Below are 57,671 nucleotides of genomic sequence, written 5' to 3'. Positions count from 1 at the left end.
AATAGCATCATATTCTTCTTCGGGTAAAGTGTCTAAAATATTATAATTTTTTAAAACTTTTAACCTTTCTTTTTCATTTTGGGGGATCTCAGCTGGTTTCATTTTTTTAATTGTTTAATAAAATCTTCTTTTTAAATACTGATAAAATAATGTACAATATAATAATTAATGGAACGGCTAGAAAATTTAAGGTAAAAATTAATAGTACAGAAGCGATAAGAAAAATATATTTTATGTAATTATTTTTAAAAGAATACTCTTTAAACTTTAGTGAAAATAGATGCATTTCTGCATTCATCAAAAAGCTTAAGATCCAAGTTACAGCTATTAAAAAATAATTATTACTTATTAAATCATTCACAAATTCAATCCCAGAATGCATCCGTATTAGTGGTAAAGAAACTACAAATAAACACATTGCAGGTGTAGGTAAGCCTATAAAAGAATCAGATTGTCTAGTATCTAAATTAAAACTTGCCAGTCTATAACAAGCTGCTAACGTTAAAATTAAGCCTATTAGTGGTACATCTAATATTTGCGCTGTTTTTAATTCTAAATTAGATCCTACATTTAAATTACTTTGTATTAATTTAAACATGATAATACCTGGTACAACACCACTTGTTACCATATCTGCCAAAGAGTCTAATTGTTTGCCTAACTCTCCAGAAACGCCTAATAAACGTGCAATAAAACCATCAAAAAAGTCAAGAATTATTCCTATCAATACAAATATAGCCGCAGTTTTAAAGTTTCCTTCAACAGCAAAAATTGCTGCAACCGTACCAGCAAATAAATTACCTAACGTAATGTAATTTGGAATTTGTTTTCCTAAACGCATATACTTTTATTTTCAATGGCTAAAGTAGGTAATCAAAAGTAGCTAATTTTCTAAATAGTTATTTTTTTGTCATATTTGTGCAAAATAAAACCTATGCCCGTCTTTTCTTCTGATTTTCTGCCCACAATGCCGTTTAGAAATGGTTATTTTAACACTACTTATAGGCCTCTTTTTATGAAAGACAAAGCTTCTTATATTAGAAAAAGGATTAAAACCTGGGATCATGATTTTTTTGATTTAGATTTTTCTTTTGTGGGTTCTAAAACTTTGGTTTTGCTAATACACGGTTTAGAAGGTAGTTCTGACTCTAAATACATGGCGTCCAACGTTAATCACTTAAAAAAAGAAGGTTTAGATACTGTTTGTTTTAATTTAAGAGGTTGCAGTGGCGAAGATAATTTGTTGCTTTCTACCTATCATAGCGGTAAAACGGAAGATGTTGATTTTGTTATAAAGTATTTATTAAAAAATTACGAGTACAAAAATATTATTATTGTTGGTTTTAGTTTAGGTGGCAATTTAACGCTAAAATACATTGGAGAACAAGGAGAAAATATTTCACCAATTGTAAAAGGCGGAATTGCAGTTTCTGTGCCAATTGATATTGGCTCAGCAGAAATTGAAATGGATAAACTAAAAAATAAATTATTTATGGAAATGTTTTTTAAAACAATGAAAAACAAACTTTTAGAAAAGGCTTTTAAATTTCCAGAATATAAATTAGATCAAAGTAAACTTTTTAAAGCAACAAAATTTAAGCACTTAGAACATTTATATACGGTACCAGTTTTTGGTTTTAAAAGCCCAGAGGATTATTGGAAAAAAGCAAGCTCAAAACCATACCTTTTGAATATAAATAAACCAACTTTGCTCATAAATGCTAAAGACGATAGTTTTTTATCAAGAGAATGTTATCCTTATGAAGAAGCAGAAATCTCTAAGTATTTCTTTTTTGAAGAAACAAAATTTGGAGGTCATGTTGGTTTTATGACATCCTTTAAACCTATTGAAAATACATGGCTAGAATATAGAATTGATCGGTTTATAAAAGAAAATATTCAATTAGATATTTAATAAACAATAACTAACAAAAACTACAGTTATTTTAGTAGGTTTTAAGATATTTGTAATCTATAATTTTTAATATTTGTGAAATACAAAGTAGCCCTTTTATTAATTGCTTTTCCGCTTTTTTTTAATGCGCAATCCTTTAGAAATTATTCAAATGAATTTTTAAATATTGGTGTAGATGCTGCAGCTTTAGGAATGAGCAAAGCGGTAGTTGCAACCACTAATAACGTGAATGCAATTTACTGGAATCCAGCTGGTTTAGTTGGTATAGAAGATTATCAAGGTTCTTTAATGCATGCTTCTTATTTTGCCGGAATCGCAAATTACAACCATGCTGCTTTTGCAATGCCTATCGATAAAAATAGCGCTCTTGGTATTTCTATAATTCGTTTTGGAGTTGATGACATTTTAAACACGACCCAATTAATTGATAGTCAAGGAAATATAGATTTTAATAGAATTAGTTTATTTTCAGCTGCTGACTATGCTTTTAATTTTGCTTATGCAAGAAATTTAATTTTTAAAGATGTTAAATTTGGTGTGAATGCAAAAATAGTTCGAAGAATTATTGGTGATTTTGCAGCTTCTTGGGGTTTTGGTTTTGATGCAGGTCTTCAGTTTGAAAGAAACGAATGGAAATTTGGCCTGATGGCAAGAGACATTACTACGACTTACAATAGTTGGGCTATTAATGAAGAGGAATTCAATAAAATAAAGGATGCAATTCCTGGACAAAATCAAGAATTACCTGAAACTACTGAAATTACAAAACCAAAAATTCAATTAGGTGTTGCTAAAGATTTTAGAATTGGGCGCTTTTTTAACTTGCAAACAGAAGTAGATCTAAATGTTCGTTTTGAACAAACCAATGATATTTTCTCATCAAAAGTGGGCAGTATCGACCCTGCAATTGGCTTTCAGTTAGATTATGATCAGCTTGTATACGTTCGTTTAGGAGTTGGTAATTTTCAATATATCACAGAATTTGACAATGGAAAATCGCTTTCTACACAACCCAATTTTGGTGTTGGTTTTAACTACCGTGGCGTTCAAGTAGATTATGCTTTAACAAACATTGGTAGTGTTGGTAACGCCTTATTTTCAAATATTTTTTCAATTACTTTTGATTACAGTTTTTTTAGATGATACTAATTTATGAAAAAAAAATACATCCTATTATTCTTTCTTTTTGCTTTTATAAAACCCTATAATTCACAAGTTAACCTTTCTGTATATTCCGAAGTTAGTCTTATCACCGCTGGTCCAGGAACTGAGTTATTTGAAGCATTTGGTCATTCTGCCATCAGAATTAAGGATCCTGTTTTACAAATAGATCTTATTTACAATTACGGAATGTTCGATTTTAATGCACCAAATTTTTATTCAAACTTCACTAAAGGAAAACTTTTATACAGTTTAGGTAGATATAATTTCGAATACTTTTTAGAAAGTTACAAAAAAGATAAACGTTGGGTAAAACAACAAGTTTTAAATTTAACGCTACAAGAAAAGCAAACATTTTTCAAGTATTTAGAAAATAATGCGCTACCTGAAAATGCTACTTATTTATACGATCCTTACTTTAATAATTGTGCCACAAAATTAAGAGATATTACAATTTCAATTTTAGGAAATAAAGTTGTTTTTATTGATGAAAATATCGATAAAAACCAATCTTTTAGACAATTAATGAACAAAGAAATCCATTGGAATACATGGGGGAACTTCGGAATTAATTTAGCTTTAGGAAGTAAATTAGATCAAAAGGCCACTTCTGATCAGTATATGTATTTGCCCAAATATGTATATGCGATTTTTAAAAACAGCCAATTGTTTATAAGAAATCAGCCAGAAAATATAATTTTAAGAGAAGATGTGCTCTTAGATTTTGAAGAACAAAAACAAGAACTATCAATATTTAATCCTTTTTTAATTTTTAGTATTCTTTCTTTCGTCGGAATTTTCATAACAATTTCTGATTACAAAAAGGAAAAAAGATCAAAATGGTTAGATTTTACAATCCTTTTTACAACTGGGGTTGCAGGAGTATTAATCATTTTTCTTTGGTTTTTTACAGATCATTCTACAGCTCCAAATAACTTTAATTTTTTATGGGCTTTTGCGCCTAATTTAATTATTGCCTTTTTAATGCTCAAAAATAATCAACAAAAATGGATGAAATTTTACTTCATCTTTTCGTTAGTTTTATTAATAAATATTCCAATTCTTTGGATTTCTGAAGTTCAATTATTTCCGGTTGCAGTAATCCCTGTTCTAATGCTACTTTTTTTTAGATATTTATTTTTATCAAAAGCTTTAAAATAAGTAACTATTTTTATTATTTTGATAATTTTTATAGCTTATTTTTGAAGGATATTTTACATTTGACAATATAATTTTTAATTTAAGCACACTATGTATCGCACAAGAATCCTAAAAATTAGTGTCTTATTTTTTTAACCAACAAACTCATCAACCATGAATAAACAACTTATAGAATGCGTGCCTAATATTAGTGAAGGCAGAGATATCAACAAAATAAATACAATTGCTAATAGTGTAAAAACCGTTGAAGGTGTAAAATTACTAGATGTAGATCCTGGTAAAGCAACAAACAGAACAGTAATTACCTTTGTTGGCGAGCCAAAAGATGTTATTGAAGCCGCTTTTAGATTGATAAAAAAAGCATCCGAACTAATTGACATGAGCAAGCAAAAAGGAGAGCATCCGCGTTTTGGAGCTACCGATGTTTGTCCTTTAGTACCAATCGCAAATATTTCTATGGAAGAAACTGCAGAATACGCACGTCAATTAGGTAAAAGAGTTGGTGAAGAGTTAGGTATTTCTGGCTATTATTATGAAAATGCAGCAACTTCATCCGATAGAAAAAATTTAGCTACCGTTCGTTCTGGAGAATATGAAGGCTTAAAAGAAAAACTTTCTAAACCAAATTGGAAACCAGATTTTGGTCCATCAGAATACAATCAACAAATAGTTACTTCTGGAGTTACAGCAATTTCTGCACGTGATTTTTTAATTGCTTACAACGTAAATTTAAACTCAACTTCTACTAGAAGAGCAAATGCGATTGCTTTTGATATTCGTGAAAATGGCCGAGTAAATACCATTAACGGAAAAAATGTTTTAGATAAAAACGGAAATCCAGAAAGAATTCCGGGTAAATTAAAAGCTGTAAAAGGTATTGGATGGTTCATTGAAGAATACGGAATTGCGCAAATTTCTTACAATTTAACCAACATTTCAATCACATCGATGCACGAAGCTTTTTACGAAACAGATTTGTGTGCAACAGAACGTGGTTTACGCGTAACAGGCTCTGAATTAGTTGGTTTAGTACCGTTACAAGCAATGTTAGATGCAGCCGATTTTTACTTAAAAAAACAAGAACGTTCTTTAGGAATATCAGAAAGCGAGAAAATTAAAATCGCTATAAAATCTTTAGGTTTAGATGATTTAAAACCTTTTAATCCGCAAGAAAGAATCATAGAATATGTAATGAATTCTGATGCTAGTAAAAAGTTGATTGACTTTACAATTAAAGATTTTGCAGAAGAAACTGCATCCGAATCTATGGCTCCAGGAGGCGGAAGTATTGCCGCTTACGTTGGTACTTTAGGCGTTTCTTTAGGTACAATGGTTGCAAATCTTTCTGCTCACAAACAAGGTTGGGATGACAAATGGGAATATTTTTCTAACTGGGCTGTAAAAGGTCAGAAATATAAAAATGATTTATTATTTCTTGTTGATGAAGATACAAATGCTTTTAACAAAATTATTGACGGATTTAGAATGCCTAAAACCAACAATGAAGAAATGGAAGCAAGAAAGCTAGCCATTGAAAATGCTACTAAATATGCAACAGAAATTCCTTTAAAAGTTATGGAAACTGCGCATAATTCTATCGAAGTGATGATCGAGATGATGAAAACCGGAATTCCAAATTCACTTTCGGACGCTGGAGTTGGCGTTTTATGTGCAAAAACTGCCGTAACAGGCGCATATTTTAATGTACGAATCAATGCAAAAGATATTAAAGACAGAGAATTTGCAGAAGAAATTATCGCAAAAGCAGAAGCTATTTATCAAAAAACAATCGTTTTAGAAAATGAAATGATGCAAATTATTAATTCTAAAATTTAAAATTATTTGGGCATTCTTTTCTAAACTAAAACAGAAAAAGTTTTAGTTTAGAAAAGTCGGGCTTTCCTTTTCAATCTTTTTGTTCGTACCTCACAAAAAGGATTTCCACTTCAATCCCTAATGCAGCTTACTTACTATGGAAATAGAAAAACTAGAAATTATAGCATATCAACCAGAATTTGCAAAAGACTTTTACAGTTTAAATGTGGAATGGTTAGAAAAATATTTTTATGTAGAACCTTATGATGAACTGGTTTTAAGCAATCCGCAGGAATATGTTTTAGATCCTGGAGGTTATATTTTCTTTGCAAAATACAATAATGAAATTGTTGGAGTTATTGCTCTTATCAATCAAAAAACCTATTTTGAATTGAGTAAAATGGCTGTTTTACCAAAATATCAGGGTTTAAAAATTGGTCTAAAATTAATGAACTTCTGTATCGAATTTGCAAAAAATAAAGAATGGAAAAGCATCACTTTATACTCTCACAGAAGTTTAGTTCCAGCAATTAATTTATATAAAAAAATTGGTTTTAAAGAAGTTGAAGTAGAAAAAGACGTACACTATAAAAGAGCAAATATTAAAATGCTTTTGAAGTTAGAATATATTTAGTCGAAGATTCAAATTTAAACTTTTTAGTTCTTTTTGAATTTGCGTTTCTGTATAATTATCAGAAAATTTTACAACTTTGTGGTTATTTAAAAGATTTTGAAACAAGTTTTAGAACTACAAGAAACTCTGAATCGCCAATTCATATCCTTTTAAACCAAAGCCAAATAAAACACCTTTTGCGGCTGGCGCAATAAAACTATGATGTCTAAACTCTTCGCGAGCATGCACATTAGAAATATGCAATTCTACAACGGGCGTTGTAATACCTTTTACGGCATCTCCAATACCTACAGATGTATGTGTATAAGCAGCAGCGTTTAGGATAATTCCGTCATACTCAAAACCAACTTCATGTAGTTTATCAATAATTTCGCCTTCAATATTAGATTGATAATAAGACAATTCTATTTCTCTAAATTTTAGTTGAAGTTCTCTAAAAAATTCTTCGAAAGTTTTAGAACCATAAATTTCTGGTTCTCTTTTTCCTAATAAATTTAAATTTGGTCCGTTGATGATAATTAGTTTCATAAAATCTTTTAAAGTTGTAAATATATACTTTATTTTTAGCAAATGAAATGGCAAAACGCAATTAGAGATTATCAGCTGTATTTAAAAATTGAAAGAGGTTTAGCTAAAAACACAATAGAAAGTTATTCTAGAGATTTAGAAAAACTAACCTTATTTTTGACTGAAAATGAAATCGACTTCACTCCTATTTCTATTGACGCTGTTACCGTAAAGGAATTTAATTACGCAATTGCAAAAAAAATAAATCCAAGAAGTCAAGCAAGAATCATATCTGGATTGCGTAGTTTTTTTGATTATTTAGTTTTTGAAGATTACAGAGAAACAAATCCTACAGATTTAATTGAAGCACCAAAAATTGGACGAAAATTACCAGATACTTTATCCGAAGATGAAATAAACGAACTTATTTCTGCTATTGATCTAAGTCATCCGCAAGGAGAAAGAAACCGAACAATTTTAGAAACCCTTTATAGTTGTGGTTTGCGAGTTAGTGAATTGATCACTTTAAAAATTTCTGATTTATTTTTTGAAGAGGGTTTTATAAAAGTTACCGGAAAAGGAAATAAAGAACGTTATGTGCCCATACATTTCAACGCTCAAAAATATATTACTATTTATATAGCTGAAATTAGAAGTCAATTAAAGCCGGCAAAAAGTTTTGAAGATACCTTGTTTTTAAACAGACGAGGCAAAGGCTTAACACGACAAATGATCTTTACTATTTTAAAAGAGTTGGCTGTTAAAATCAACTTAAATAAAAAAATAAGTCCGCATACATTAAGGCATTCATTTGCAACTCATTTATTAAAAAATGGTGCAGATTTAAGAGCGATACAGCTAATGTTAGGTCATGAGAGCATTACTACTACAGAAGTGTATGTGCATTTAGATACAAGTTATTTAAAAGAAGTTGTAGAAAACTATCATCCTAGAAAATAAAAAATCCTAACTTTTAAAGGTTAGGATTTTTTATTTATTTAAGTATTTCTTATCTTATTTACATTAAACAAAGTAAAAATAAAAAGATTAAAATTGGCTTTTACTTAGCTACATTCACAGCTCTAGTTTCTCTAATTACTGTAACCTTTACTTGTCCAGGATAGGTCATATCATTTTGTATTTTTTGAGAAATACTAAAAGATAATTCTGCAGCTTTCGTATCAGTTACTTTACCACTTTCTACCATTACTCGTAATTCACGTCCTGCTTGAATAGCATACGCTTTTTGAACGCCTGGAAAACCAAATGCGATTTCTTCTAAATCTTTTAAACGTTGAATGTAAGAATCTAAAACCTGTCGTCTTGCACCTGGTCTTGCACCTGATATTGCATCACAAACCTGAACAATTGGTGATAATAAGCTCTTCATTTCGATCTCGTCGTGGTGAGCACCAATTGCGTTACAAACCTCTTCTTTTTCGCCATATTTTTCTGCCCATTGCATCCCTAAAAGTGCATGAGGAAGTTCGCTTTCTGTTTCTGGAACTTTACCAATATCATGCAATAAACCAGCTCTTTTAGCTAGTTTTGCATTTAAGCCCATTTCCGATGCCATAATTCCACAAAGATTCGCAACTTCGCGCGAGTGTTGTAATAAATTTTGTCCATAAGAAGAACGATATTTCATACGTCCAATAGTTTTAATCAACTCTGGATGTAAACCATGAATTCCTAAATCTATAACCGTTCTTTTACCAACTTCTATAATTTCTTGCGTAATTTGAGTTTCTGTTTTCTTAACAACTTCTTCAATTCTTGCTGGATGTATTCTACCATCTGTAACCAATTTATGCATTGCTAAACGAGCAATTTCTCTACGAACAGGATCAAAACAAGAAAGAATAATTGCTTCTGGAGTATCATCAACAATAATTTCTACACCAGTCGCAGCTTCTAAAGCTCTAATATTACGACCTTCTCTACCTATAATACGTCCTTTTACATCATCAGATTCAAGATTAAAAACAGATACACAGTTTTCTACAGCTTGTTCTACACCTACTCTTTGTATGGTTCCTAAAACAATTTTTCTAGCTTCTTGTTCTGCTGTTAATTTAGCTTCTTCTACAGAAGTTTGTACAAAAGCCATTGCTTCAGATTTTGCAATTTCTTTTAAAGATGCAACAAGTTCCACTTTAGCTTCTTGTGCAGACAAACCAGAAATTTGCTCTAACATATCTACATGACGTTTGTGCATTTTATCTAGATCTTCTTCTTTCTTTTCTAAGAATTCTAATTTAAAAGTGTAATCTTTTTCTTTTTGCTCTACAGATTGATTTAAACGAATGTTTTTATCAACTTCAGAGGCAACTTTAGACTCTCTGTCTCTTATTCTTTTTTCTACGTCAGAAATCTTTTTTTCTCTAGATAAAATCACTTTTTCATGCTCAGATTTTAGTTCTATAAACTTTTCTTTAGCTTGTAATATTTTATCTTTTTTGATAGCGTCTGCATCAATTTTTGCTTCTTTTAAAATCGAAGCTGCTTCAGTTCTTGTGCTGTCTAGTATTTTATTTCCTTTCGATTTTTCAATCGATTTAAAGATCATAAAACCTGCTGCTAATCCTATAAAAACTCCCACAATAATGGGAAGTATCAATCCATCCATAATTTAAATTTAAGGTATAAAAAAAGCCTACGATAGTTGGGTTTTTAAACTCCAAAATGATATTTATAGGACTAACTAACTCTTTAAGTTTCCTTTTATAATGCTGAACAAGTTCAAGCGAAAAGGCATGCTTTAATAGTTAAGACTCATCCTTCATAATAGAATAGTGTTGAGTTTAATAAACAATTACTAACGTAGGCAGTGTTTTGTTAATGTATTTTAATGAACTTATTTTAAATGTTCGCTTACTAAATTAGTAAGCTCATTTAATTTCTTTATTTCTTCTTCATTTGTGTCATTTTTATTTAAAGATAGCATTTCTAATTTTGATGCAAATTGTAATGCAGACATCGCTAAAACATCTTGTTTGTCGCTAACTGCATAATTTTGCTCATACATAGAAATTAACTTATTAATTGCCGTTGCTGCTTTGCGCATACCTTCTTCTTCTTTAATGTTATTTACACTTAAAGGATATGTTCTACCCGCAATTACAATATTAATCTTTAGTTTTTCCACAATATAAAGAACTTTATTCTTGTAACTGAATTATACATTTATCAATTTCTCTAATTAATGTATTTATTTTCAGTTTTGTATCTTTTGTATTTGTACTACTGCCTTCAATAGTTTTTGCAATTTTTAATAGATCAAAATCTTTTTTTTGTGCTATTAATTCTTGCTTACTTTCTAAAACCTGATGTTGCAATGCTGTATTATTTTGAAGCAAAATTTGGTTTTCATTTTTTAAAAACTCATAATTTGAAAGTAAGCTTTTTAACTTATCTTCCAGTAAATGAATTGCTTCAAGTGTATTATTCATCTGTCATTTTATAATAAACTATCTGTACAAAGTTAACATTCTGTTTGAAACTTTACAACATTTTATCACTTTTTTACTAATTAACTGAAATTTAACAAATTATAGAAAGAATGATTTTCACTATTTTTGCACAAAAAATAATTATACTTTGAAAAAAACACTGCTTATATCCTTTGTATTACTTCATTTTTTATGTTTTTCTCAAGAAAAATATCCCCAAAATTATTTTAGTGATCCTTTAGAGATTCCTATCCTTTTATCTGGTTCTTTTGGCGAATTACGCAGCAATCATTTCCATGCAGGTTTAGATATTAAAACACAAAGTAAAGAAGGGTTAAAAGTTTTAGCCGCCGCAGACGGATATATTTCTAGAATAAAAGTGCAGCAGTTTGGATACGGAAAAGCTATTTATATTACGCACCCAAATGGTTTTACAACTGTTTATGGGCATTTAAGCAAATTTGCTGATAAAATTGAAACACATGTTAAATCGGTACAATATAAAACTGAAAGTTATGAAACTGGTAATTTAACTTTCAAAAAAGACGAATTTCTTGTGCAAAAAGGAGAAATCATTGCTTTATCGGGCGACACTGGCGGATCTGGTGGGCCACATTTACACTTTGAAATACGAAATACCATCACAGAAAATGTTATCAATCCGTTATTTTTCGGTTTAAAAGTTGATGACACTATTGCTCCTACTTTTCTAGATTTAAAAGTGTATGCTTTAAATACAGACTCAAGAGTTAATCAGCAGAGAAAAAGTTTTCAAATACCGCTTAAAAATATCGAAAATGGAATTTATACTTCAGAAAGAATTACTGCCAGTGGACTTATTGGTTTTGGCGTAAATGTTATTGATCGATTTAACAATTCAAACAACAAAAATGGGATATTCAGTTTAGAAATGTTAGTAAATGGCAATCGAGTTTACTATCATGATGTAGAAGAGTTTTCATTTGCTGAAAGCAAGTATTTAAATTTACTTATTGATTATGAGCACTATAAAAAATATAAAAAGAAATATCAAAAAACATATAAAGAAAATGCTAGCGAACTAACTATTTTTAAAGATTTGATAAATAATGGTAAAATTGACATTAAAGAAGCGCTTAATTATACCATAGAAATTATAGCTAAAGATTTTAAAGGCAATACCAGTTCCTTAAAAATACCAGTTGCAGGTGCAAAAAGTAATAGTATTTTTACAGAACAGATGAATACAACTGATTATAAAATAATTGCAAAGAATTTTAATAAATTTAAAATTGATAATGTTACTGTGGCTTTTCCTAAAAACACATTTTATGAAGACATCTATTTAGATTTTAAAATTGATAATGGAATTGCTAAAATTCATACACCAACAATTCCTTTAGATAAAAGTTACACACTAACTTTTGATGTTTCTAGTTATTCAGAAGCAGAAAAAGAGCATTTATTCATTGCAAATATAGAGTATTCTAGATATCCTAGATATCAATATACAAGAAAAAAAGACAGCACATTCTATACTACAACAAAAACCTTAGGAAGTTACACATTACTTTCCGATAAAGTAAAACCTACAATAAAATTATTATATTTTAAAGATCAACAGTGGCTCAGTAATTCAGAAACTTTAAAAGTAATGATTTCTGATGTTGGCTCTGATATCAAAAACTATAGAGCAACTATTGATGATGAATGGATTTTGATGGAACTTAATCATAAAAAAAACATATTAACCTATAATTTTAGTGATAAAAAATTGGTTGGTAGCAAACATATCTTTAAAATTGTAGTCTCAGACAACGCAGGAAATACGAATGAGCTTTCTGCAACGTTCTTTAAGAAACAAATAAACTAGCTTTTGTGAAAAAATTACTCTTCTTATTATTGCTTATACCTGGCTTTTTAGTTGCCCAAAAAACAACCATCTTAAAAGGTACCATAAAAAATAATTTAAATGAACCTATCGAAAAAGTTTCTATAAAGTTTGGAAATACTGGAGATGTAACCGATAAAGACGGAAACTATTCTATAAGAATTCCTTTTAACGAAGAAATTACGCTAATTTTTAGTCATGTTTCTTACAGAACTTTTACAAAAATAATTACAGCAACTAGCAGAAATGCAATTCGCTACTCACCTACTTTAACTTTAAAAACAGAAGAATTAAAAGAGATTGTTGTAAAAGATATCAGAAAAAAAGCAGAAGGATTAACAAGTATCGACGCTAATAAAGCAAAAAACATTATCGGTCCAAATGCTGGTGTAGAAAATATTTTAATGACTTTACCAGGCGTAAATAACAATAACGAGCTAAGCACGCAATACAATGTTAGAGGTGGTAATTTTGATGAAAACTTGGTATATGTAAACGGAATTGAAATTTACAGACCTTTTTTAATTAGATCTGGTCAGCAAGAAGGTTTAAGTTTTATAAACTCTAATATGGTGCAGAATATTAATTTTTCTGCGGGCGGATTTCAAGCAAAATATGGCGATAAATTATCATCTGTTCTAGATATTACGTATAGAAAACCTACCGAAACCGCCACAACAATAGACGCTAGTTTATTAGGCGCTAGTGTAACTTTTGAAGGACAGTTTTTAAATAATAAGCTTAGTACTATTACTGGCGTTAGGTATAGAGATAATAGTTTGTTTGTAAATAGCAAGCAAATTGAAACCAACTTTAGACCAAGGTTTACAGATGTTCAAACCTTTTTGTCGTATGATTTCTCAGAAAAACTATCCTTAAATTTCTTAGGAAATTTTTCTTTAAACAATTACGATTATCAACCAATATCTAGAAGAACACGTTTTGGAACCGTTGCAAATCCGTTGGAATTAATTGTGTTTTATTCTGGTCAGGAAAAAGATAAATATTTAACACTATTTGGAGCTTTATCCGCAGATTATAAAATAACTGATGATTTTACGCTAACCACAACCGCTTCTAGATACAATACCCAAGAAGAAGAGCATTTTGATATTGCTGCCGCTTATAATTTAGGTGAAGTAGATGCAAATATTGGTTCTCAAAATTTTGGTGAAGTTGATTTTTCTCAAGGAATTGGTTCGCAATTAAATCATGCTCGTAATGATTTAGATGCTTTAATATCAAATATTCAAGTAAAAGGAACTATCAAAAATGGTGAAACACAATGGAATTTTGGTGCAAAATATCAGCAAGAAGATATTAAAGACAGAATTAGAGAATGGGAAGTTATTGATTCTTTAGGGTTTTCTATAAGACCTCCTTTTCACTCCTCAAACAATCAACCTTACGCACCTTTTGAAGGCGAAATTACGCCATATCAAAACATCAGAAAAGATAATAATGTTGCTATCAATAGAGTTTCTGGTTTTGTACAATTTAATCAGCGTTCTTTTTGGAACGATCACGAAGTTTTCTATAATGTTGGTATTAGAGCTCAAAATTGGACTGTTACAGGAAACGGAATACAATCTAAAAGTCAGACAATTATTAGCCCCAGAGCTCAATTTGCCATCAAACCAAACTGGGAAAAAGATATGTTATTTAGATTATCTGGCGGCTTGTACGCGCAACCTCCATCTTATAGAGAATTAAGAAATTTTGACGGTGATGTTAATGTAAATGTAAAAGCACAAAAATCGATTCATTATGTGGCAGGAATGGATTATAGTTTTAAAATGTGGGAAAGACCATTTAAACTTACAACAGAGGTATATTATAAAGATTTATCTGATGTGAATGCTTATTCGATTGATAATGTTAGAATTCGTTACAGAGCAGACAACTTAACTACTGCTTTTGCAACCGGAATTGATCTTCGCTTAAACGGAGAATTTGTTCCTGGTAGTGATAGTTGGGTAAGTTTAGGGTATTTAAAAACAGAAGAAAATATAGATAACAGAGGTTTTATTGCAAGACCTTCTGACCAGCGAATTAAATTTGGAATTCTATTTCAAGATTACGTGCCAAATTTACCAGATTTAAAAGCGTATTTAAATTTGGTTTACAACACGGGCGTTCCGGGCGGCGCACCTGCGTATGCAGATGTATACCGTTTTCAAGAACGTTTAAGGGATTATAAACGTGCAGATTTAGGTGTTTCTTATATTTTTGTGGATGCTAATAAACAATTTTCTACCGGTTGGTTATCCAAATTTAAAGAATTAAGTGCAGGTTTAGAACTTTTTAATATGTTCGATATTCAGAATTCTATTACCAATACTTGGGTTAGAGATGTATATTCTAAAACTCAATTTGGAATTCCGAATTACATGACAGGACGTGTTTTAAACTTTAAAGTTGGAATGACGTTTTAATTACTCTTTAAAACAATCCGTTTTTTTAGGATAATCATTTTTATTCATTAAATCGCGTCTGTAGAATACAACTGATCCAATTACAATATTAGATTTGGTTGCAGACATACCTAAAAACAACTCTTTTTCACCTTTTTTATTAAAATCATAGGTTAAATCTTGGTGCAATGCTTTTTTTACTCCTTTATATGTATAACAAACTAGTAAACCATAAACACCTGCTAATTTTGTTGGTTTTGTGGCCGTCATATCATACGAGTTTGGTGTTATAATTAACCTAGCATTTCCATATTCGTTTTCTATTAAAAGTGTTTTTACATTTGTAATTGCTTGTGCATTTATAAACTGTGGTACTAAAAATAACATCAGGAAAAATAATTTTATTGCGTTTTTCATTTTACTAAAGTATGTATTAAATTTATATTTTCAAATATCCAAAAACTTGAGAAGCAATACAATACCTAGTATTAGGTATATTTTAAAACAAAAAAAGAGCTGATTTTCATCAACTCTCTTAAAAAATCTAATTTTAAATAAAATACTAACCCAATATTTGAGCAGCATGTGCTTTTGTTTTTACTTTAATAATTACGTCTTCTATAATGCCTTTTTCATCGATTACAAAAGTAGTTCTATGAATTCCGTCATATTCTTTACCCATAAACTTCTTTGGTCCCCAAACATTAAAAGCTTCTATTACAGCTCTATCTTCATCCGCTAAAAGCGGAAAAGGAAGTTCGTTTTTATTGATAAAGTTTTGTTGCTTTTTACCAGAATCTGCGCTTACGCCTAAAACGTCATATCCTTTTGCTAAAAAAGATTGGTAATTGTCTCGTAAATCACACGCTTCTGCCGTGCAACCTGGTGTACTTGCTTTTGGATAAAAAAACAATACTAACTTTTTACCAGCGTAATCTGTTAATTTTACTGTATTACCCTCTTGATCTTTTGCTTCAAATTGTGGCGCTTTATCTCCTATTTTTAATGATGTCATTCTATAAATGGTTTTAAAGATTAAAAATACAAAGTTTATAAAGTCTTTACAAGTTAATCTTAAAAAAAGTAAATTTTAAGTAGTCTATTTTACTTTCAACTTTTAACTTTACATTTTATAACTCAGATTTATGAACAAGCAAGAAAAAGTGCAATTTGTAATTGATACCCTCGAAAACAAATACCCAGAAATTCCGATTCCTTTAGATCATAAAGATCCATATACACTGTTAATTGCTGTTTTATTGTCTGCACAGTGCACAGATGTTCGTGTAAATAAAATTACGCCTTTACTGTTCGCTAAAGCGGATAATCCTTTCGATATGATAAAAATGTCTGTAGAAGAAATTAAAGCAATTATTCGCCCTTGCGGCTTATCGCCGATGAAAAGCAAAGGGATTTACGGTTTGTCGAAAATTATAATTGATAAATATAATGGCGAAGTTCCGCAATCTTTTGAAGGCTTAGAAGAATTACCCGCAGTTGGTCATAAAACAGCAAGTGTTGTTATGAGTCAGGCTTTTGGTGTGCCCGCTTTTCCTGTGGATACGCATATTCATAGATTATTGTGGCGTTGGAATTTAACCAACGGAAAAAATGTTACTCAAACCGAAAAAGATGCTAAACGATTGTTTCCAAAAGAAATATGGAACGATTTACATTTACAAATTATTTGGTATGGACGAGAATATTCGCCTGCTAGAGGTTGGGATTTAGAGAATGATATTATTACCAAAACTATTGGTAGAAAGTCTGTATTAGATGCATATTATAAGAATAAAAAGTAGTTCTTTCGAAGCTGTTTTTTTGACACAGATTTCACTAGTTTTCACGGATAGTGGAGGAAAAGAGATTGGGATGTTTAACAAAAAGACACAGAAATTATTTCAAACATCTTTAAAAAAAAAGTTCATAAAAAAAGCTCCAACATTTTAAAGTTGAAGCTTTTCCTCTCTTAATTCAAATTCAATTCAATGAAGCTTTCTGATTTTGTTTTAACAAAAGTTAAAGATTTGGAAAAATTAATCAGAAATTGAACTGTTTCTTGTTTGGGTTGCATCTGAAAATCAGATGACTTTTTTGAGTAAAGTTGCATCATATAAAGTTGTTTAATATACTGGTTATAAATAATTAACGATGCTTTTTTACTTTTATTATTGGTTCACTAAAATAATTTTATTTTTTTCTATTAATTTTCTCATATTTATTAACGCATACCGCATTCTACCTAAAGCCGTGTTGATACTAACGCCTGTGTTTTCGCTTATTTCTTTAAAGCTCATGTCTTTGTACATACGCATAATTAAAACTTCTTTTTGTTCATCTGGCAAACCGTTTACAAGATCTCTAACATCATCATAAATCTGATCTTGTATCAATTGTTTTTCAGCATTTAGGCTATCATCACCTAAAACAGAAAAAATATTAAAATCGTCTGTATTCTTAAATTTAGGCATTCTGTTATTTTTTCTAAAATAATCGATCACTAAATTATGAGAAATACGCATTACCCAAGGTAAAAACTTACCTTCTTCATTATAATTACCCTTTTTTAAAGTTCTTATTACTTTTATAAAAGTATCCTGAAAAATGTCTTCTGTAAGGTCTTTGTCTTTAATTTTGCTGTAAATAAAACTATATAAACGCTGTTGATGTCTCTTAATTAAGATCTCTAAAAAAGCTTCATTACCTTCTATATAACCCTTTATTAAACTACTATCTGTTTGTTTTTGTGTACGCATCATAACTACTTTTTAAAGAAAGAAAAAGCTTCTCTCTTTTTGATTTATTTATCAATAATTTAAAAAGTAATTTTTTACTATATGCGGCTTGTTTTGTGATTGTTAAGTCTTCAAATATATAAATATTTTTTCATCTAACAAATAATTTAACAAAATTCAATATGAATCTTTTTTTTAGTGGTTGAAAATAATGGTATTTTTATAGCTTATATTTTTTATAAATGAAAGCAGACATTTCTACAGTAAATCCGAAAGAAAACATCATCATTAAAGGAGCAAAACTCCATAATTTAAAAAACATTGATGTTGTAATACCAAGAAATAAGTTGGTTGTAATTACAGGTCTTTCTGGTTCAGGAAAATCTACTTTAGCGTTTGATACTTTATATGCAGAAGGTCAAAGACGTTATGTAGAGAGTTTATCTTCTTATGCACGCCAGTTTTTAGGAAAACTAAACAAACCAAAAGTAGATTATATTAAAGGTATTGCACCTGCAATTGCTATTGAACAAAAAGTAAATTCTACAAATCCGCGTTCTACGGTTGGTACATCCACAGAAATTTACGATTACATAAAACTATTATACGCCAGAATTGGAAGAACCTACTCGCCTATTTCTAATCAAGAAGTTAAAAAAGACACGGTTTCTGATGTTGTCAATTTTATAAAAAAGTTTGATGATAAAACAAAGCTTTTATTATTAGCGCCTATTATTATTGATGAAAATAGAGAATTAAAAACCTTGCTACAAGTTTTAGAGCAACAAGGCTATGCGCGTTTAAAATGGAATGATACTATTTATAGAATTGCAGATTTTCCTCAGGAAAAATATAAAAATGAAGCGCTCTTTTTAGTAATTGATAGAATTGTAACCAGAGCTGACGAAGATTTTTACAACAGATTGGCAGATTCCATTCAGACTGCTTTTTTTGAAGGAAAAGGAATTTGTTTTATAGAAAATTTAGAAGATAACAAAGTAGCTGAGTTTAGTAATAAGTTCGATTTAGACGGCATGTCTTTTTTAGAACCCAATACACATTTGTTCAGTTTTAACAATCCTTATGGCGCTTGCCCAACTTGCGAAGGTTATGGAAATGTAATTGGTATTGATGCAGATTTAGTGATCCCAAATACAGGATTATCCATTTTTGAAGATTGTATTTTTCCTTTTAAAACGCCCTCTTATATTCATTATAAAGAAGATTTAATTGCCGTTGCCTATCAGTTTGATATTCCGGTGCATAAACCTTGGTTTCAATTATCAGAAAAACAGCAAGAATTGGTTTGGAATGGTAACAAATCTTTTAACGGAATTAACCATTTCTTTTCGGTTTTAGAAGAAAAAAGTTACAAAATTCAGAATAGAGTGATGCTTTCTCGTTATCGCGGAAAAACAAAATGTACTACTTGTAATGGCAGACGTTTGCGAGAAGAAACCAATTATGTAAAAATAAATGAGCAAACAATATCTGATTTAGTAACACTTCCTTTGGATGAATTATCGATATTTTTCAAGAACATACAATTAGATAAATACGATGAGAAAATTGCAAAACGTTTATTAACAGAAATCAATAATCGACTACTTTTTTTAACGGATGTTGGCCTTTCATATTTAACCATCAACAGAACTTCTAATACACTTTCTGGAGGTGAAAGTCAGCGTATAAATTTGGCAACTTCTTTAGGTAGTTCGTTGGTAGGTTCTATGTATATTTTAGATGAACCAAGTATTGGCTTGCATCCAAAAGATACTGAAAGGTTGATAAAAGTTTTAAAAGACTTGCGCAATTTAGGCAACACAGTAATTGTTGTAGAACATGATGAAGACATTATGAAAGAGGCTGATTATATTATTGATATTGGTCCAGAAGCCGGAACATTTGGCGGGCATGTTGTTGCAGAAGGAAACTTTGAAGCAATTTTAAAATCTGATTCTTTAACAGCTAAATATCTAAATGAAGATTTAAAAATTCATGTTCCTAAAAAACGAAGAACTTCAAAAAATAGCATCCAAATTATTGGCGCTAGAGAACATAATTTACAAAATATTGATGTTACTTTTCCGCTAAATTGTTTAACGGTAATTACCGGAGTTTCTGGTTCTGGAAAAAGTACGTTGGTAAAAAGTATTTTATATCCATCGATGCAAAAAAAATTGGTTGGTTATGGAGATAAGGTTGGTCAGCATACAGAAATTAGAGGAAGCTTTGAAGATATAAAAAATGTAGAATTTATAGATCAAAATCCTATTGGGCGTTCTTCGCGTTCAAATCCTGTAACATATATTAAAGCCTATGATGATATTAGAGCGTTATTTTCTAATCAGAAATTGGCAAAAATAAGAAACTACAAACCCAAACATTTTTCTTTTAATGTTGAAGGCGGACGTTGTGAAGTTTGCAAAGGAGACGGAATTGTTACCATAGAAATGCAATTTATGGCAGATGTGCACTTAGAATGCGATGTTTGTAATGGAAAACGTTTCAAAAAAGAAGTTTTAGAAATTACGTTTGATGGAAAATCTATTGATGATATTTTAAGCCTTACTATTGATGATGCCGTTGAATTTTTCTCTGAAAATTTGGTTACTAAAATAGCAAAAAAATTAAAGCCTTTGCAAGATGTTGGTTTAGGATATGTACAATTAGGACAATCATCTTCTACACTTTCTGGCGGTGAAGCACAAAGAATAAAGTTAGCATCCTTTTTAGTAAAAGGAATTACTAAAGACAAAACCTTGTTTATTTTTGATGAACCAACAACTGGTTTACACTTTCATGATATTAAAAAATTATTAGCTTCTTTTAACGCTTTAATTGATAAAGGACATTCTATTATTGTAATTGAACATAATATCGAATTGATAAAATGTGCAGATTATATTATTGATTTAGGCATGGAAGGTGGTAAAAAAGGTGGAGAACTTATTTTTCAAGGAACTCCTGAAGAATTAGCAAAAAACAAAAAATCCTATACTGCTAAATATTTGGCAGAAAAATTATGATTTATTAGTTTTAAGTTAAATTAAATAGGAAATTAATATTAAGAGAATTTTATGTAAATTGTGGGTATATATTACCTCCCTTTTAAATGAATAAAAAAATTAAAATCCTCATTGTTGAAGACAATGTAATTATTGCTGATGATTTAAAATTCACACTAGAAAATCTTGGATATGAGGTTGTAGCCTGCTTAATATCTTATGAAGAAGCTATTTCTTTTTTGGAAGAAAACAGCATCGATTTAGCCTTTTTAGATATTAGTTTGTCTACAAAAAAAACAGGAATTGATATTGCAAACTATATAAATGAACAAACGAAAGTGCCTTTTATATATTTAACTTCAAATTCTGATGATGCTACTATACGATTAGCTTCTAAGACAAACCCCAATGCTTATTTAGTAAAACCTTTTGATAGTAATAACCTAAAAGCAGCTATAGAAATTGCTATAAATAATCATGTATCATTAGATTTAAATTTAGTTGAAGAGTTTGTTTTTGTAAAAAAGAACGAATTTCATCAAAAAATTTTGATAAATGATATTGCTTACATAAAATCTGACAATGTATATTTAGAGCTGCATTGCAAAGAAAATATAAAACACCTTTTAAGATCTACATTAAAAAGTTTTATTGAAAAACTTCCTGAATCTTTTTTACAATGCCATAAATCTTATGTTATAAACTTAAATTACGTAAGCGCTTTTAGTACAAAATCTGTAATTGTAAACGATAAAAAAATACCTATTTCATCTCAGTTTAAAGGTGCTTTTAAAAATTTTATAAAATAAAAAAACGATCTATAGATGACAAAACATTGCTGTTTTTTGTTTTAATATTAAAAAAAGGTTTTGTTTTAAGTTTATAACATCATTTATAAAATAAGTGCACTTATATAAAAGCAAAAAAAGATAAACATTAAGTCTTATTGCAGTTACATCTATAATAATTGTTTATTATTCCTTTAGAAATTACAGAGGTTCTTCATTTCACAACATTTTTAAGTTAATTTACAACTTTAATGATATTAAAATAAAATAATATTTTAAATTTAGAATAGGTTTAATAAAATGGTCTCAAAAGTTTACTTCCCTAAATTTTAAGTAATTTTAGTTATTCAAAATACTTTTAATATCTTTTAAAACTTTATATTTTAGATTTAGTTAAAATATATAAACAAAAAAATACTTAATTCCTCAATTATAACTATTAAAACAAATGAAATTTCTTAACATTTTTGCTATTTTTTTGTTTGTTATCAATTCATTCTCTCAGGTTAAAAAGAGTGATTCTATTATTTACGTTAACTTTTTAAATGAAAAAAATTACGAAAACAAAAAAAATATTTTTAAAAACATATTAAAAGGTAATTCTACTATTAAAAGTACAGAAGAGTGGATTAAATTTTTTAATAATGAAGAGCGTAAGAATAAAAGTGATTTCTTGGCACTTTATAATATTACCCTTTGTAAAGTATTTTTATACAATAGCGAGCGGTCTTTAGAAAAAAGTAATGAAATATTGTACAACTTCTATTATAAATTCAAAAATAATCCAGAAAAAGAAAAACTCTGTAGATTATTAAATTTACTCTTTAGAAATTGTGAAAAATTAAATAAAACATCCGAATTACTAATTATCAATAAAGAAAAGTTAGAAACATGTTCTCCAAACACTATTGTTTTTTATGATGTGTATTCTAAACTAGGCCTTTTAGACCTAGCCATAAAAAACTTTAAAGTATCGAAATCGTATAAAGAAGATGAAATAAGTTTTGAAAATGGAACAAACCAAAATAATCTAGGTGTTTTTTATAAAAGAGAAAAAGAATATGATAGTGCTTTTTACTACTTCGATAAATCCTTAAATATTCTAGAAAAAGTAAAGAAAACAGATGTAGTAAAAGATAACAAAAATTTAAATTATTGGATTGGACTAGTAAAAGGGAATTTAGGTGAATGCTTCTTAGAATTTAAAAATTATAATAAAGCTTTAGAATTATTAACAGAAGAAGAACTACAGTCAAGGTTATTTTATAAAGGTACTATTTGGCCCTATGAAGATGATTACTATAAAAATATGGCTATTTGTTATTTAAAAACAGATAAACTTAGTTTGGCAAAAAAGTATACAGACAGCTTATTTTTAAAAAAAAACATTTTATCCTACAGCAAACTAAAATCAGCGTATTTTGAAATTATAAAAAGATATGATTCTGCCTTTTATTATAATAAGTTATATATAGAAGCATCCTATTTAACAGAAAAACAAAACAAGCAAGAGTTAAATACTAGTATTCTAAAATTGTTAGACTTTCAAGAAGAATTAATATCTCAAAAATTTAAAATTACCGAGATAGAAAATGAAAATAAGTCAAATAAAAAAGAGTTTTTAATTATTTTCTCCATTTTAGTAGTATTGGTAGTTTTTATAATACTTCTAATTAATTTAATTTATAAAAAAAATATTGGAAAAAAAATTATAGAAAATCAAAATGAAGCCATTAACAATTCATTATTAGAAAAAAATGTTTTATTGGGTGAACTACATCATCGAGTAAAAAATAATTTTCAAATAATAATTAGTATTCTAAATCTGCAACTCCAAAAAATTAATAATGAAGAATTTAAAAATACTTTTCAATATAGTATCAATAGAGTTACTACAATTGCCCGCATACACGATAAGCTACTTAAAAACAATAATTTAAATGAAATCCCTTTAAAAGATTATATAGAGAATATTTTAACTGATTTAAAAGTAATATACAATAGCTTACATACCATAAACATAAATATTAACGTAGATCGTAAAATATTTATTTATATAGATCAAACGCAAGCATTAGGACTCATAATTAACGAGCTAATCACAAACTCTTATAAATATGCTTTTTCAAATAATAATAATAATAATTTAATTAACCTTACAATTTCAGAAAAAGAGGGTATTATCTATTTTGAATATTCTGATAATGGAATCGGCTTTGACCTAAATAACATAATGATAGAGAACTCTATAGGTTTAAAATTGATACAAAGATTGGCCAACCAATTAGGAACTAAAGCAGACATAACCTCTAGAGAAGGAATGGAAACAACATTTTCATTCAAAAACAAACTTGATTTATAAGTTTTTTTACACAACAATAATACCCTATTTCACAACATTAATTTTTTTTTACTTAATAAAAACTGTAAATTCATACTGTAATCAGCATTATAAAAGTATTGAATCCCCCAAGTCCCCCAACTAAATATCTTAAAATAATGCTGATTTTTTATTTCTACGATTCCTAATTGACTCTCAAAAAAATCCTAAAATAGCTTAAACTTAAACCAGTTTCGCTGCTATCTTTAAAATGTTTAAATATTTAGAGAAATAGAAATCGTTCAAAAGTTATTAAAAAAATCTGCACTTTCTTCAGTTATCATTTAAACATAGGGCGTTTTTATAAATTGTAGTATAGTAATAAACAATTTAAAAAATAAACCTTAACAACTTTGTATCTTTAGATAATTTTGAATTGCTATTTTCAATTAAACTGTAATTAGTTTAAAATAAGCTTATTATCACTCTTTCTATAAACAAAAAAAGTCTTCTCATTTCTGAGAAGACTTTGTATTTTGGGTGGAAGACGGGACTCGAACCCGCGACACTCGGTACCACAAACCGATACTCTAACCAACTGAGCTACAACCACCATATAATTGCGGGTGCAAATATAAATGTTTTTTCTTTTTCTATGAAAGAAAATATTAAATTAATTTACTTAAATTTTCAACAGCCACGTAACGCTCTGTGGTAAAGCCTTCTGCATAATCTACACCAATTAATCTTCCTAGATCTTTTGCTCTATAGTTAATACTGTCAATAAAGTTCTTACTTGTTATTGGTGTTTCTGGCTCATTACTATTTGGATCGTAAAATTGAGACGAATATGCCAATATTGATTTTGTTTTAACATCAATAAACCCAGTAATATCAACAACAAATTGAGGTTCAATGTTTTTCCATTGCATATAATGGTACACTAATTTTGGTCGCCATTTATCTTGTAACTTGCCTTCTACTTCTGTTTCAACCTTTATTAATCCGCTTAAAAAGCAAGCATCAGAAACTAAATTACTTCCTTTTGGATGATCTATATGTCGATCATCAATAGCATTACAAAGCACTATTTCTGGCTGATATTTGCGAATCATCTTTATGATTTCTAATTGATGCTCTTTATCATTCGTAAAAAAACCATCTGCAAACCCTAAATTTTTACGAATAGTAACACCTAATATTGCCGCAGCATTGGCAGCTTCTTTGTCTCTTAAATCTGCAGAACCACGAGTACCTAACTCACCTCTGGTTAAATCTACAATTCCTACTTTTTTTCCTAAAGAAATTTCTTTGGCAATAGTTGCTCCACAGCCTAACTCTACATCATCTGGATGTGCACCAAAAGCTAAAATATCTAATTTCATAAATATGTTTCAAATTTAAATCAATAATTACTTCTCCTTTTATCAGAAAAAAATCATTTAGAAATACAAATAGACATCATTTCTATTTAAAAAGAGTCTTTTGATGCAACAATATTAAAAAAACAAACTATTAAAACACCAAAATTCAATGCTTTATTTAAAAGAGATACATTTCTATTACGTTTTCGTTTGTTGATTTTATTAAAAATAAGCATCCTTTATTAACATAATCACAAAAATTAGAGGAGTTTTAGAAGGATGATATTTATCATAAAAATCGACTAGCAATCCTTATAAATTTACCTTTTAAAAGAATGAATAAAACCCAATAATATCAGTAGATTATGATTTTAATGCTCGTTATTTTAACAGGTACCATAGGCTTATTTATTTGGGGAAAATACTCGCCAGATGTTGTTGCACTCGTTTCTATGCTGAGTTTATTTTTATGTGGAATTTTAAATTTAAATGAAACATTAAGTGGTTTTAGCAACCCGACAGTAATAATGATTGCAGGATTATTTATAATAGGAGAAGGTTTATCTCAAACAGGATGGACTGCCTTAGCGGGTAAAAAGCTAATAGAATTAGCGGGTAAAAGTGTTCCTAAATTATTGGTGATTATAACACTTGGAGCAGGTGTTTTATCAGGATTTGTAAGCAATACGGGCACAGTAGCTACTTTATTACCGGCAACAATTTCTTCTGCTTGGAGTATTGGTACATTTCCTTCTAAAATATTAATTCCGGTTGCTTTTGGCTCAAACACTGGTGGTTTATTGACTTTAACAGGCACTCCACCAAACATTATTGTAAATAACGCATTAATAGCCGCTGGTTTTGAAGGCTTTTCTTTCTTTGAGTTTGGGTTGATTGGTTTACCGCTTTTAATAATTGCCCTTATCTATTTTAGATATTTTGGTTTTAAACTATTACCAAGCAACAAAACCAATAACAAGCCTATAAACATTGATACAACATTACATGAATGGATAAAAGTATATCAAATTGAAAACGATTATTACAGATTAAGAATTAGATCTATTTCGCCCTTAATTAATACAAAAATTAGTGAATGGGATTTAAAAAACACTTACAAAGTTCATATTATCCGTTTAAAAAGAAGACATCCAAATAGATTAAAAGGAACGCAACCTTTTATTGAATTACCAGAAAATGATACCGAATTAAGATATCATGATATTCTTACCGTTAAAGGCACTACAGAAGATATTAATAAATTGATGATTACGTTTAGATTAGGTCTTTTACCAAAAGAAACTGCAGAAAGTGAATTAAGAAACAACTTAATAAATCAAGAAGTTGGCATGTCTGAAGTTTTGGTTACTCCTAATTCTCAATTAGTAGGTGTAAAAATAAAATTACATGAATATTTTAAAAGATATGACATTCAATTATTAGCGACTTCTAGACACAGAAAACCCTATTTAGAGGATGAAATTACCGTAAATTCTGGAGATAGCTTTATTATAAGAGGTCCTTGGGAAAACATAGAAAAGTTAAAAAATCAACATAAAAATTTAGTAGTTGTTGGTAGACCAGAAGAAATGTTAAAAGATGTAGATGAATTAACGCCGAAATCATATATCGCATTAGGAGCTTTAATTTTAATGATTGTACTTTTAGTTGTAAAAGCAGTTCCTGGTTCTATTGCTGCCTTAATCTCTTCCGGAATCGTTTTATTTTCTGGCTGTATCCCTTTTTCTAAAGCCTACAAAGCAATTAGCTGGACGAGTGTAATAATGATTGCTGCAATGATTCCGATGGGAGTTGCCATCCAAAAAACGGGCACAGCAGTAATGATCTCTAACTCAATTATTGATCTTTTAGGAAAAGAAAATCCGACTTTATTATTAGCAGGAATCTTTTTATTAACCACTACGTTTAGTCAATTTATAAACAATTCTGCAACCGCAGTGCTAATGGCTCCCATTGTTATTTTAACAGCAAGCACTCTACAAATATCACCCGCTCCCTTATTAATTACAGTGGCAATTAGTGCATCAACTGCATTTTTAACACCAATTGGCACAACCACAAATGCAATGGTAATGAGCTCGGGCGATTATAAGTTCGTAGATTATTTTAAAGTAGGTTTTCCGCTTTTAATTCTCTTTTTAATTACAACGCTCCTACTTGTTCCAATTATTTGGCCATTTTAAAACATTTAAAATAAATAGAAACTATAATAAAAATTAACATCATGAAAACCAACAGAAATTTAGAAGTCTACGGAATCAAAAATGTAACCGCAAACTGGAACTTATCCCCAGAAATATTGCAAAAAATAACTGTAGAAAAAGGAATGGGTAGAGAAACCAAAAACGGAACTTTAGCAATAAATACGGGTAAATTTACCGGTAGATCGCCTCAAGATAGGTTCATTGTTAAAGATGCTTATACAACAGACAAAGTTTGGTGGGGAAAAACAAATAAACCTGTTTCTCAAGAAAACTTCGATAAATTAAAAAATAAGGTTACAGGCTATTTATCTAACAAAGAATTATATGTAAGAGATGGTTTTGTATGTGCAGATCCTGCTTTTAAAACCGATATAAGAACTGTAACAGAATATCCTTGGTCTAGCTCATTTGTCTTTAATATGTTTTTAAGACCTTCGGATGAAGAGTTGGCAAATTTTGATGAAGAATGGCTCGTTTTATGCGCACCTGGTTATGTTTGTGAAGATCCAAAAGCATACGGAATTCGTCAAGGAAATTTTTCTATCATTAATTTTACTGATAAAATTGCTTTAATTGGAGGTTCTGCATATACAGGAGAAATTAAAAAAGGTATTTTTTCTGCCTTAAATTTAATTTTACCAATAGAAAAAGATGTTTTACCAATGCACTGTTCTGCAAATGTTGGCGAAGATGGAGATACTGCCATTTTCTTTGGATTATCAGGAACGGGTAAAACAACGTTATCCGCAGATCCTAGTAGAAAATTAATTGGTGATGATGAACATGGTTGGACGGCTAATAATACTATTTTTAATTTTGAAGGTGGCTGTTACGCAAAAGCAATTGATTTAACCGAAGAAAAAGAACCAGACATTTTTAGAGCAATTAAACCAGGAGCTTTATTAGAAAATGTTGTCTTTGATAAAGAAGGAAATGTAGATTATATGGATGGTTCTATTACACAAAATACTCGTGTAAGTTACCCTATTTACCACATCGATAATATTGCAAAACCGTCTTACGCAAATAATCCTACAAATATTTTCTTTTTAACTGCGGATGCTTTTGGTGTTTTACCTCCTGTTTCTAAACTAACGCCAGGTCAAGCTGCATATCATTTTATCTCTGGATATACTGCAAAAGTTGCAGGCACAGAAGCCGGAATTACAGAGCCTGTACCTTCATTTTCTGCATGTTTTGGAGAACCTTTTATGCCGTTACATCCAACGAAATATGCAGAAATGTTAAGTAAAAAAATGACAGAAGCTGGTGTAAATGTTTGGTTGATTAATACCGGTTGGTCTGGCGGTCCTTATGGCACTGGTTCTCGTATAAAATTAAAATATACAAGAGCAATGATTACAGAAATCCTAAACGGAAGTTTAGATACCATCGAGTTTGAGCAACATCCAATTTTTGGATTGTTTATGCCAAAATATTGTCCGAACGTTCCTACAGAAATGTTAAACCCAATGAATACTTGGTTAAACAAAGGCGCTTATATCAGTAAAGCAATCCATTTAGCACATTTCTTTCACTTAAATTTTGAAAAATTTGCAAATGAAGCTTCAGAACATATCATTGAAGGCGGGCCATTAATTGATGAACACCATCATTTGGGAGAACACTTCTAGTTTCTTTTTGAGGTTAGGTTTTTATGCAAATAAAAATCTAACTTTTTTAAATTTATTAAAATTATGAAAAAGGTATTTTTATTCATCCTATTTTCTATTTCATTTACAAATTTTAACGCTCAAACAAAAACTGAACAAAGTTTTGGAAGTTGGTATCTTATATACGGAACTCATAAAATTTCGAATAATTGGAGTATTCTTACAGGTTTTGAAGAACGAAACTATCAAACCTTAAAAAACTATAATCTAACACTTTATACAGTTGGCGCAAATTATAAAATTTCGAATAAATTTACTGCCACCTTAGGATATATGTATTTAGATATTGATAGAACTTTTGATTCGGATGTTGATCCAAATACCATAGAAAATAGACATTATGAACAAATTTCTTACACCTCTAATTTTTTAAACTTTCCTTTTTATCAACGTGTACGTTTTGAACATCGACATTTAAATTCTGTGGAAATCAACACTTTAATAAATAGAATACGATATCGGTTTAAAACAAAAATCGCATTAAACCAGACTTTTTACTTAATGGCAAGCAATGAATCTTTCTTAAATTTTAAAGGCAATTTATATGCAGAAAATAGATTTATTTCTTCTTTAGGATTTAAAGCGTCAAAAAATATTTCTTTAGAAATTGGGTATTTAGGTCATTATATAAATAATTTACATTTAGACAGATTGCAGTTTGGACTCTTTTTTAATACAGATTTAAGCAAAAAAGCAACCAATTAATTGGTTGCTTTTTTTATAGCTTGTTCAATATCTGCAATTAAATCATCCGTTTCTTCAATTCCCACCGAAAAACGAATTAACCCTGCTTTAATTCCTCTTTCTAAACGCTGTTCTTCACTTAATAAAGCGTGTGTGGTTTGGGTTGGACTCACCGTAGTGCTTTCCACGCCTGCTAAACTCATCGATGGTTTTATTAACTGTAAACTATTTTGAAATTTCATTGCGTCAATTCCTTTTTTTAGTTCAAAAGACAACATGGCACCAAAACCTTTCATTTGTTTTTTTGCAATTTTGTACTGCGGATGACTTTTTAATCCCGGATAATAAACGCGATCAATATCTGCATTACTTTCAAAGTATTCTGCCATAATTTGAGCATTTTTAGTTTGCTCTTTTACGCGCAGATTCAACGTTTTTAAACTTCTTTCTAACAACCAAACTGTTTGATCGCTTAAATTTCCACCAAAATTAATGGCTGTTTTCCAAATCTGCTCAATATGTTCTTTGGATGCTGCAACTGCTCCTGCAGAAATATCAGAATGACCACCCATATATTTTGTTGCAGAATGTAAAATAATATCAATTCCGAAATCAACAGGATTTTGATTGATAGGCGATGCAAACGTATTATCAATCATTGTAATGATATTTTTTTCTTTTGCAACATCTGCAATTTCCCTCATATCTGTAATTCCTAATAACGGATTTGAAGGTGTTTCAATATATAAAATTCTGGTATTTTCTTTAATTAAAGCTTTAAAATCGGCTGCTTTATCACTTTCTGTAAAAGAATATTCAATTCCGTATTTATCAAATTCCGTAACCACAAAATTATACGTTCCACCATAAATTACTTGCTGAATAATTACATGATCTCCTCTTTTCAAAAAAGCCAACATCGCACTAGAAATAGCCGCCATTCCTGAACTAAAAATCAAAGCATCTTCTGTACGCTCTAAAGCCGCAATTTTTTTGCATAACATTTCTTGATTTGGCGTATTTAAATATCGCGGATATCGCTTAACATCTACTCCGTCAAAAGCATAAGAAGTAGACATATAAATCGGGGAAATAGCACCTTTAAATTGCTCATCTTTTACTTCACCAACGTGAACGCATATTGAATTTATTCCTAGTTTATTACTTTTATTCATTTCGAAAATTTTATATCAGCTAAATTAAGAAAATCGATTGATTAGTTTCTAGAAAAAAACAATATCTTCGTTTTATGATATCAGTTTTACTTGTTGGAAAAGGAAATGTAGCAACTCATTTATATAACGCATTTAATCATATTGATAAAATAAAAGTTACGCAAATCAGTTCTAGGGAGTTAACTAAAATTCCGCAAGCGGATGTTACAATTATTGCGGTTTCTGACGATGCAATTGCAGAAGTTTCATCAAAAATTACAAATGATTTTGTGGTTCATACTTCGGGTAGTGTTGCTTTGAATGATTTAAAAAACGGCACAAAAAAAGGAATTTTTTACATGTTACAAACTTTTTCAAAGGATAAAAAAGTCGATTTTAACGAAGTTCCTTTTTGTTTGGAAGCAGAAAATGAAAATGACTATACATTATTAGAAACGCTTGCAAAATCGATAGGAAAAAAAATCTATACCATCAATTCTGAACAACGTAAAACCTTGCATGTGGCTGCTGTTTTTGTGAATAACTTTACCAACCATATGTACAAAATAGGGAATGACATTTGCATAGAAAATAATATCCCTTTTGAGATTTTACAACCATTAATTAAAGAGACAGCATCAAAAATTGCACATTTATCACCTGAAAAATCACAAACGGGCCCAGCGATTAGAAATGATCAAAAAACAATAAAAAATCACTTAAATTTGTTGGATTCAAATCAACAGAAAATTTATAAAATTCTTACAAAATCAATTCAAAGTTCAATTGATTAAATCTTTTACAAACTAAAAATGTTACTTCGAGCGCAGTCTAGAAGTTTTATAAAATAAAATATGGAAATTAGTTACAAGCAATTATTACCCAATATAAGTACTTTAATTTTTGATGTGGATGGCGTTCTAACCAACGGAATGGTTACCATTATGCCTGACGGAGACTTAATTAGGCACATGAATATAAAAGATGGTTATGCTTTAAAAACGGCTGTTGATAAAGGATATAACGTTTGTATTATTTCTGGTGGAACAAACGAAGGTGTAAAAACCCGTTTAGCGAATCTAGGTATTAAAGACATTTATTTAGGCGCACATGATAAAATTAAGCAATACAAAGAATTGGTAAAGAAATACAATTTAAAGCCAGAAAATGTATTGTACATGGGCGATGACATCCCAGATTATCCAGTAATGAAATTGGTTGGTTTATCGTGTTGCCCAAATGACGCAGCTCCAGAAATTCAAAAAATATCAAAATACATTTCCTACAAAAAAGGTGGCGAAGGTTGTGTTAGAGATATTATAGAACAAGTTTTAAAAGTGCAAGGAAAGTGGGAAGCAAATTTTGATGCTAAATATGATTAGGGAACTCCATAATTATTAAAGTTTCTAATATCCTTACCTATAAAAATTTTAAATTTTGACATTCCTTTTTGAAGAATCAAGATTAATTATAAAAAAAGTATTTTTTATTAACAGTAATATTTTAACTCCTTAAAAAATAAAATGAAAAAAATTATCTTAAGTACAATTCTATTTGTAGTAACAATTTCTATAAATGCACAAACTATTTTTGGCAAATGGCATTCTAAAAATGATGAAACTGGTAATGTTGATTCGGTTATTGAAGTCTATGAAAAAAACGGAAAAGCTTTTGCGAAAATAATAGAAATTAAAAATCCTGAAAGAAAAAATGCTGTCTGCGTTTTATGCGAAGGAAAAGATAAAAATAAACCAATTTTAGGTTTAAACATATTAACAGGTTTAGAGAAGGATGATGACGAATGGTCTGGAGGGAAAATTTTAGATCCAAGAAACGGAAAAATATACAAATGCTACATTAAGCTTGAGCACGCTAACAAGTTAAAAATTAGAGGCTATATTGGATTCGCTTTATTAGGTAAAACTGCTTATTGGGAAAGAGCTGAATAGTATAAAAAACTTTTTCAACATCTTATTAAACTATGGATAAAATCCATTTTGCTATAAAAAATGAAAGCCTTTGCACTAAAAACAACTTAGTAGAAAGTATTTTAAATGGTTTAGATTCTTTTCTAAATTTAAAATATAAAAAAGGGCTTTTATTTTCTATTTCGGTTTTAGAAAAATTTATAGAAAAAGAAGCAAAATACGACGCACAAACTTTAACTTTAAATGAGAAAAGAGGCATCAGGTCTTTTTCTAGTGGAGAACAAAAAAAAATATTACTCGCTTATTTAATTGAACAAAAACCCGATTTTTTAATTTTAGAAAGTCCCTTTGAAAGTTTAGATACTAATGCAGTTTCAGATTTAAAAGAGAATCTTATAAAGCTGTCTTCAAAAATTATTTTAATTCAGATTTTTAGCAGAAAAGAAGAACTTTTACCAATAATTACACACGTTTTAGAAGTTGAAAATGATGTAATTACATCAAGTAATGCCATAGAAAAATATACTTTTAAAGAGCATGATTTTGTTTTTAAAGGTACAATTCCTAAATCCATCACTTTTTATAAAAACATACCAAAACAGTTAATATCACTGCGAAATGTTACAGTACATTATGGTGATAATTGTATTTTAAACAGTATAAATTGGATTATCAACAAAAATGAATTCTGGCAATTAATTGGACCAAATGGCTCTGGAAAAACCACCATTTTGTCTATGATTTATGGCAACAATGTAAAAGCCTACGGACAAGAAGTTTATTTGTTTGGCAAGAAAAAAGGTTCTGGAGAAAGTGTTTGGGAGATCAAAGAAAAAATTGGCTACTTTAGTCCGGCAATATTAACGTTGTTTCAAAGAGAAATAACTGCAAAAGAAATGGTTATATCTGGTTTTTTTGACAGTATTGGTTTGTATAAATCACCAACAACATTACAAGTTCAACTGGCTAAAGAATGGCTTAAATTACTAGGTTTAGAAAGTGAAAAAGAAGTTTCGTTTAAAAACTTAACTACTGCAACACAGCGATTAGTTTTAATTGCAAGAGCAATGATTAAGCACCCGCCTTTATTAATTTTAGACGAACCTCTAATGAATTTAGACAACCAAGGAACCGCTATTCTCATCGCTTTAATGAATAAAATTGTAAAAGAAAGCGACACAACTATACTTTTTGTTTCTCACAGATCTGTTGACAATTTGTTGCTTAATACTGTTTATGAGCTCGTTCCTACTAAAAATGGTTCTATAGGAAGTATAAAAAAATAGGTTTAATTTTTTTCTTCTAACATTGGCACAAAAGCAAAATCTCCTAATTCATGTTTCTCAAATTCTTTGCCCGATTTTCTAATAAATAAGGTCATAATTTGAGTATTGTCTCCAACCGGAATTAATAACATTCCTCCTACTTTTAATTGAGATAACAAAGGTTTTGGCACAAAAGGAGCACCAGCTGTTACTATAATTTTATCAAAAGGCGCTTGTTCTGGCAAACCTTTATAACCGTCGCCAAAAATAAATTTTTTAGGATTGTATCCTAGTTTTGGCAATAAATTTCCAGTAATTCTAAACAATTCGTGCTGTCTTTCTATAGAATATACTTCTGCATTTAACTCTAATAAAACAGCTGTTTGATAGCCAGAACCTGTACCAATTTCTAAAACTTTGTCTCCGCTTTTAATTTCTAACGTTTGCGATTGAAATGCAACTGTGTAAGGTTGAGAAATCGTTTGATCTGCAGCAATAGGAAAAGCTTTGTCTTGATAGGCATGAGACTCAAAACTAGAATCAATAAAAAGGTGTCTTGGAATTTTTTTTATTGCTTTTAATACATTTTTATCCGTAATCCCTTTTGCTTTTAATACAGTAGCCAATTGGTTTCTAAGTCCTTGATGTTTTGCTGTGTCTTTCAATTCTTGGTTGTTTCTAGAGTCTAAAAATACTAATAAATCTAAATAAATTCTTATAAAATTGTATCTTTGTTTGTCTCGGTATTTTAAATACCAGAAAATACTAAAAAACAAGATTTTATGTTAAAAGTTGGGGTTTTAGGTGCAGGTCATCTTGGAAAAATTCATTTGCGATTATTAGAGCAATCAAAAAAATACGAATTGGTTGGTTTTTATGATCAAGACACTTTAAATGCAGAAAAGGTTGCAGAAGAATTTGGGTACAAACTATTTGCTTCTATCGATGATTTAATTGATGCAGTAGAAGTTGTAGATATTGTTACACCAACGTTATCTCATTTTGAATGTGCAAAAAAAGCAATCAAAAAAGGCTGTCATATTTTTATTGAAAAGCCAATTGCAAAAACAGTTTTAGAAGCAGAAGCGATTAGAACGTTAGCGAGTCAATATCACGTTAAAGGTCAGGTTGGTCATGTAGAAAGATTCAATCCGGCGTTTATTGCGGCAAAAGGCATGATTGATAACCCAATGTTTATTGAAACACATCGATTGGCAGAATTTAACCCAAGAGGTACAGATGTACCTGTGGTTTTAGATTTAATGATTCATGATATTGATATTATTCTTTCTGTAGTAAAATCGAAAGTTAAAAATGTACATGCAAGCGGAATTTCAGTAATTTCTGATACTCCGGATATTGCAAACGCAAGAATTGAATTTGAAAATGGTTGTGTTGCCAATTTAACTGCAAGCCGAATTTCTATGAAAAACATGCGTAAAAGTCGCTTTTTTCAGAAGGATGCGTATATTTCTGTTGATTTGTTAGAAAAGAAAGCAGAAGTTGTACGAATGAAAGATGTACCAGAAAATCCTGATGAATTTGCAATGATTTTACAAAATGCAGAAGGTGTTAAAAAACAAATTTATTTTGACAATCCAGAAGTTGAAAACAACAATGCCATTTTAGATGAATTAGAAACATTTGCTGATGCAATTATTAATAACACAGAACCTGTTGTTACTTTAAGAAACGGAACAGATGCTTTAAGAGTTGCTCAAATGGTTATTGATAGTTTTTAGGTTAGCCTCTAATATCTATAATTTATAAAAAAACAAATGCTTTCAATAGTTTAAAAAAGTTAGCAAATACGCGCGTTAGGGATTGCAGTGAAAATCCTTTTTTTTTACATGAAATTATGAAAAAGAATAAAATCTCTTTAGAAAGCAAAAAACTTTCTTGATAATAGGTAAATAAAAAAAGATTGAAGCGTAAAGCCCGACCTTTAGGGAACGCCCAAATAATATAAAAAATAAAATAATACTTCATGAAAAATATAGCTGTAATTGGTGCTGGAACAATGGGAAATGGAATTGCGCACACGTTTGCTCAATTTAATTATAAGGTTCAGTTAATTGATATTTCTGAAGCTGCTCTTGAAAAAGGGATGGCAACGATTACCAAAAATTTGGATAGAATGGTTGCTAAAGAAAAAATTTCTGAGGCTGATAAAGTAAAAACGTTAAGTAATATTACCACTTTTACTTCGATAAAAGAAGGTGTTAAAAACACAAGTTTAGTAATTGAAGCTGCCACTGAAAATGCAGTTTTAAAAGCTAAAATTTTTAAGGAATTGGATGAAGTTTGTGACGAGGAAACCATTTTAGCAACAAATACATCGTCTATTTCAATTACTCAAATTGCAGGTGTTACCAAAAGACCCGAAAAAGTAATTGGAATGCATTTTATGAATCCTGTGCCAATTATGAAATTGGTAGAAATTATTAGAGGGTACAATACTGCGGATGAAGTGATGAATTTTACGGTTGATTTAAGCAAGAAAATTAATAAAACGCCTGTAGAAGTTAATGATTATCCAGGTTTTGTTGCCAACAGAATTTTGATGCCAATGATTAATGAATCTATCGAAACTTTGTACAATGGAGTTGCTGGTGTTGCTGAAATTGATACCGTTATGATGTTAGGAATGGCGCACCCTATGGGACCTTTGCAACTAGCAGATTTTATTGGTTTAGATGTTTGTTTGTCTATTTTAAATGTGATGTACGACGGGTTTAAAAACCCTAAATATGCACCTTGCCCACTCTTAGTAAACATGGTAAATGCAGGTAAACTAGGTGTGAAATCTGGAGAAGGCTTTTATGATTATTCGGAAAGTAGAAAGGCGGAAAAGGTTGCTAAAATGTTTAGCTAACGGAATGCTATGAAAAAGAATATTATTGCTTTTTTGTTACTTTTTATTGCCTATTTTTCTTTTGGTCAAGATAATAAAAAGCCTTTTTTTAAACCAACTAAAATTGGTTTTTTATACAATTATGGTACAAATGAAAATTTTATAAATAATGATCCTGATTATACGTATGATACAAATACTTATAAACTACAGGCTTTTTATAAATTAGGAAACTGGAAAAATTTTGATTTCGAGTTAATAGTGCAACCACAAGTTCAGTTTTTGAATCATCAATTATTAAATGAGCAATTCGTAACTCCGGATGAAGAAAATTACCAAGATAAAAGAACAGAATTCACAAAAGAAAAAATCATGAATTTGTATGCGTTGGAATTTGGTTTTGCTGTAAAAAAACAAATAACAGCCAAATTAGATTTTCAAACAACTTTAAGTTTAGGTTTTTCTGTGATTGACAAAAGAACCGAACGCTTGGCAAAAGGGTTTACGTTTATAGAAAACCTCTCATTCGGATTTTCTCATGAAACTTTCTCGAATTCTTTCATATATCTAGGAACTAATTTTGGCCATGTTTCTAATTTAAATTTTCAAAAACCAAATAACGGGTACAATATTTTAGGTTTGGAAGTTGGGTATTCTTATGCTTTAAACTAAAAGTAAACCAATTTCATATATTTAAAAAGCAAAAAAAATCTCATACATTTTAAAACGTAAGAGATTTTTTTAATAATTTTTTAGATGCTTTGTTTTTAATAAGTAAAAACTAAAAATGCTTTTTTAATTATTTACCTAACCAAGAGTTTAACATCCAAATTGTTTTTTCTTGTTCAGCTATAAAATCGCTCATCATAGAATTTGTTCCTTCATCGTTTGTTTCATCAGAAAGACTTAATATACTTCTTTCTATTTTTAATAATTCTGATAACGAATTTACAACCAACTCTACGCCTTCTACATCATTAGAAATATCTTTACCAACTGGCACAGAAGCTTCATTTATGTAATCTTGAAAAGTATGTAAAGGTTTGCCTTGTATCGTTAAAATACGTTCTGCAATTTCATCAATTTTAACTTGAGAATCTGTGTAGAACTCCTCGAACTTTACATGCAGCTCAAAGAAATTTTTTCCTTTAATATTCCAATGTAAACCTCTTAAATTTTGATAATATATTTGAAAGTTTGATAATAAACCGTTTAATTTTTCTACTAAATTTTGAGTTTCTTTTTTGTCTAAACCTAAAATATTTTTGTCCATTATGATTGTTTTTTAATTAAGTTCAAATTTAGGAGAAATTTAAGAAGAAAAGCCATAATTATAATTGATAGTTTTAATATCTTTATCAGATATAACTATAAAGATGACCATAACCCAATTAAAATACGTTTTGTCAGTTGCAGAATATCAGAATTTTACAGTAGCTGCAGAACACAGTTTTGTTACACAACCTACACTGAGCATGCAAATTCAGAAGCTAGAAGACGAATTAAGTGTTAAGATATTTAATCGTTCTAAAAAACCAATCGAACTTACAGAGGTTGGTAAAAAAATTGTTGAACAAGCAAAAGTTATTGTGGATGAAAGTAACCGAATTTTAGATATTGTACATCAACAAAAAGGATTTATTGGTGGTGAATTTAAAATAGGAATTATACCAACTGTAATGCCAACTTTATTACCCATGTTCTTGCAAAACTTTACAAAGAAATATCCAAAAGTAAAGTTGATTATAGAAGAATTAACTACCGAAGATATTATTAGAAAATTAACAGACGGTCATATAGATGCTGCCATTGCGGCAACTCCTTTAGAAAATGAAGCCATTAGAGAAAGACCTTTGTATTACGAACCTTTTGTTGGGTTAATTCCGCAAAATCATAGATTGTACAATAATAAAACCATCACTGCGGATGAATTAGAAATTGAAGATATTTTGTTATTAGAAGACGGCCATTGTTTTAAAGATAGTATACTTAATTTATGTAGAAATCATAAAATTGATAACAAAAAAGGATTTCAGTTAGAAAGTGGAAGTTTTGATACACTAATAAAACTGTCTAAAGAAGGTTTAGGAATGACGCTTTTACCCTATTTACATACGTTAGATTTAAATGAAATAGACAAATCTCATTTACGTGAATTTACAAATCCGCCACCGGCGAGAGAAGTGAGTCTAATTTATCATAAATCGCAATTAAAGATGCAATTAATAGAAGCCTTAAAGAAAACGATTGATGGTGTAATTAGAGGTGCTATTTCTTTTTCTGATGTAAAAATTATAAGTCCGTTGCAGAAAAAATAAATACCTGTAAACTAATTATTTAGAATAGAAATCTTAAAACCTTATTTTTGAAAAAACTAAAAAACCTAATCTAAATTTATTTTAGATTAGGTTTTTTTATACTTATTAAAATTTGAGTCTCAATATATTTTAAGAATACATTAATTCACGTAATTCCTTAATTTTTGGATCTGATAAATAATCATCAAAAGTTGAATATCTATCTATAATTCCTTTTGGTGTTAATTCAATTACTCGGTTTGCAACAGTTTGTGCAAACTCATGATCATGCGTAGAAATTAAAACAGTTCCTTTAAAGTTAATTAACGAGTTATTTAAGGACTGAATAGATTCTAGATCTAAGTGATTTGTTGGCTCATCCAAGATTAAAATATTAGCTCTTTTCATCATCATTCTAGAAAGCATACAACGTACTTTTTCTCCTCCAGAGAGCACATTACTTTTCTTTAAAGCTTCTTCACCAGAAAAAATCATTTTTCCTAAAAATCCACGTAAAAAAACTTCTTCACGTTCTTCTTCTGTTTGAGCATATTGTCTTAACCAATCTACTAAATTTAATTCTCCGTTTTGAAAGAAGGATGAATTATCTAATGGCAAATAAGATTGAGTTGTAGTAACTCCCCAAGAAAACTTACCAGCATCGGCTTTTTCGTTACCAGTTATAATTTGATAAAAAGCAGAAATTGCTCTAGAGTTTTTAGAAATAACGGCAATTTTATCGCCTTTATTTAGATTAATGTGCACATTGTCAAATAATTTTTCTCCTTCAAATTCTTTTGACAAACCATCAACTGTTAAAATTTGATCACCAGCTTCACGGTCTCTATCAAAAATAATTGCAGGATAACGTCTACTAGAAGGTTTAATATCTTCTACATTTAATTTCTCGATCATTTTTTTACGAGAAGTTGCTTGTTTAGATTTTGCAACATTGGCAGAAAAACGACGAATAAATTCTTCTAGTTCTTTCTTTTTATCTTCCGCTTTTTTATTTTGTTGTGCTCTTTGTTTTGCTGCTAACTGACTAGATTCATACCAAAAAGTATAGTTTCCAGAATAATTATTTATTTTGCTATAATCGATATCAGAAATATGCGTACAAACTGAATCTAAAAAGTGTCTGTCATGCGAAACTACAATTACACAATTATCAAAATTTGCGATAAAATTTTCTAACCATTCAATAGTTTCAAAATCTAAATCATTGGTAGGCTCATCCATTATTAACACATCTGGATTGCCAAAAAGCGCTTGTGAAATTAACACACGTACTTTTTGTTTACCATCTAAGTCTTTCATTAATGTAAAATGCAAGTCTTCTGTAATACCCAAATTAGATAACATGGCAGCTGCATCAGAATCTGCATTCCAACCATTCATCTCTTCAAAAATTATTTGAAGTTCACCTATCTTATCTGCATTTTCATCAGAATAATCAGCATACAAATCATCAATTTGCTTTTTAATTTTAAACAGCTCTTTGTTACCCATCACAACTGTTTCTAAGACTGGGAATTCATCAAAAGCATAATGATCTTGGGATAAAACAGACATTCTTTTTCCTTTTTCTAAGTGAACTTGACCCGAAGTTGGATCTTGTTTACCAGAAATAATTTTTAAAAAAGTCGATTTACCCGCGCCATTTGCACCAATAATTCCATAGCAATTTCCTTGAAGAAATTTTGTACTTACTTCATCGAACAAAATACGTTTTCCAAACTGAACGGATAAATTAGAAACTGATAACATAATTGTATTTTAAATTTCTGCAAAAGTACTAAATTGTTTCTCTTTTCTTGCCTGATTTCTAATGGTTTTTGTAAAAAAAAGATGTTAAAAATTAAATACTACTTATACTATTTTTAACAGGGTATTAACAACTGAAGCAACGTTGAATACTTAGATTTGTAGTGCGTTTTTACCCACAAGCAATTATGATAAAAAAATTAATTTTCTATTTATCTTTCATCTTTTTATTAGCGTTAATTGGTTGTAACTCTAGTAAAGAAGAAACATTAACATATTTTGGGGGCAAAATTATAAATCCCAAATCTAAATATGTGGTCCTTTTTTCTTTAGATAAAGTAATCGATACTTTTTATTTAGATACAGAAAATAAATTTCTTGGTAAATTAAAAAATGCAAATGAGGGTTTATATTACTTTTTTCACGGTAATGAAAACCAATATATTTATTTAGAACCAAAAGATAGTTTAATGCTGCGTTTAAATACGTGGGATTTTGATGAGTCTTTAGTTTTTGCAGGTGAAGGTGCTGAAAGAAATAATATTTTGTTAGATTGTTTTTTAGAGGATGAAAAAGAAAAAAAAGCTTTTTATGAATTTAACAAACTAGAGCCAGCAAATTTTAAAAGAAAGGTTGATTACTTAGCAAAATTAAAACTAGAAACGTATCAAGATTACGTGGAAAATCACTCAACCGAAACTAGTGGTTTTAAAGAAATTTTAAAAGTGGCACTTACGTATCCTTTATATGAAAGAATAGAAAAATATCCTATCATTCATGCTAAATATTCTGAATCTGGCAGCTTCCCAAAGCTAGATAAATCCTTTTTTACATATAGAGATCAAGTTAAAATAGACAAAGATTCATTAATGTATTTTCCTCCTTACTTTAGATACGTTAGAACTTATTTATATAATAAAACGTATGCGTTAGGACATCCTTCTGTAAAAAATAAATATTCTTCTAAGTTTACCTCAGACTTATTAACTATAATTGACAAAAATATTACTTCAGAACTTTCTAAAAATGTATTGTTAAAGCAAACAGTTATTAGCCATTTTTACAACAAATCGAGCTGCGAAATTAATGAAGATCCTTTTGACAAATTTTTTGAGTTCAGCACAAACGAAAAAGACAAAAAGCAGATTCAACAGATAATAAATGACTCTAAAGCTGTTAAAAAAAATAATACGTTGCCCGATTTTAATGTTATTGATTTTGCAAATATAGAAAGACCAATAAGTGAAATTATAAAAGGTAAAAACGCGCTCCTTTTCTTTTGGAATGATGAATACTATTCAGAAAATTACATAGCTTCAAGAATGGCCTATTTGTCAAAAGCAAACCCAACAATAACTTTTATTCAAATAAAGATTGATGGTATAAAAACGGTTAACATTGAAAATACAGATGTAACAAACCAATATTATATAGATGCAAAAAGCGTAGCAAATACTTTTTTAACGAGTAAAATGCCACGCTGTATTTTAGTAAATAAAGCCCAAAAAGTAACAAATGGTTACGCATCTTTTTCTTCTTTTAACATAAACCCTTATTTAAAGGCACTTAGCGAAAATTAATTAATTCTTTTTTAGTGCATTATATCTTTAATTTAAAGTACCTTTGCACGATTTTAAAATTGAGATAGCTCAATATAAATCAAGTCCAAGAATTATAATCAGATTTACAGGTGGGCGTTCTGTGAATCTACAAAAACACAGTAATGTCAACATTTAAAGAATTAGGTTTAAAAGAACCTATCATTAAAGCATTAACAGATTTAGGTTATGAAAACCCAACTGTTATTCAAGAACAAGCAATTCCACAAATAATTACTTCTAGAAGCGATTTAAAAGCTTTTGCGCAAACAGGAACTGGTAAAACAGCGGCTTTTAGTTTGCCTATACTAGAACTTTTAGACACTAGTAGTAATAATGTACAAGCAATTATCTTATCACCTACAAGAGAACTAGCCGTTCAAATTGGTAATAATATTAAAGATTTCTGTAAATATTTAAAAGACGTTAACGTAACGACTGTTTATGGAGGATCTAGTATGGAAGAACAAATTAGATCTCTAAAAAGAGGGTCTCAAATTGTTGTTGGTACGCCAGGTAGAACCGTAGATTTAATTAACAGAAGAGCTTTAAAACTAGGAAACGTTAAATGGTTAGTCTTAGACGAAGCTGATGAAATGTTAAACATGGGTTTCAAAGACGAATTAGATAAAGTTTTAGAAGCAACACCAGATACAAAGCAAACCTTATTATTTTCTGCAACTTTTCCAAGAGAAGTAGAATCTATTGCTAAAAACTACATGACAAAGCCGGTCGAAATTACTTCTGGCGAAAAAAATGCAGGATCTGATAATGTAAGTCATGAGTTTTATTCTGTTACAGAAAGAACTCGTTACCCAGCTTTAAAAAGGATTGCAGACTTAAACCCTGATATTTATGCAATTATTTTTTGTAGAACTCGTAGAGAAACTCAAGAAGTTGCAGACAATTTAATAAAAGATGGTTACAGCGCAGATTCTTTGCACGGAGATTTATCTCAAGCACAAAGGGATTCTGTAATGGGTAAATTTAGAAAAAAATCAATTCAGATATTAGTAGCGACAGACGTTGCTGCTCGTGGATTGGATGTAACTGAATTAACACACGTAATTAACCATAAATTACCAGACCAAATAGAAAACTACACACACAGAAGTGGTAGAACTGGTAGAGCTGGTAACACAGGTATTTCTATTGTTTTAGTAAACGGAAAGGAAAAAGGAAAGTTAAGAGCAATCGAAAAAATTATTCAAAAGAAATTTGAAGAAGGAAAAGTACCTTCTGGAAAAGAAATTTGTCAAAATCAATTAATGAACTTAATTGATAAAGTAAATAATATCGAAGTAAATGAAACTCAAATTAATGAGTTTTTACCAAGTATTTATGACAAATTAAAAGATTTAGATAGAGAAGAGCTAATCAAGAAATTTGTTTCTTTAGAGTTTAACACCATGTTAGCGTATTATGAAAACGCTAAAGATTTAAACGATTTATCTAGAGATAATTCTAGATCTAGAGATACAGCAGATAATATGACGCGTTTCTTTATCAACATTGGTAGAAAAGACAGTTTAAACCCTGCTAAATTAATTGGCTTAATTAATGATCAAAATATTGGTGATAAAATAGAAATTGGTGCAATTGATATTTTAGATACTTTCTCTTTCTTTGAAATTGATAAAAATTTCGAAGACAAAACATTAGAAGCTTTTTCTTCTAACCAACCAGATTTTGACGGTCGTTCGGTAAACATCGAAATTACTAAGAAAGATCGTTCTGGCGGTGGCGGTGGCGGCCGAAGAGGTGGTAAAAAACCTTTTGGCAAAAAAGATGGTGGTTTTGGAAGACGTAAAAGTTCTGAAGGTTCTTCATCTTCATCTGAAGGAGGTAGAAAAAGAAGTGATCGCCCTTCGGATAGACCAGACAGAGGTTCTGCTGACAGAAAAACTGGTGGATTTGGAAGAAGACGTAGAGAAAGATAAACTACAAAAATATACTTATAAAGCCTCACATTTTGTGAGGCTTTTTTTATTTTTGAGTTTTTAAATAAGCAATAACTGCTTTTCTAATATCAAAAGCTAGCTCGTTCTTTTTTGGATTGTAAACAGAAAGTACTTCTTTGTTTTCTGATGATAAAAAAGGTATATCAAATCCTTGTAATAAATAATCAGAAAAAGCAACTGTGTAGGTTTTTTTAATATCTAATTCTTGGTTTTTAATAAACCACTTCTCATCTACTTTCTCTGCATTAAACCTCTGTAAGTATGCTCCTGTTCCTGCAGCTAAAAGGCCGTAATCTAAAACACGTTTTAACAATCTACCTGTAATCTCAACTTTAAATATTGCGCCACCATAAGGTAAAACTCTAAAAATATCTACCGCATTAATATCGCCTACTAATTCATCATCAATTCTAATAGAACCACCATTTACAATAGCACAATCAACTTTATCCTCAAAAGCAAAAGACATCGATTTTGTAATAATTGTTCCTAAATTGGTTTTTTCACTTCTTATTTGAGTGTCTCTTCCATCCAAAGGAATTTTAGTTTTGTAAATAATTTCATCAGGATTTTCTATAATATCTTTGATTTGTGTTTTTAAAATATTTTGCCATTTAGTAACAACTAATCCAACTTTTTTGTCACTTTTAATTGATGCGTTTATCTCTTTTAATTCTGATTTTACAATAGTTTTCTTTGTCTTTTTATCATAAAAAATTCTATGGATATAAGCAGTTTTTGCGTTTGCATCTGCTTTGGAAATAATTACATTTCCTATTTTATCATAAGAATTTGTATGTTCGTGACCACCCATTATTAAAGGTAAATTAGGTAGTAATTTTGCAATTCTTTTATCATTTGTTAGTTTGACATGCGTTAAACCAAAAACAACATCTACAGAATCTTTTATAGCTGCGTAAGAAGCGCGCGCTTTTACAAACATATTTCCGTATTCTACATATTCTACCGGGTTTGACGGAATGCAAACACTTATGAAACCGACCTTAATTTTGGTGCCATCTTCGTCTGTAAATTCCTTTATAAAAGTTTCGCCTAAAGAAATTTGTTTTCCTTCCACTTCTTTGTAAAAAGGAATTGATTTTTCTTTTGTTTTTAATTTTACGTTGGCAGATATCCAAGGAAAATTACTTTCATTTAATCGTTTTTGTAAATCTTGTTGCGAAACATCAAACTCATGGTTTCCAAACGCTACTAAATCAACATTCATGGCATTCATTACTTCTACCATTTGTTTACCACGAACTCTTTCACCGTCTACTTTTATAGTTCCCAGTAAAGACGGATTTAAAAAATCGCCAGCCATAAACAACATCGTGTTTTTATTTTCCTTTAATAATTCTTGATGTACCGTTTCTACTCTTGCCAATCCACCAAATTCTCCTCCTTGAATTGGTCCAATTTCATACACATCGTTAATTTGTAAAAAAGTGAACTCAATTTTATTATCCTGCTTCTTACAAGAAAAAAAAAGTGCAATTGATAATATATATAAGAGTGATTTTATAATTTTCATTTTAAATTGTTTTTTGATTTCGACAGTTCTGAACTAGATACGTTTTTAAATTATAGTTTTAAACCTTACATAAAAACCTCTAAAGCTTTGTTATACGCGCTTTCAAAACTCATGGGTTTTATATTTGTATCAGCTTTTGCCGCAGTAAAATAACTTACTAATTTTTCTGTTGGCATATTGCCCGTTAATTCATCTTTCGCCATCGGGCAACCACCATAACCTTTAATTGCACCGTCAAAACGGTTACAACCTGCTTTAAATGCTGCATCTACTTTTTCGTGCCATTTATCTGGCGTTGTATGCAAATGCGCGCCAAACTCAATTTCTGGATATTTTGGAATTAAATTCGAAAATAAATACGAAATTACTTCTGGAGTAGAACTACCAACAGTATCTGAAAGCGATAAAATTTTTACGCCCATTTTAGAAAGTTTCTCTGTCCATTCACCCACAATATCAACATTCCAAGGATCTCCACAAGGATTACCAAAACCCATTGATAAATAAGCAACCACTTCTTTCTTTGATTTCTCAGCAATGTTTAAAATTTCGTCTAATGCTTCTATTGATTCCGCAATCGTTTTATGTGTATTACGCATTTGAAAGTTTTCTGAAATTGAAAAAGGATATCCTAAATAATCAATTTCTTCAAATTGTGATGCATCTTCTGCGCCTCTTACATTTGCAATAATTGATAACAATTTACTTTGCGTTCTAGACAAATCTAATTTTGCTAAAACAGCCGCTGTATCTCGCATTTGAGGTATGGCTTTTGGCGACACAAAACTGCCAAAATCGATGGTATCAAAACCAACTTTTAATAAGGAATTAATATACAATGCTTTTTTTTCTGTGGATATAAAATGAGATTTTATACCTTGCATTGCATCTCGAGGGCATTCTATGATTTTGACTTTTTTCATCATCTCAAATATAGATAAAGTAATGTTGTTGCAAAATAATTTAACCCAATTATTATCCCATTTATAGTAAATTCGCTTTCAAATGAGTAAATCAAAAATAATATTACCCATAATTGTTATTTCGCAATTTTTTTGCACGTCTTTATGGTTTGCAGGAAATGGTGTTATGAGCAATCTTATAGAAGCGTTTCACTTAGAAAAAAATGCGCTTTCTTTACTAACTTCTGCTGTTCAATTTGGCTTTATAACGGGTACATTCGTATTTGCACTGTTTACAATTGCTGATCGTTTTTCGCCTTCAAAAGTGTTTTTTATAAGTGCTCTTCTTGGTGCTCTTTTTAATTTGGGATTCATTTTTGAAAATCAAACTTTAATTAGTTTGATTAGTTTGCGTTTTTTAACAGGATTTTTCTTGGCAGGAATTTATCCTGTTGGAATGAAAATTGCCACTGATTATTACAAAAAAGGATTAGGGAAATCTTTAGGATATCTAGTAGGAGCTTTAGTTTTAGGAACTGCTCTACCACATTTATTAAAAGATATGTTTATACAATCCTCTTGGAAAAGTGTTTTAATTACAACTTCTTCATTAGCCGTATTTGGCGGATTATTAATGTTGTTATTTGTTAAAAATGGGCCCTTTAGAAAAGCTAGCATAACATTCAACTTTTTAATCTGCTTTCACCTTTTTAAAAATGTAGGTTTTAGAAAAGCTGCCTTCGGATATTTTGGCCATATGTGGGAATTGTATACTTTTTGGGCTTTTGTGCCTATTTTGCTAATTACATATCAAAATCTGCATCCAGAAATTACCTTTAATATTTCTATTTTATCATTTGTAATTATTGCAAGTGGCAGTATTTCTTGTGTTATTGGAGGTTATATTTCTCAAAAAATAGGCGTTAAAAAAACTGCTTTTAGCTTCTTATTATTGTCTTGTATTTGTTGTATTGCTGCCCCTTTTCTATTTCAAGTTGCAAATAAAAGTTTATTTATCGCTTTTTTACTGTTTTGGGCAATGGTAGTTATTGCAGATTCGCCCTTATTTTCTAATTTAATTGCGCAAAATACACCCTCAAAAAACAAAGGTACCGCTTTAACTATAGTCAATTGTATTGGGTTTTCAATTACAATTATTAGCATTCAAGTTATAAGTAGCTTATTCAATTCTACAAACTCAAATTTGGTTTTTTCAGTTTTAGCAATTGGTCCTATTTTTGGTTTGATAAGTTTAATAAATCAATCTAAATTTTTAAAACCATCGATTATCATCCTAAAATAGTTGTTTAAAACACTCTTTATATTAAGAGGAAACTCACTTTTTGTCTCATTATTTTCTGTCAGAAAAAAAACTTAAAATACAACACAATACTGCTTTTTGTTAATACGTCGTTAAAAACTGAGTAATTATAGAAGGAGTTTTCTTTTTTGTGTTATTTTTGACCGAACTTAAAAATAAAAAAATGGCAAATATTACACTAAAAGGAAATGCAATAAATACAATTGGTACTTTACCTAAAACCGGTAGTAAAGCAGCTGATTTTAAATTAACTGCTGTAGATTTATCAGTAAAAAATTTAAAAGACTATGCTGGTAAAAAAATTATTTTAAATATTTTTCCAAGTGTAGATACTGGTACTTGTGCTGCTTCTGTAAGAGAATTTAATAAAAAAGCAGCAGATCTAAAAAACACAGTAGTTTTATGTATTTCTAAAGATTTACCATTTGCTCAAGCCCGTTTTTGTGGTGCAGAAGGAATTGAAAATGTTATAATGCTTTCTGATTTTGCTACTGGTAGTTTTGGAAAAGATTATGAAGTAGAAATTACAAACGGACCCCTTGCCCACTTACATTCAAGAGCTATTGTTATTGTTGATGAAAACGGAAATATAGTTTATACAGAACAAGTTCCTGACATTGTTGATGAGCCAAATTACGAGGCTGCCTTAAAAGCAATTTAATTTATGAAAAATCCTAATGATGGTTATTTAAGAGGAAGATTAAGGAGTTTAAAGTATGCCTTTAAAGGTTTTTATATTTTGATTACAACAGAAGATAGCATAAAAGCTCAGTTATTTTTTGCCTTAATTGCAACGATATTAGGATTTTATTTTAATATTTCTGATACTGAATGGTGTTTACAATTTATTGTTATTGGTTTAGTTTTAGTAGCAGAAGCAGCAAACACGGCTATTGAAGAATTAGCAGATTTTGTACACCCAGAGTATCATATAAAAATTGGTTTGGTTAAAGATATTGCCGCTGGTATACCAACCTTTGCCGCACTTATTTCTTTAATTGTTGCTGGTTTTATCTATCTACCTAAAATTTTATTGTTATTTTAAACAAAAAAGTATCTTTACTTTTTAAAAGTATAATTAAATTTTAATGGCCAAAAAGAAATTAAGTACCAATAAAACAACTGCTAAGAAAGTAGAAAAAACGAATATTTTTTCATACCTAAAATCAAGGCAATCAAAAACATTATTCTCGTTATTTTTAATATTATTTGCTGTCTTTTTATCTATAGCCTTTATTTCATTTTTATTTAACTGGCAAGACGATCAAAGTACTTTAAATTATTTAACTGATAAAACTGTTAAAAGTAAAAACCTTTTAGGCAAAATTGGCGCTAATCTTAGTAGCTTTTTTATTTATGAAGGTTTTGGGCTTGCTGCTTTTATTATTCCGTTTCAAGTTTTTTTAACAGGATTTCATATCCTTTTTCAAAAGAAATTTGCTAGAATAATTATTTCTTGGAATTGGGGTTTACTATCACTACTATGGATTTCTGTTACTTTTGGGTTTTTAAACACGAAGTATGCCCTTTTATCTGGCGTTATTGGTTTTGAAATTAATAATTACCTGCAAACTTTTATAGGAAAAACTGGATTAATAATCGTTTTAACATTCACTTTAATTACTTATTTAATAATTCGTTATAAAGTTTCATTTGATGTTTTATTTGAAAAAATGAAACAAAAAAGACTAGAAAAAGAAGCTGCTAGCTTTGAATCTGAAAGTCTAGATACACCATCAGAAAAAATTATAAAGGATTCAAGTGCAGAGTCTATCAACTTAAAAAAAGACAAAAAATCAGAATTTGAATTATCGCTAGAAAACTTAAAACCAACTATTGAAAAACACTCTGATGTTTCCTCTAAAAATAAAGGTATTGTTTTACAAATTGAAAAAGACCCTGAACTACTTGTTGAGGAAACAGTTAAAGAATTAGAAATTGATATTGAAGAAACGGAAGAAGAAGAATCATCTACCGAAAATTTATCAGATAAAATATTAAAAGACTTTGGTGAGTTTGACCCTACTTTAGAGCTATCAAACTTTAAATTTCCAACCTTTAACTTATTAAAACAATACAACGAAAGTATCTCAATTGATCCGCAAGAATTAGAGGCAAATAAAGACCGAATTGTAGAAACGTTAAAAAACTATAAAATTGGTATTGCAGAAATTAAAGCTACTGTTGGTCCTACCATTACTTTATATGAAATTGTTCCTGAAGCAGGAATTAGAATTTCGAAAATTAAAAATTTAGAAGATGATATTGCTTTGTCTTTATCTGCTTTAGGAATTAGAATTATTGCGCCAATTCCAGGAAAAGGAACCATTGGTATAGAAGTACCCAATAAAAAATCGACCATTGTTTCTATGCATTCTGTAATTTCGTCAAAGAAATTTCAAGAATCACAAATGGAATTGCCTATCGCTTTGGGTAAAACAATTTCTAATGAAACTTTTGTGGTAGATTTAGCAACAATGCCACACCTGTTAATGGCAGGTGCTACCGGTCAAGGAAAATCTGTTGGATTAAATGCTGTTTTAACATCACTTTTGTATAAGAAACACCCTGCAGAAGTCAAATTTATTTTGGTTGATCCGAAGAAAGTAGAATTAACTTTATTTAATAAAATTGAACGTCATTATTTGGCAAAATTGCCTGATGTAGAAGAAGCTATCATTACAGATACAACCAAAGTAGTACACACATTAAATTCTTTATGTATTGAAATGGATAACAGGTATGACTTGTTAAAAGCTGCCATGGTAAGAAATATAAAAGAGTATAACGTTAAGTTTAAAAAACGTAAATTAAACCCTAATGACGGGCATCACTTTTTACCATATATTGTATTGGTAATTGACGAATTTGCAGATTTAATTATGACTGCTGGTAAAGAGGTAGAAACCCCAATTGCACGTTTAGCACAATTGGCTAGAGCAATTGGTATTCACTTAATAGTAGCAACACAAAGACCTTCTGTAAATGTAATTACAGGTATAATTAAAGCAAATTTTCCTGCAAGAATTGCATTTAGAGTTACTTCAAAAATAGATTCTAGAACCATTTTAGATTCTGGTGGTGCAGATCAACTAATTGGACGTGGAGATTTACTATATACTGCTGGAAATGAAATAAATAGAATACAATGTGCTTTTATTGATACTCCCGAAGTTGAAAAAATTACAGATTTTATTGGCTCTCAAAAAGCCTATGCCGATGCTTATTTACTACCAGAATATGTAGATGATGAAAGTGGCACAAGTATTGATATTGATATTGCAGATAGAGACAAACTGTTTAAAGATGCAGCAGAACTTATTGTAATAGCACAACAAGGATCTGCTTCATTATTACAAAGAAAATTAAAACTAGGCTATAACAGAGCTGGGAGATTAATTGATCAATTAGAGGCCGCTGGTATTGTTGGTGGTTTTGAAGGAAGTAAAGCAAGACAGGTTTTAGTGCCCGATTTTGTAGCATTAGAACAATTATTAGAAAACGAAAAGAAACAATAAACGCTCGAAAAAAATCGAGTTCACAATTACTAAATATGAAAAAAATAACAACTTTATTTTTAAGTTTATTTATAACAACAATAGCTATTTCTCAAAACGCTAAAGGTGCAAAATCTTTATTAGAAGAAGTTTCTACAAAAATGGGAGCTTACCAAAACATGTTTATCGGTTTTAGCCAAACTTTAAGCAATTTAGATGCAGGAATTAAAGAGGGTGATGAACCACCAATAAGAGGTGAAATTTATTTAAAGGGAGAAAAGTATAATTTAAAATACTTAGGAAATGATTTTATGTACGATGGTATAAAACTGTATGTAATTAATAATGATGAAAAAGAAATTTCGATTACAAATGGTGATTTAGATGGTGATGACGGCTTTATCTATCCTTCAAAATTATTAACTTTTTATAAGGAAGGTTATAACTTTAAAATGGGAAAATTACAAGATGTAAATGGTAGAAAAATTCAGTTCGTGACACTAAATCCTATAGATAGTAATTCTGATATCGTTAAAGTAGAGTTAGGTATAGATGCTAAAACAATGCATATTTACAAACTAATACAAACAGGTTCAAATGGATCTAAAACCACGTTCACAATTACTGACTTTAAAAGTAATCAACCATTATCAGATTCTTTTTTTAAGTTTGATAAAAAGAAGTATTTAAGCCAAAAATACACGATAGATTAATTATTTCAATTAACAGAAAATTAGTAGCATCTTAATAATTAAGATGCTATTTTTACGTTTTATGAAAATTTTAGATAAATACCTTTTAAAAAGTTTTTTTAAACCTTTTATAGCTACATTTCTAATTGTACTTTTTGTACTAGTGATGCAGGCTTTATGGCAGGCGTTCGAAAATATTGCAGGTAAAGGAATTAGCCTTATTTTTATCTTAAAGTTTTTGTACTATACAACTTTAATGATCATACCGCAGGCATTGCCAATTGGTGTTCTACTCTCATCAATAATGGCCTTGGGAAATTTGGGTGAAAACTACGAATTTGCCGCAGCAAAATCTGCAGGAATCTCTCTGCAACGATTGGTAAGACCAATTGGGATTTTAGCAATATTTTTAAGCGGTATCAATTTCTTGTTTTTAAATAATGTCTATCCTTATGCTGTATTTAAGCAAATAAATTTAAAGCAGAACATAAAAAAGAAACAACCAGCAATGGCTTTAATTCCTGGAAGTTTTAATGCAGATTTACCAGGTTATCAAATAAAATTTGATGAAAAATATGGTGAAGAAAAAAACCTGCTAAAAAATGTATTAATCTATGACTTAAAAGGAAATAGAGGAAATCAGAAAGTAATAACAGCAAAAAGAGGAAAAATAATTACAGAAGAAGGAAGTAGATATATGACCTTTATTTTATATGATGGTAATTATTATGAAGAGCATGTAAAATCTGCAAGAACATCAATTAAAAGATCAAAAATGGCAGCTTCTAACGCCACTTTTAAAGAATATGAATTTAATATTGATATTGGTAATGCCCTAGATGAAGGTGGCCTGGATTCTTTGAGTAGTAAAGGCTACCCAATGATGTATAGCTTAAAAGAAATTCAAGATACCATACCAAAGTTAAAAGAAAGTTATTACGAAACATTAGATATTAGAGCTAAAAATATTTTTTTAAGCACACAAGCTAATGAATTGTATAAGTATCCCGATTCCTTAAAAAATAAAAAATTAGAGAAAAGCACAATTCAGAACTTTCAAGACCAAGAAAAAGTTACGATATTAAATTCGGCTATTGCAAAAACAAATAGGGTTGTTAGTAATTTAAAAAACAATAATCTTACTATAAAATGGAGAAGAAAAATATTAAACTTTTACGATACAGAATACTACAATAGGTTTGCATTTTCTCTGTCTTGTATTATTCTCTTTTTTATAGGTGCGCCTTTAGGTTCTATAATTAGAAAAGGTGGTTTTGGCTTGCCAATGATATTAGCAATTGCCGTATATGTAATCTATTTCTTTGCAAATACATTTGGTAAAAATTTAGCAGAAGAAAGTACCATAACCTCATTTTTAGGATCTTGGATTTCTGCAATTATTATGATACCTGTAGCAATATTATTAACCAGAAGAGCTACAAAAGATAAGGGAATATTTAATTTAGATTCCTTTTTACAACCAATTATAAATTTGTTCAAAAAAATTATACCAAAAAAAGGTACGAAAATATGACAGCACAAAATTTACAAAAAGACACACAATTAAATACCATAGAGGAAGCAATTAATGACATCAGAAATGGTAAAATTATTATTGTTGTTGATGACGAAAATCGTGAAAATGAGGGTGATTTTTTAGCAGCTGCAGAAAAAGTTACCTCAGAAATGGTAAACTTTATGGCAATGCACGGTCGTGGTTTAATTTGTACACCATTAACAGAAAACCGTTGTAAAGAATTAGAACTAGGAATGATGGTGCATAACAACACCGACCCTATGGAAACGGCTTTTACAGTTTCTGTTGATTTACGTGGTAAAGGAGTTACAACCGGTATTTCGGCTGCAGACAGAGCTTTAACAATTAAGGCGTTAATTGACCCAGAAACAAAACCTTTTGACTTAGCAAGACCTGGTCATATTTTTCCTTTAAAAGCTAAAGAAGGTGGCGTATTACGCAGAACTGGGCATACAGAAGCAGCTATAGATTTTGCTCGTTTAGCTGGCTTAAAACCTGCAGGTGTTATTGTAGAAATCATGAATGATGATGGCACGATGGCACGTTTACCACAGCTTTTAAAAGTAGCCAAAAAGTTTGATATTAAAATTGTATCTATAGAAGATTTGGTTGCTTACAGAATGGAGCATGATTCTTTGATTGAAAAGAAAGAAGATTTTGAAATTGAAACTCGTTTTGGAAAATTTAGATTAAGAGCTTACGAACAAACAACCAATAACCAACTTCATATTGCATTAACAAAAGGCTCTTGGACTAATGAAGAAAGTGTTTTAACAAGAATAAATTCTACTTTAGTAAACAATGATATTCTTGGTACTTTAACTAATAATGCAGATAAAAAATTAGACCAAATGTTTCAAGTAATTAATGAAGCAGAAAAAGGGGCTATTTTATTTATTAATCAGCAAAATGAATCTAAAAATTTATTGAGTAGATTATCCGTTTTAAAAGAAAATCAGAAAAACGGCGAGTTAAAAGCTCCGGCAATTGGAATGGATCAAAGAGATTTCGGAATTGGCGCACAAATTCTGCACGATTTAAACATTAGTAAATTAAAACTGATAACAAATACAGAACAAACCAAAAGAGTTGGTATGATCGGTTATGGATTAGAAATTGTAGATTATATAAGTTATTAAAAAGAAAAATAGGAAATGTAAAAATTGAAGGTTAAAAAAAATAGGCAACAGTATTTAAAAATGAAGCACTAATTTATACTTTCACTTAAAAAAAGTTGACTAATTTTAAAACACTTTTATCTTAACAGACAGGATTTTTCTCTAGCTTACTGTTTAATTTTTTACTGATAAAATACCAGTTATGATTATAATCTTAACTGGTATTTTATTTTAGAAGGTTACAAATCATTGTTGATTAATTTTTATAAAATACTACGGATAAATAATTTAGGGTGTTTATAAAACCTTTTAGCTAACAAAAAAATTACAAGTTGCTGATTAAAAGCCAAGGTTCAAAAAATAAATCAAAAAAGCGATATCTAATTCAGTATCATTATTAAAAACTTTATAGCTATTTTATAAATGCTAAAAATTGGTCAGTGTTTCCTCAAAATTCTTAATTTGAGAACTAACGAATTGAATCAATGTAGTTTAGATTACCGCTCCAATAAGTATTCACATCTGCAAAAATTAGCTTTTTTACTTTTAATCTACTAGTTTTAAAATGATTCTAAGCTTTTTTCTTTATTTTTTTAAATTACAATTCTTTATAAACAATAACACTAAATAGAACTCAAAAACAGTTATATTAAGCATATAAAAAAATATTTCGCTTTCTTTCAGACAATAGATAAAGTAACTTTATTTCTTGGCATTAAACTTGCTCTAAATAATGTTATAATTTGAATTTATAATTTTTAAAAAAATAAACATTAAAATGTCTAAAACACATATCTACTTAATGCCTGGACTAGGCGTTGGTCCTGGAATTTTTAAAAAGCTTACCCTAAACCCAGAGTTCGAATTGCATTACTTAGAGTGGAAAAAGCCTATTTCGCAAGAAGAATCTCTCGTTAATTACGCCATGAGAATGGCCGATGATGTTAGGCATAAAAATCCTGTTTTGATTGGTGTTTCGTTTGGTGGAATTTTGGTGCAAGAAATGAGTAAGTTTTTAGATACTAAAAAAATTATTATTATCTCTAGTGTTAAATCTAAAAATGAATTCCCAAAGAGGTTTAAATTTGCAAATGCTAGTAAAATTTACAAACTTTTTCCAACAAGTATTGTTACTAATTTTGACAATTATAGTAAATTTTTTATTGGAAAATACCTTAGAAAAAAAGCAGAAAACTACAAAAGGTATTTAACAGTTAAAGATAAAACGTATATAGAATGGTCTATTCAAACGGTTTTAAATTGGAAACAAGAAAAACCAATTGGTCCTATTTTACATATTCATGGTACAAAAGACAATGTATTCCCTATTAAACACATTCATGATTGTGAGCAAATCATTGATGGAGACCACGCTATGATTATTATAAAAGCAAAAAATATATCAGAAAAAATTAATAATTATTTAAACTGAGAACTAAAATTAGAGTACTTTTAATCATCAAATTTCAAACTAAAATGAGTAAAACTTTCAAAATAATTTCGGTAATAAGCGTCATTTCTGTAATCTTTTTATGCGTTAGCGCTGGTAATAAAAATGCTGAGAATGTTGTTGTAAATGACCCAAAAATTGGGACACATATAAACTATAAAATACAAGCACTAAAACTACCTACTAACTTAAACCTTGCAGGAGAAAGAGTTCCTCTAGAAATTGCAGATGTTAAAGAACGAATGGAAAGAGAATTACTAGTAAACACCTATTGGCAATCTAATGGTTTGTTACTCTTAAAACGTGCTAATAAATATTTACCTATTATAGAACCTTTATTAGCAAAGCACGGTTTACCTGATGATTTTAAATTCCTAGCATTGGCCGAAAGTGGTTTTACCGATGAAACATCATCTGTTGGCGCGGCTGGTATGTGGCATTTTATGAAGGAAACGGGTAAAGAATATGGTTTAGAAATAAACGATAATGTTGATGAAAGATATCATATAGAAAAATCTACAGAAGTAGCTGCAGAGTATTTAAAAAATGCCAAAGAAAAATTTGGCTCTTGGACACTTGCTGCTGCATCATATAACGCTGGTGTTTACGGGATATCTAGAAGAATAAAAGAACAAGAAGTTACCAATTATTATGATGCCCTTTTACCAGATGAAACAGAGCGCTATATTTTTAGAATTATCGCTCTAAAAGAAATTATAAACAACCCTGAGAAATACGGTTTTGTTTTTGAACAAGAAGATTTATATACGTTACCAAAAACGAATACAATTAAAGTTGATACTGCAATTTCAAATATTACAACATTTGCAAAAAGATATGGTTTAAACTACAAGGAATTCAAGATTTTGAACCCTTGGTTGAGAGAAAATAAACTGAACAATAGCAGTAGAAAAGTATATGAAATTAAAATTCCTGTAAAATAATTATTCGATAATATTCTTAACTCTACCAACGAGACCGGATTCTAATTGCACTTTAATTCCATGAGGATGTGTAACTGATTTAGTCAATATTTTAGCAACAATTCCTTGCGTTAGTTCTGGCTCAAT

General features: G+C 29.6%; 51 protein-coding genes and 1 tRNA gene (1 of these 52 running past the window's edge). 34 read left to right on the top strand and 18 right to left on the bottom strand.

Annotated elements, in window-relative coordinates; genetic code table 11:
* Positions 1 to 102, bottom strand: the beginning of a protein-coding gene (locus tag BTO16_RS03175) for a sensor histidine kinase (protein WP_105020198.1). The gene continues 1,125 nt to the left of window position 1, outside the view; 102 of the gene's 1,227 nt are visible here — the first part of the coding sequence; the start codon lies at positions 100 to 102; its stop codon lies off the left edge, out of view.
* 4 nt (positions 103 to 106) lie between these two features.
* Positions 107 to 841 (bottom strand): CDP-alcohol phosphatidyltransferase family protein, encoded by a 735-nt coding sequence (locus BTO16_RS03170; RefSeq protein WP_105020197.1) that lies wholly within the window; start codon positions 839 to 841, stop codon positions 107 to 109.
* Between the two features lie 174 nt (positions 842 to 1,015).
* Between BTO16_RS03170 and BTO16_RS03165 the strand changes: the two genes are divergently transcribed.
* The 5 genes from BTO16_RS03165 (at position 1,016) to BTO16_RS03145 (ending at position 6,686) form a co-directional block, all read left to right on the top strand.
* Positions 1,016 to 1,915 carry a YheT family hydrolase gene (locus tag BTO16_RS03165; RefSeq protein WP_245891953.1) on the top strand — a complete coding sequence of 300 codons (900 nt, stop codon included), beginning with the start codon at positions 1,016 to 1,018 and terminating at the stop codon, positions 1,913 to 1,915.
* Between the two features lie 75 nt (positions 1,916 to 1,990).
* Positions 1,991 to 3,058: a putative type IX sorting system protein PorV2 gene (locus tag BTO16_RS03160; RefSeq protein ID WP_105020195.1), complete on the top strand. Its 1,068-nt coding sequence runs from the start codon at positions 1,991 to 1,993 to the stop codon at positions 3,056 to 3,058.
* 9 nt (positions 3,059 to 3,067) lie between these two features.
* Complete coding sequence (locus BTO16_RS03155) at positions 3,068 to 4,237, top strand: lipoprotein N-acyltransferase Lnb domain-containing protein (protein WP_105020194.1); 1,170 nt, start codon at positions 3,068 to 3,070, stop codon at positions 4,235 to 4,237.
* A gap of 153 nt (positions 4,238 to 4,390) precedes the next feature.
* On the top strand, positions 4,391 to 6,073 hold the full coding sequence (ftcD, locus tag BTO16_RS03150; protein ID WP_105020193.1) for a glutamate formimidoyltransferase: 1,683 nt from the start codon (positions 4,391 to 4,393) through the stop codon (positions 6,071 to 6,073).
* A 136-nt stretch (positions 6,074 to 6,209) separates the two neighbouring features.
* Positions 6,210 to 6,686, top strand: coding sequence for a GNAT family N-acetyltransferase (locus BTO16_RS03145; RefSeq protein WP_105020192.1), 477 nt, complete (start codon positions 6,210 to 6,212; stop codon positions 6,684 to 6,686).
* A gap of 114 nt (positions 6,687 to 6,800) precedes the next feature.
* On the opposite strand, the gene aroQ is transcribed toward BTO16_RS03145, so the two are convergent.
* On the bottom strand, positions 6,801 to 7,214 hold the full coding sequence (aroQ, locus tag BTO16_RS03140) for a type II 3-dehydroquinate dehydratase (RefSeq protein ID WP_105020191.1): 414 nt from the start codon (positions 7,212 to 7,214) through the stop codon (positions 6,801 to 6,803).
* A gap of 42 nt (positions 7,215 to 7,256) precedes the next feature.
* On the opposite strand from aroQ, the gene xerD reads away from it, so the two are divergent.
* On the top strand, positions 7,257 to 8,153 hold the full coding sequence (gene xerD / locus BTO16_RS03135; protein WP_105020190.1) for a site-specific tyrosine recombinase XerD: 897 nt from the start codon (positions 7,257 to 7,259) through the stop codon (positions 8,151 to 8,153).
* A 100-nt stretch (positions 8,154 to 8,253) separates the two neighbouring features.
* Here the strand turns inward: xerD and rny are convergent, their stop codons facing one another.
* The 3 genes from rny to BTO16_RS03120 form a co-directional block, all read right to left on the bottom strand.
* Positions 8,254 to 9,822, bottom strand: a complete 1,569-nt coding sequence (rny, locus tag BTO16_RS03130) for a ribonuclease Y (protein WP_105020189.1) — start codon at positions 9,820 to 9,822, stop codon at positions 8,254 to 8,256.
* A 228-nt stretch (positions 9,823 to 10,050) separates the two neighbouring features.
* Positions 10,051 to 10,341 carry a cell division protein ZapA gene (locus tag BTO16_RS03125; RefSeq protein ID WP_105020188.1) on the bottom strand — a complete coding sequence of 97 codons (291 nt, stop codon included), beginning with the start codon at positions 10,339 to 10,341 and terminating at the stop codon, positions 10,051 to 10,053.
* 13 nt (positions 10,342 to 10,354) lie between these two features.
* A complete protein-coding gene (locus BTO16_RS03120) occupies positions 10,355 to 10,645 on the bottom strand; it encodes a hypothetical protein (protein WP_105020187.1) in 291 nt (96 codons plus the stop codon).
* 148 nt (positions 10,646 to 10,793) lie between these two features.
* On the opposite strand from BTO16_RS03120, the gene BTO16_RS03115 reads away from it, so the two are divergent.
* Positions 10,794 to 12,497, top strand: a complete 1,704-nt coding sequence (locus BTO16_RS03115; RefSeq protein WP_105020186.1) for a M23 family metallopeptidase — start codon at positions 10,794 to 10,796, stop codon at positions 12,495 to 12,497.
* Between the two features lie 5 nt (positions 12,498 to 12,502).
* On the top strand, positions 12,503 to 14,950 hold the full coding sequence (locus BTO16_RS03110) for a TonB-dependent receptor (protein ID WP_105020185.1): 2,448 nt from the start codon (positions 12,503 to 12,505) through the stop codon (positions 14,948 to 14,950).
* On the opposite strand, the gene BTO16_RS03105 is transcribed toward BTO16_RS03110, so the two are convergent.
* Together BTO16_RS03105 and bcp are read right to left on the bottom strand one after the other, a co-directional pair.
* The gene (locus BTO16_RS03105) at positions 14,951 to 15,346 is read right to left on the bottom strand and encodes a hypothetical protein (protein WP_105020184.1); all 396 of its coding nucleotides are present in this window, start codon (positions 15,344 to 15,346) and stop codon (positions 14,951 to 14,953) included.
* 145 nt (positions 15,347 to 15,491) lie between these two features.
* Positions 15,492 to 15,944: a thioredoxin-dependent thiol peroxidase gene (gene bcp / locus BTO16_RS03100; protein WP_105020183.1), complete on the bottom strand. Its 453-nt coding sequence runs from the start codon at positions 15,942 to 15,944 to the stop codon at positions 15,492 to 15,494.
* A 130-nt stretch (positions 15,945 to 16,074) separates the two neighbouring features.
* On the opposite strand from bcp, the gene BTO16_RS03095 reads away from it, so the two are divergent.
* Entirely contained in the window at positions 16,075 to 16,731 is a 657-nt protein-coding gene (locus tag BTO16_RS03095; RefSeq protein ID WP_105020182.1) for an endonuclease III domain-containing protein, read from the top strand.
* Between the two features lie 366 nt (positions 16,732 to 17,097).
* On the opposite strand, the gene BTO16_RS03090 is transcribed toward BTO16_RS03095, so the two are convergent.
* Complete coding sequence (locus tag BTO16_RS03090; protein WP_407675514.1) at positions 17,098 to 17,685, bottom strand: RNA polymerase sigma factor; 588 nt, start codon at positions 17,683 to 17,685, stop codon at positions 17,098 to 17,100.
* 221 nt (positions 17,686 to 17,906) lie between these two features.
* Between BTO16_RS03090 and uvrA the strand changes: the two genes are divergently transcribed.
* The 3 genes from uvrA to BTO16_RS03075 all read left to right on the top strand — a co-directional run bounded on the left by uvrA (position 17,907) and on the right by BTO16_RS03075 (position 23,822).
* On the top strand, positions 17,907 to 20,693 hold the full coding sequence (uvrA, locus tag BTO16_RS03085) for an excinuclease ABC subunit UvrA (protein ID WP_105020180.1): 2,787 nt from the start codon (positions 17,907 to 17,909) through the stop codon (positions 20,691 to 20,693).
* Positions 20,694 to 20,779: 86 nt separating this feature from the next.
* Entirely contained in the window at positions 20,780 to 21,481 is a 702-nt protein-coding gene (locus tag BTO16_RS03080; protein ID WP_105020179.1) for a LytR/AlgR family response regulator transcription factor, read from the top strand.
* A 427-nt stretch (positions 21,482 to 21,908) separates the two neighbouring features.
* Positions 21,909 to 23,822: a histidine kinase dimerization/phosphoacceptor domain -containing protein gene (locus BTO16_RS03075; protein ID WP_105020178.1), complete on the top strand. Its 1,914-nt coding sequence runs from the start codon at positions 21,909 to 21,911 to the stop codon at positions 23,820 to 23,822.
* A 496-nt stretch (positions 23,823 to 24,318) separates the two neighbouring features.
* On the opposite strand, the gene BTO16_RS03070 is transcribed toward BTO16_RS03075, so the two are convergent.
* A tRNA-His gene (locus BTO16_RS03070) sits at positions 24,319 to 24,394 on the bottom strand.
* 54 nt (positions 24,395 to 24,448) lie between these two features.
* A complete protein-coding gene (bshB1, locus tag BTO16_RS03065; protein WP_105020177.1) occupies positions 24,449 to 25,165 on the bottom strand; it encodes a bacillithiol biosynthesis deacetylase BshB1 in 717 nt (238 codons plus the stop codon).
* 344 nt (positions 25,166 to 25,509) lie between these two features.
* Here bshB1 and BTO16_RS03060 point away from each other — a divergent pair, with 344 nt between their 5' ends.
* From BTO16_RS03060 to BTO16_RS03050, 3 genes are all read left to right on the top strand, one after another.
* Positions 25,510 to 27,348, top strand: coding sequence for an SLC13 family permease (locus BTO16_RS03060; RefSeq protein WP_105020176.1), 1,839 nt, complete (start codon positions 25,510 to 25,512; stop codon positions 27,346 to 27,348).
* 41 nt (positions 27,349 to 27,389) lie between these two features.
* Positions 27,390 to 29,003 (top strand): phosphoenolpyruvate carboxykinase (ATP), encoded by a 1,614-nt coding sequence (gene pckA / locus BTO16_RS03055; protein WP_105020175.1) that lies wholly within the window; start codon positions 27,390 to 27,392, stop codon positions 29,001 to 29,003.
* 63 nt (positions 29,004 to 29,066) lie between these two features.
* On the top strand, positions 29,067 to 29,747 hold the full coding sequence (locus BTO16_RS03050; protein ID WP_105020174.1) for a DUF2490 domain-containing protein: 681 nt from the start codon (positions 29,067 to 29,069) through the stop codon (positions 29,745 to 29,747).
* Here the strand turns inward: BTO16_RS03050 and BTO16_RS03045 are convergent.
* The gene (locus BTO16_RS03045; RefSeq protein ID WP_105020173.1) at positions 29,744 to 30,901 is read right to left on the bottom strand and encodes a trans-sulfuration enzyme family protein; all 1,158 of its coding nucleotides are present in this window, start codon (positions 30,899 to 30,901) and stop codon (positions 29,744 to 29,746) included. The two genes, BTO16_RS03050 and BTO16_RS03045, sit on opposite strands and share 4 nt — an antisense overlap.
* Before the next feature lie 74 nt (positions 30,902 to 30,975).
* On the opposite strand from BTO16_RS03045, the gene BTO16_RS03040 reads away from it, so the two are divergent.
* The 4 genes from BTO16_RS03040 to BTO16_RS03025 all read left to right on the top strand — a co-directional run bounded on the left by BTO16_RS03040 (position 30,976) and on the right by BTO16_RS03025 (position 34,094).
* On the top strand, positions 30,976 to 31,674 hold the full coding sequence (locus BTO16_RS03040) for a Rossmann-like and DUF2520 domain-containing protein (protein WP_105020172.1): 699 nt from the start codon (positions 30,976 to 30,978) through the stop codon (positions 31,672 to 31,674).
* Positions 31,675 to 31,734: 60 nt separating this feature from the next.
* Positions 31,735 to 32,262: a KdsC family phosphatase gene (locus BTO16_RS03035; protein WP_105020171.1), complete on the top strand. Its 528-nt coding sequence runs from the start codon at positions 31,735 to 31,737 to the stop codon at positions 32,260 to 32,262.
* A gap of 141 nt (positions 32,263 to 32,403) precedes the next feature.
* A complete protein-coding gene (locus BTO16_RS03030) occupies positions 32,404 to 32,829 on the top strand; it encodes a DUF2147 domain-containing protein (RefSeq protein WP_105020170.1) in 426 nt (141 codons plus the stop codon).
* 32 nt (positions 32,830 to 32,861) lie between these two features.
* Positions 32,862 to 34,094: an ATP-binding cassette domain-containing protein gene (locus tag BTO16_RS03025; protein WP_105020169.1), complete on the top strand. Its 1,233-nt coding sequence runs from the start codon at positions 32,862 to 32,864 to the stop codon at positions 34,092 to 34,094.
* A 2-nt stretch (positions 34,095 to 34,096) separates the two neighbouring features.
* Here the strand turns inward: BTO16_RS03025 and BTO16_RS03020 are convergent, their stop codons facing one another.
* Positions 34,097 to 34,738 carry a protein-L-isoaspartate(D-aspartate) O-methyltransferase gene (locus BTO16_RS03020; RefSeq protein ID WP_105021495.1) on the bottom strand — a complete coding sequence of 214 codons (642 nt, stop codon included), beginning with the start codon at positions 34,736 to 34,738 and terminating at the stop codon, positions 34,097 to 34,099.
* 117 nt (positions 34,739 to 34,855) lie between these two features.
* On the opposite strand from BTO16_RS03020, the gene BTO16_RS03015 reads away from it, so the two are divergent.
* The 3 genes from BTO16_RS03015 (at position 34,856) to BTO16_RS17790 (ending at position 37,599) form a co-directional block, all read left to right on the top strand.
* Complete coding sequence (locus BTO16_RS03015) at positions 34,856 to 35,815, top strand: Gfo/Idh/MocA family protein (RefSeq protein ID WP_105020168.1); 960 nt, start codon at positions 34,856 to 34,858, stop codon at positions 35,813 to 35,815.
* Between the two features lie 245 nt (positions 35,816 to 36,060).
* A complete protein-coding gene (locus BTO16_RS03010) occupies positions 36,061 to 36,948 on the top strand; it encodes a 3-hydroxyacyl-CoA dehydrogenase family protein (protein ID WP_105020167.1) in 888 nt (295 codons plus the stop codon).
* A gap of 9 nt (positions 36,949 to 36,957) precedes the next feature.
* Positions 36,958 to 37,599: an acyloxyacyl hydrolase gene (locus tag BTO16_RS17790; RefSeq protein ID WP_245891952.1), complete on the top strand. Its 642-nt coding sequence runs from the start codon at positions 36,958 to 36,960 to the stop codon at positions 37,597 to 37,599.
* Between the two features lie 127 nt (positions 37,600 to 37,726).
* Here BTO16_RS17790 and BTO16_RS02995 read toward each other — a convergent pair whose 3' ends face one another.
* The gene (locus tag BTO16_RS02995) at positions 37,727 to 38,200 is read right to left on the bottom strand and encodes a Dps family protein (protein ID WP_105020166.1); all 474 of its coding nucleotides are present in this window, start codon (positions 38,198 to 38,200) and stop codon (positions 37,727 to 37,729) included.
* 103 nt (positions 38,201 to 38,303) lie between these two features.
* Between BTO16_RS02995 and BTO16_RS02990 the strand changes: the two genes are divergently transcribed.
* The gene (locus tag BTO16_RS02990; RefSeq protein WP_105020165.1) at positions 38,304 to 39,245 is read left to right on the top strand and encodes a hydrogen peroxide-inducible genes activator; all 942 of its coding nucleotides are present in this window, start codon (positions 38,304 to 38,306) and stop codon (positions 39,243 to 39,245) included.
* A gap of 129 nt (positions 39,246 to 39,374) precedes the next feature.
* On the opposite strand, the gene BTO16_RS02985 is transcribed toward BTO16_RS02990, so the two are convergent.
* On the bottom strand, positions 39,375 to 40,994 hold the full coding sequence (locus BTO16_RS02985) for an ABC-F family ATP-binding cassette domain-containing protein (protein ID WP_105020164.1): 1,620 nt from the start codon (positions 40,992 to 40,994) through the stop codon (positions 39,375 to 39,377).
* Between the two features lie 185 nt (positions 40,995 to 41,179).
* On the opposite strand from BTO16_RS02985, the gene BTO16_RS02980 reads away from it, so the two are divergent.
* Both BTO16_RS02980 and BTO16_RS02975 read left to right on the top strand, forming a co-directional pair.
* A complete protein-coding gene (locus BTO16_RS02980; protein ID WP_105020163.1) occupies positions 41,180 to 42,571 on the top strand; it encodes a hypothetical protein in 1,392 nt (463 codons plus the stop codon).
* A 143-nt stretch (positions 42,572 to 42,714) separates the two neighbouring features.
* Complete coding sequence (locus tag BTO16_RS02975) at positions 42,715 to 44,529, top strand: DEAD/DEAH box helicase (protein WP_105020162.1); 1,815 nt, start codon at positions 42,715 to 42,717, stop codon at positions 44,527 to 44,529.
* A 46-nt stretch (positions 44,530 to 44,575) separates the two neighbouring features.
* On the opposite strand, the gene BTO16_RS02970 is transcribed toward BTO16_RS02975, so the two are convergent.
* Both BTO16_RS02970 and BTO16_RS02965 read right to left on the bottom strand, forming a co-directional pair.
* Positions 44,576 to 46,084, bottom strand: coding sequence for a bifunctional metallophosphatase/5'-nucleotidase (locus tag BTO16_RS02970; protein ID WP_105020161.1), 1,509 nt, complete (start codon positions 46,082 to 46,084; stop codon positions 44,576 to 44,578).
* A gap of 65 nt (positions 46,085 to 46,149) precedes the next feature.
* A complete protein-coding gene (locus BTO16_RS02965; protein ID WP_211298194.1) occupies positions 46,150 to 47,007 on the bottom strand; it encodes a hydroxymethylglutaryl-CoA lyase in 858 nt (285 codons plus the stop codon).
* A gap of 82 nt (positions 47,008 to 47,089) precedes the next feature.
* Between BTO16_RS02965 and BTO16_RS02960 the strand changes: the two genes are divergently transcribed.
* From BTO16_RS02960 to BTO16_RS02920, 9 genes are all read left to right on the top strand, one after another.
* The gene (locus BTO16_RS02960) at positions 47,090 to 48,289 is read left to right on the top strand and encodes an MFS transporter (protein ID WP_105020159.1); all 1,200 of its coding nucleotides are present in this window, start codon (positions 47,090 to 47,092) and stop codon (positions 48,287 to 48,289) included.
* A 181-nt stretch (positions 48,290 to 48,470) separates the two neighbouring features.
* The gene (gene tpx / locus BTO16_RS02955) at positions 48,471 to 48,968 is read left to right on the top strand and encodes a thiol peroxidase (RefSeq protein ID WP_105020158.1); all 498 of its coding nucleotides are present in this window, start codon (positions 48,471 to 48,473) and stop codon (positions 48,966 to 48,968) included.
* A gap of 3 nt (positions 48,969 to 48,971) precedes the next feature.
* The gene (locus tag BTO16_RS02950) at positions 48,972 to 49,352 is read left to right on the top strand and encodes a diacylglycerol kinase family protein (protein ID WP_105020157.1); all 381 of its coding nucleotides are present in this window, start codon (positions 48,972 to 48,974) and stop codon (positions 49,350 to 49,352) included.
* Between the two features lie 43 nt (positions 49,353 to 49,395).
* On the top strand, positions 49,396 to 51,825 hold the full coding sequence (locus BTO16_RS02945; RefSeq protein ID WP_105020156.1) for a DNA translocase FtsK: 2,430 nt from the start codon (positions 49,396 to 49,398) through the stop codon (positions 51,823 to 51,825).
* A gap of 35 nt (positions 51,826 to 51,860) precedes the next feature.
* The gene (locus BTO16_RS02940) at positions 51,861 to 52,517 is read left to right on the top strand and encodes a LolA family protein (protein WP_105020155.1); all 657 of its coding nucleotides are present in this window, start codon (positions 51,861 to 51,863) and stop codon (positions 52,515 to 52,517) included.
* A 61-nt stretch (positions 52,518 to 52,578) separates the two neighbouring features.
* Entirely contained in the window at positions 52,579 to 54,030 is a 1,452-nt protein-coding gene (locus tag BTO16_RS02935; protein ID WP_105020154.1) for an LptF/LptG family permease, read from the top strand.
* Positions 54,027 to 55,172, top strand: coding sequence for a 3,4-dihydroxy-2-butanone-4-phosphate synthase (gene ribB / locus BTO16_RS02930; RefSeq protein ID WP_105020153.1), 1,146 nt, complete (start codon positions 54,027 to 54,029; stop codon positions 55,170 to 55,172). Before BTO16_RS02935 ends, ribB begins: the two co-directional genes overlap by 4 nt.
* 757 nt (positions 55,173 to 55,929) lie before the next feature.
* Entirely contained in the window at positions 55,930 to 56,583 is a 654-nt protein-coding gene (locus tag BTO16_RS02925; protein WP_105020152.1) for an alpha/beta hydrolase, read from the top strand.
* A gap of 44 nt (positions 56,584 to 56,627) precedes the next feature.
* Entirely contained in the window at positions 56,628 to 57,545 is a 918-nt protein-coding gene (locus tag BTO16_RS02920; protein ID WP_105020151.1) for a lytic transglycosylase domain-containing protein, read from the top strand.
* On the opposite strand, the gene BTO16_RS17785 is transcribed toward BTO16_RS02920, so the two are convergent.
* Positions 57,546 to 57,632, bottom strand: a complete 87-nt coding sequence (locus BTO16_RS17785) for a DUF2196 domain-containing protein (protein ID WP_317045803.1) — start codon at positions 57,630 to 57,632, stop codon at positions 57,546 to 57,548.
* Positions 57,633 to 57,671 lie beyond the last annotated feature (39 nt).

Origin of the sequence: Polaribacter glomeratus, assembly GCF_002954665.1 — a bacterium.
Taxonomy (GTDB): Bacteria; Bacteroidota; Bacteroidia; order Flavobacteriales; family Flavobacteriaceae; genus Polaribacter; species Polaribacter glomeratus.
Note: the sequence above shows the minus strand (reverse complement) of the source record. Positions and strands in the feature narration are given on the sequence as shown.

What these genes read in the sequence shown, in the direction of transcription:
- BTO16_RS03170 (WP_105020197.1), bottom strand. Translation starts at nt 841, where the DNA reads ATGCGTTTAGGAAAACAAATTCCAAATTACATTACGTTAGGTAATTTA.
- BTO16_RS03165 (WP_245891953.1), top strand. Translation starts at nt 1,016, where the DNA reads ATGAAAGACAAAGCTTCTTATATTAGAAAAAGGATTAAAACCTGGGAT.
- BTO16_RS03155 (WP_105020194.1), top strand. Translation starts at nt 3,068, where the DNA reads ATGAAAAAAAAATACATCCTATTATTCTTTCTTTTTGCTTTTATAAAA.
- ftcD (WP_105020193.1), top strand. Translation starts at nt 4,391, where the DNA reads ATGAATAAACAACTTATAGAATGCGTGCCTAATATTAGTGAAGGCAGA.
- BTO16_RS03145 (WP_105020192.1), top strand. Translation starts at nt 6,210, where the DNA reads ATGGAAATAGAAAAACTAGAAATTATAGCATATCAACCAGAATTTGCA.
- aroQ (WP_105020191.1), bottom strand. Translation starts at nt 7,214, where the DNA reads ATGAAACTAATTATCATCAACGGACCAAATTTAAATTTATTAGGAAAA.
- xerD (WP_105020190.1), top strand. Translation starts at nt 7,257, where the DNA reads ATGAAATGGCAAAACGCAATTAGAGATTATCAGCTGTATTTAAAAATT.
- rny (WP_105020189.1), bottom strand. Translation starts at nt 9,822, where the DNA reads ATGGATGGATTGATACTTCCCATTATTGTGGGAGTTTTTATAGGATTA.
- BTO16_RS03120 (WP_105020187.1), bottom strand. Translation starts at nt 10,645, where the DNA reads ATGAATAATACACTTGAAGCAATTCATTTACTGGAAGATAAGTTAAAA.
- BTO16_RS03105 (WP_105020184.1), bottom strand. Translation starts at nt 15,346, where the DNA reads ATGAAAAACGCAATAAAATTATTTTTCCTGATGTTATTTTTAGTACCA.
- bcp (WP_105020183.1), bottom strand. Translation starts at nt 15,944, where the DNA reads ATGACATCATTAAAAATAGGAGATAAAGCGCCACAATTTGAAGCAAAA.
- BTO16_RS03095 (WP_105020182.1), top strand. Translation starts at nt 16,075, where the DNA reads ATGAACAAGCAAGAAAAAGTGCAATTTGTAATTGATACCCTCGAAAAC.
- BTO16_RS03090 (WP_407675514.1), bottom strand. Translation starts at nt 17,685, where the DNA reads ATGCGTACACAAAAACAAACAGATAGTAGTTTAATAAAGGGTTATATA.
- uvrA (WP_105020180.1), top strand. Translation starts at nt 17,907, where the DNA reads ATGAAAGCAGACATTTCTACAGTAAATCCGAAAGAAAACATCATCATT.
- BTO16_RS03080 (WP_105020179.1), top strand. Translation starts at nt 20,780, where the DNA reads ATGAATAAAAAAATTAAAATCCTCATTGTTGAAGACAATGTAATTATT.
- BTO16_RS03075 (WP_105020178.1), top strand. Translation starts at nt 21,909, where the DNA reads ATGAAATTTCTTAACATTTTTGCTATTTTTTTGTTTGTTATCAATTCA.
- bshB1 (WP_105020177.1), bottom strand. Translation starts at nt 25,165, where the DNA reads ATGAAATTAGATATTTTAGCTTTTGGTGCACATCCAGATGATGTAGAG.
- BTO16_RS03060 (WP_105020176.1), top strand. Translation starts at nt 25,510, where the DNA reads ATGATTTTAATGCTCGTTATTTTAACAGGTACCATAGGCTTATTTATT.
- pckA (WP_105020175.1), top strand. Translation starts at nt 27,390, where the DNA reads ATGAAAACCAACAGAAATTTAGAAGTCTACGGAATCAAAAATGTAACC.
- BTO16_RS03050 (WP_105020174.1), top strand. Translation starts at nt 29,067, where the DNA reads ATGAAAAAGGTATTTTTATTCATCCTATTTTCTATTTCATTTACAAAT.
- BTO16_RS03045 (WP_105020173.1), bottom strand. Translation starts at nt 30,901, where the DNA reads ATGAATAAAAGTAATAAACTAGGAATAAATTCAATATGCGTTCACGTT.
- BTO16_RS03040 (WP_105020172.1), top strand. Translation starts at nt 30,976, where the DNA reads ATGATATCAGTTTTACTTGTTGGAAAAGGAAATGTAGCAACTCATTTA.
- BTO16_RS03035 (WP_105020171.1), top strand. Translation starts at nt 31,735, where the DNA reads ATGGAAATTAGTTACAAGCAATTATTACCCAATATAAGTACTTTAATT.
- BTO16_RS03030 (WP_105020170.1), top strand. Translation starts at nt 32,404, where the DNA reads ATGAAAAAAATTATCTTAAGTACAATTCTATTTGTAGTAACAATTTCT.
- BTO16_RS03025 (WP_105020169.1), top strand. Translation starts at nt 32,862, where the DNA reads ATGGATAAAATCCATTTTGCTATAAAAAATGAAAGCCTTTGCACTAAA.
- BTO16_RS03015 (WP_105020168.1), top strand. Translation starts at nt 34,856, where the DNA reads ATGTTAAAAGTTGGGGTTTTAGGTGCAGGTCATCTTGGAAAAATTCAT.
- BTO16_RS03010 (WP_105020167.1), top strand. Translation starts at nt 36,061, where the DNA reads ATGAAAAATATAGCTGTAATTGGTGCTGGAACAATGGGAAATGGAATT.
- BTO16_RS17790 (WP_245891952.1), top strand. Translation starts at nt 36,958, where the DNA reads ATGAAAAAGAATATTATTGCTTTTTTGTTACTTTTTATTGCCTATTTT.
- BTO16_RS02995 (WP_105020166.1), bottom strand. Translation starts at nt 38,200, where the DNA reads ATGGACAAAAATATTTTAGGTTTAGACAAAAAAGAAACTCAAAATTTA.
- BTO16_RS02990 (WP_105020165.1), top strand. Translation starts at nt 38,304, where the DNA reads ATGACCATAACCCAATTAAAATACGTTTTGTCAGTTGCAGAATATCAG.
- BTO16_RS02985 (WP_105020164.1), bottom strand. Translation starts at nt 40,994, where the DNA reads ATGTTATCAGTTTCTAATTTATCCGTTCAGTTTGGAAAACGTATTTTG.
- BTO16_RS02980 (WP_105020163.1), top strand. Translation starts at nt 41,180, where the DNA reads ATGATAAAAAAATTAATTTTCTATTTATCTTTCATCTTTTTATTAGCG.
- BTO16_RS02975 (WP_105020162.1), top strand. Translation starts at nt 42,715, where the DNA reads ATGTCAACATTTAAAGAATTAGGTTTAAAAGAACCTATCATTAAAGCA.
- BTO16_RS02970 (WP_105020161.1), bottom strand. Translation starts at nt 46,084, where the DNA reads ATGAAAATTATAAAATCACTCTTATATATATTATCAATTGCACTTTTT.
- BTO16_RS02965 (WP_211298194.1), bottom strand. Translation starts at nt 47,007, where the DNA reads ATGAAAAAAGTCAAAATCATAGAATGCCCTCGAGATGCAATGCAAGGT.
- BTO16_RS02960 (WP_105020159.1), top strand. Translation starts at nt 47,090, where the DNA reads ATGAGTAAATCAAAAATAATATTACCCATAATTGTTATTTCGCAATTT.
- tpx (WP_105020158.1), top strand. Translation starts at nt 48,471, where the DNA reads ATGGCAAATATTACACTAAAAGGAAATGCAATAAATACAATTGGTACT.
- BTO16_RS02950 (WP_105020157.1), top strand. Translation starts at nt 48,972, where the DNA reads ATGAAAAATCCTAATGATGGTTATTTAAGAGGAAGATTAAGGAGTTTA.
- BTO16_RS02945 (WP_105020156.1), top strand. Translation starts at nt 49,396, where the DNA reads ATGGCCAAAAAGAAATTAAGTACCAATAAAACAACTGCTAAGAAAGTA.
- BTO16_RS02940 (WP_105020155.1), top strand. Translation starts at nt 51,861, where the DNA reads ATGAAAAAAATAACAACTTTATTTTTAAGTTTATTTATAACAACAATA.
- BTO16_RS02935 (WP_105020154.1), top strand. Translation starts at nt 52,579, where the DNA reads ATGAAAATTTTAGATAAATACCTTTTAAAAAGTTTTTTTAAACCTTTT.
- ribB (WP_105020153.1), top strand. Translation starts at nt 54,027, where the DNA reads ATGACAGCACAAAATTTACAAAAAGACACACAATTAAATACCATAGAG.
- BTO16_RS02925 (WP_105020152.1), top strand. Translation starts at nt 55,930, where the DNA reads ATGTCTAAAACACATATCTACTTAATGCCTGGACTAGGCGTTGGTCCT.
- BTO16_RS02920 (WP_105020151.1), top strand. Translation starts at nt 56,628, where the DNA reads ATGAGTAAAACTTTCAAAATAATTTCGGTAATAAGCGTCATTTCTGTA.